This is a genomic window from Pantoea sp. SGAir0180, from assembly GCF_043546245.1.
On the sequence record NZ_CP028071.1, the window covers coordinates 56,225 to 112,941 of the forward strand.

Here is a 56,717-nt window from a genome sequence, read left to right on the forward strand (position 1 = left end):
GAGTTTTGCGAATACCGCAATATCCTGCCGCGTGGCGTGAAGCTGTCCGCCGAGGATATCTGGGATCGCTGTGCCTATGTGCTGTCGGTGAAAATGCAGGATCCACAGTTTGCCGGTCAAACCAAAGAGCGCTTATCTTCACGCCAGTGCGCCGCCTTCGTGTCAGCCGTGGTCAAAGATGCCTTCAGCCTGTGGCTGAATCAGAACGTGCAGGCGGCAGAACAGCTGGCAGAGCTGGCGATTTCCAGCGCCCAGCGCCGGATGCGCGCGGCGAAGAAGGTCGTGCGTAAAAAGCTGACCAGCGGCCCGGCGTTGCCTGGAAAACTGGCAGACTGTACAGCACAGGATCTGAATAAAACCGAACTGTTCCTGGTGGAAGGGGATTCGGCGGGCGGTTCAGCCAAGCAGGCACGCGACCGCGAATACCAGGCGATCATGCCGCTTAAAGGCAAGATCCTGAACACCTGGGAAGTCTCGTCGGATGAAGTGCTGGCCTCACAAGAGGTGCACGATATCTCTGTGGCGATCGGTATCGATCCCGACAGCGAAGATCTGACGCAGCTGCGCTACGGTAAGATCTGTATTCTCGCCGATGCCGACTCAGATGGGCTGCACATTGCCACGCTGCTCTGCGCGCTGTTCGTGAAGCACTTCCGCACGCTGGTGAAAAACGGCCACGTTTATGTAGCGATGCCGCCGCTTTATCGTATCGATCTGGGCAAAGAAGTGTATTACGCGCTGGATGAAGACGAGAAAGAGGGCGTACTGGAGCAGTTAAAGCGTAAGAAGGGCAAACCGAACGTTCAGCGCTTTAAAGGTCTGGGTGAAATGAACCCGCTTCAGTTACGTGAAACCACGCTCGATCCGAATACCCGCCGTCTGGTTCAGCTTACCGTCAGTGACGACGATATTGAGCAGACGCTGCGGACGATGGACATGCTGCTGGCGAAGAAGCGTTCTGAAGATCGCCGCAACTGGTTACAGGAAAAAGGCGACAAGGCCGATATCGAAGTCTGAGTCGGTTACCCGCTGCAAAAAGCCCCGGCCTGTACCGGGGCTTTTTCGTGTCAGCGTTGCAGAAATTACTGGCCGGGTTCCAGCACCAGAATTTTTACGTCTGTCACGTATTCTTTAATGGCAGCGCGATGGGCTTCCATATGCGGCATTTGCTGATGCTGGTCGAGATGACGCAGGGTTTCCCACTGCTCCAGCATGAAAATCGAATCGGGTGAGTTGTGTTTCCACGGCACCTGCGCCTGATGATCGACCAGCGCGCTGTACTGATGGCAGCCTTCTTCTTCCAGCACGGTCGGGATCACCTGATGAAACGCCTCCAGTACTTTCTGACGGTAGCCTGGCTTCACACAAATTTCAGCAACGACGGTTAACATTCACGTTTCCTCTTTCGGGGGGAAAGTCTATTTAAGCAAAAATTTCGCTGAGATGCGTCCGATAACGAGCAATATCCCGCGGCACATCAGGCTGCTTGATCACGTCGTTACAGATGAACGTCGGTAAGGCTTCCATTCCAAGGAACTGATTAGCCTTGTGAAAATGCAGGTACAGGCCATCCACGCCGACGCCTTCGAAGAATTGCTCAGGATCGGTAAAGGCTTCCAGCGGAGCGTTCCAGGTCAGGGAAAGCATATATTTTTTGCCCTGAAGCAGGCCGCCAGAACCGTATTTTTTCTCGCTGTCTGAACGTGTGCGACCATCACTGGCATACAGCTTGCCGTGGCCTTCCGTAAAGACTTCGTCAATATAACGTTTCACGGTCCAGGGTTCGCCCATCCACCAGCCTGGCATCTGATAAATCACGACATCGCTGTCGAGATATTTTTGGATCTCATCTGCCACAACATAGTCACTGTCGGCGACGGTAACGGTCACCTCATGGCCCAGATCGCGCAACTGGCTGGCGGCCACGTCGGTCAGCGTATGATTCAGTTCACCTTTAGAATGGGCGAAAGTTTTACCACCATCGATAATTAAAATGTTGCTCATTAAGCGTGTCTCCCGTATGCGTTTATGGGGAGTAGCTTAGGCCGCGACGCGCGGGAGAAAAATGCGAGAATGATCACAACACTTTTGCGATTAGCGCAATAACCCGTAAGGTTATGTCACCATAACGGCGCAAACTCACCTCCGAAAAAAAGAATGATGAAGAAAACACTCATAATGACTTTACTGCTGGTGGCTGGCGTTGCCCAGGCCCAGTCGCGTCTGGACAGCGTGCTCAACACCAAAACCCTGAAAGTCTGTACGACCGGGGACTACAAGCCCTACAGCTTTCTGAAACCCGATGGCCACTATGAAGGGCTGGATATCAGCATGGCGGAGTCGCTGGCGGCGTCACTGGGAGCGAAAGTGCAATGGGTACCTACCACCTGGAAAACCCTGATGCAGGACTTTTTAGCGAAACAGTGTGATATCGCACTGGGTGGCGTATCGGTTACGCTGAAGCGCCAGCAAACCGCCTGGTTTGCTCAGCCGCTTGGCGTGGACGGCAAAATTCCGCTGGTGCGCTGCGCGGATAAAACGAAGTATCAGACGGTTGACCAGCTAAATAAACCCGGCGTCCGGTTAATCGAACCCGCGGGCGGGACGAACGAAGCCTTTGTGCACAGTTATCTTCCTCAGGCGGCGTTAACGCTGTTTCACGATAACGTCACCATTTTCCAGCAGTTGGTGGATAACAAAGCCGATGTGATGATTACCGATGCCTCAGAGGCGCTGTATCAGCAAAAACGCTTCCCTTCCCTGTGCGCACTCAATCCGGATAAACCGCTTCAGTATGGCGAGAAGGCCTATATGCTTCCGCGTGATGATATGAGCTGGAAACAGTATGTCGATCAGTGGCTACACCTGAGCACGGCCACGGGAGAATATGCGAAGATTGCGCAGCAGTGGACGGGCGTGATGAAGTAATCATGTTTTGTGCGCTCAGTTTTTTTGCAGCGCTGTACACGCCATCCGACAGGGTTTCTGAGCGGGCGTCCTCACGTCGCTGTCGCGTGCCTTCACGTCGCGCTTCAGCCTGACGGACTGACGGAGACGATACAGCCTGTACCGACTCCGTTTTTTGCCCGCGTCCTGCGGGCAAATCCTGGTTTTATCGCTCTGTTCAGCGCTGCGGATTGCCTGCTCCGACTTCCTGTCAGATGGCTTTGAAACGCCACGGTGCGGTTATCTGAATCAAAAGCGAAGATGCTTAATACAACGACGCTTTACCCAGCCCACCAAACAAATTCATCTTGTAGCGAATGACCGCTTTTGCCGCCTCAATCGCTTCGGGATAAATTACGTTCGGATCCCACCAGGTTTCACGGGTTAACACTTCACGCACTTTCTGGAAATAGGCATATTTCATGTCGCTGGAGATGTTGATTTTACCCACGCCCAGCGTCACCGCCTCGGCCACTTCGGCATCGGGATTCGCCGAGCCGCCATGCAGCACCAGTGGAATGGAAACGCGCTGTGAAATGTCGCGCAGGATATGCATTTGCAATTCCGGTTTCATATCTTTGGGATAGATACCATGCGCGGTGCCGATGGCGACCGCTAAGGTATCCACGCCGGTTCGCTGCACAAAGTCTTCGGCCTGAGCCGGGTCGGTGTAGATCACTTTGCTCACGCCGCCTTCCACGGTCGTCCCGGTATCGCCAATCGTCCCCAGTTCGCCCTCAACCGACACGCCCACCGCATGGGCCAGCTTCACCACCTCTTTCGTCAGCGCCACGTTTTCTTCGTAAGGCAGCAGGGAACCGTCAATCATCACCGACGTGAAACCGCACTGAATAGCGCGCAGCACATGGGCCACCGATGCACCGTGATCCAGGTGCAGCGTAAACGGCACGCTGCTTTTCAGTGTGCGCTCCCGCACATAGCCAAAAAATGCATCGGTGACGAATTCCAGTTCACTGGGATGAATCGAGATAATGGCCGGGGTTTGAGTGGCTTCGGCTTCTTCCACGACCGCGCGGATAAAACAGCTGTCAGCGACATTGAAGGCGCCAATCGCAAAGCGATGTTGACGGGTGGGTCTTAACATCTCTTTCATAGAAATCAACATGTTAAATCTTCCTCAGCTTGTTTTATGACAAAGGGTTGCCCTGCGCTGACGTTCAGTGACGCGCACCGGGTTACAGCAGAAAGCCATCAGGCCTGGCGGGCGGAGCCAGACCAGCTCAGATAGTCACTGACGACTTCACAACAGGCGGACTCCATCAGGGCGAGTAAGTCCGGCAGTTCGGTGGTGGGAGGGTGTTTAAGCGCCTGGTGCAGCGCCTGTTTACCGGCTTCAAATACCGCCGCGCCAACGTTAATCTTGGCGACGCCGTGCTGACTGACGCGCCGAATATCGTCCGCTGGCGTGCCACTGCCGCCGTGAAGCGCCAGCGGGCGCGATGAGGCCGCGTGCAGGTCTGCCAGACGCTGGAAATCGATTGTCGGCTGCACCCCAGCGGGATAAAGCCCATGCGCGGTGCCAACCGAAACCGCGAGCAGATCGATATGGGTCTGCTCAAGAAACGGCAGGACATCCGCCACCTGGGTCATTTTGACCGCCGCGTCGGCCAGCGCGTAGGTGGGCGCATCGGCGATATGGCCCAGTTCACCTTCGACGCAAACCCCGGCGGTGTGGGCCATGTCGACCACGCGGGCCGTCTGACGAATGTTTTCGGCCAGCGGCTCCGCCGAAGCATCGATCATCAGCCCGGTAAAGCCTGCGCGAAAGGCCTGGCCAATCAGCGGAAAGGCCTTGCCATGATCGAGCGCCAGCGCGATTGGTACGCTGGCCTCTGCCGCCAGCGCCTGCACCAGCGGCACCGCGATGGCTGGCGGAAAATGACGGCTATGGCCTTGATACACATTCAGTATCAGGGGCGCACGCTGCTGCTCCGCCGCCTTAACCGCCGCCCGGGCACTTTCCAGGTTGAAGCAGTTGATGGCCAGAACGGCATATTTTTTCTGCGCAGCCTGGCTTATCAGGTCGTTCATTGCCGCGTACATACTCACTCCTTATTCCAGTGTGAATTTAATGTCGTCGTCGCGAACGGTGTGATCTTCCACGTCGTCAAACTCTTCGTCGGCTTCAGTGACGGGCTTTTTCAGCAGCGAAAGCATGACGCCACAGATCGTGGTGCCGATACCAAGCGCCAGGCAGAACAACCCGGGTTTGGTGAACAGCGGTACGACGAACATGCCGCCGTGAGGCACCGGCGCTTCCACGCCCCAGACCATGATCAGGCCACCGGCAACGGCTGAGGCAACCACACAACTCCCGACGACCCGGAACAAATCGCGTGCGGCAATGGGGATCACACCTTCGGTGATCATGCAGATCCCCATCGGGAAGGCCGCTTTCAGGGCTTCTTTTTCCGCGCGGGTGTACTTATGGCGCGTGAGCAGCCAGGAGAGCGTGATGCCAAAGGGCGGGATCATCGAACCGGCAAATTTGACCGCTTCCGGCCCGTAAATGCCGTCCACCAGCATGCCATCCGCAAACAGCGACATGGTTTTATTGACCGGCCCGCCGAAGTCAAAGGTCGCCATCGCCCCCAGAATCGCCCCCATGATGAACTTAGAGCCCCCCTGCATTGATTCCAGCAGGGCGATCAGCGCCTTTTGCAGCCAGACAATGGGCTGACCGATAAACGTCATCATGAGCAGCCCGGCAATGATGGTGCTCAGTACGGGCAAGACCATGATCGGCATCAGCCCCTGCATCGACTGTGGCAACCGGATACTGCGCCGCAGCAAAATCACCGTGTAACCCACCAGGAAGCCACCCAGGATGCCGCCGATAAAGCCGGTGCCAATCTGTCCGCAGATAAACCCGACGATCAAACCCGGCGCGAAGCCCGGCCTGTCGGCAATCGAGTAAGCGATAGCCGCACTGATCAACGGGACGATTAAGCCCATGCCCCAGCCACCGATCTGGTTCAGCATCCAGGCGATCGTACCGGGATGTTTACCCACATCGGGCCCGCCAATCACCTGACCCAGCGCAATGCAGATCCCGGCGGCGACAATCAGCGGGATCATCCAGGAGATCCCGGTTAACAGATGGCCTTTGATCGCTTGCCCGTACTGGCTTTTGTTAGCGTTCATTGTGGATCTCCTCAGGCACGCGCCAGTGAATCCGCCACTTTTTCCAGAAACTTGATGGGCGACTTGATCACCACTTCGGTTTTCACCCGCACGATCGGTTTGCCACGAAAACGTTCCTCGCCGGTGATCTTCACGTCCACCGCCAGGATCACCACGTCGGCTGCCGCTATCGTTTCGGCATCCAGGGCGTTTTCTGTCCCGATGGTGCCCTGCGTTTCCACATGGATGATGTGGCCAAGGGCGTGAGCGCCTTTGATCATTTTTTCACGCGCAATGTAGGTATGCGCGATGCCCGCCGTACAGGCGGCAACACAGACAATGTTCATGATTACCTCGGACTCCAGGGTTAACAGAGGTCGGTTTCGGCGTACTGACTAAACAGCCGAATAATTTCGCTGGGATCGTTTTCCACCAGCAGCTGCGCAATCACCTCATCATCGGCCAGTGCACTGGCCACCTGTGACAGCAGGCGAATATGGGTCGTGTTTTGATCTTCCAGCCGCACGGCAAACAGGATGATGCAGCGCACCTTGCTGCCATCCAGCGTCTCCCAGGGGATATCCTGCTGGCTGCGCCCGATGGCCAGCGTGGTTTGCTTAACGGCGGAGGACTTACCGTGAGGAATGGCGATATGATTCTCAAACCCGGTCGATCCCTCCGCCTCGCGTAGCCAGACATCACGGATAAAGGCCTCTTTATCGCTAATGGCACCGTCACTGAACAGCAACTCCGTCAGTTCGATAATGGCCGCTTCTTTGCTGCTGGCCTGCAGATTGAGATTGACGCGGCGTGGCGTGAGAATGCGAGAAATATCCATTAATCAGACCTCATTCAGTTAATGTTCTGCCAGTGCGCGCGTTGCGGCCTGTGGCAGTTGGCGACCAATCATGGCGTCCGTCACCCGGCGAATATCGTCGTCGTTAAAAAACGCAGTAACATACACGGTGGGCAAGGTGCTGATATCGAGATGAATGGTGGAGATGACCAGATCCACCGGCTCCTGCTGACAAAAGTCGTCCAGCGTGCTGGCCGAAATAACGCCCACGATAATCCAGTCCGGAAAGGCGCGCAGGATGCGACTTTTCAGCAAATGCGACGTGCCGACGCCGCTGGAACACACCAGCAAAATACGTTTATGGGCGATTTGCCGTTCAAGCGCGGCCTGAAAATGCACGCACAGATAACCGATCTCATCGTCAGCGATTGGCCCATAATGAAACCGCTCGGCCGTTACCTGCATGGCGCGTTGGGTCAGCGTGAAAATATCCTGTAATTCCGCTTTTATGTCATCGAGTAAGGGATTGCGAATCGTAATATGATATTTAAGCCGGTTAAGTAGCGGCTTAATATGGAATAGCAAACCTTCAAATAATAAAGAATCGGTCGACAGATCCTTTTGGATGAATGCGGAAAAGCAATGAATTAATTCGAGCGTAATATTGCGCGATGCTGCATTTGAAAAAGGAGAGTGCGATAGCATGTGGCTGCCGCGTTCTTCGACTACAATGCCCGATGAAATAATATATTGATAAATAAATCCCACTTCATCTGCGGGCGCGGATTGCCCCAGCCGCTGTTCAATCTGTACTACCATCTGGCGGGCAATCTTCAGAATGCGGTTGTCCATTTCTGACGCGCTCAGAGCCAGCGGCAGGGACAAGGCTTTGCCCTGCGCCATACGGTGAATCATGATCAGAATATGGGTGGACAGATTGAGGTAATACGCATCGCTCAAAGGATAGCCAAGCTGCTGCTCCATTTGCTGCAGTAAGCGCTGCACAAAGGCCACGTCCTCTTCGCCAAAATAGTGGAGCAGCGCCTGATAACTGCCGGGGTCGAGCCGCGGCAGGGCCATATTGCTGCCCGTGTTATGCTGCATAACGTCGTTAATCAGCAAAACCATGGCCTGGCGCAGTGCCTGTTCGCTGCCTGCCACATGCGTGCCGCTCTGGCTACGGACCAGCCCCAGCGCCAGCGGCTGCAACCACTCTTCAATCACCTTGAGGTCATTAACAATCGAAGCGTGACTGATGAAATAACGTTCAGATAACTTACTGATCGAGGTTTCACGTGGCGCGTCTCGTAGCAGCTGGGACAGAATTTTTACCCGCCGCGCATTGTTGCTTAAGCCCGCAGACCAGTTATCGTCGCTGGCAACATGCTGCTGCAAGCGCAGCCGCTGTTCATGATCGTGTGTTTCCAGCGCCACACAGCGGCCAGGCAGCTTCACCAGTTGTGCCTGCCAGCCATGCAGCCAGGGTTCCAGACTTTGTAAATCCCGATAAATACTTTTTTCAGAAACGGTTAACTGTTGGGCTAATTGTGCTAATGCCAGCGGCGTGCCCGCCTGTAACAGTAATTTCAGTAATCGGTGTTGTCGTGAAGTCAGATTTTGCATTCAGTCACCTGTCTATTATTTCGTTAGCGGTGCTTAAGTGGCAATTCGTTAAATCCAACCAGGGCATAAAATAAAACCGGTATATGTCGCTGAAATTGAATTTAGGTGGTGAAAGAAAAAGCAACAATACTAAATGTTGTCCCGGGAACGGGACAGGATTAATACGCTATAAATAAGCTGATAATTAATTGCGAGGAAGGTCACAAACTATTAAAAATAAGCGCACGGGGATTTTTACCGGTGCGGTTTTTTCGGCGACCGGAAAACAGGGAAAAAAGAGTGACCAGCCCGCTCCTGGACTGTGACTAATACCCACGAATAAGGTACTATCCTCGCCAAACAACCGCCGGGTGATCCGCCGTTGCGGGTCACGATGTGAGGATGAGGACTTAATGAGCGAATTGACGCAGGATGGTGCAGAGCGTCTTGCCCTGCATACGTTTACTGAGAATGCGTACTTAAACTACTCCATGTACGTCATCATGGACCGTGCGTTGCCTTACATTGGCGACGGCCTGAAACCCGTCCAGCGCCGCATTGTATATGCCATGTCGGAGCTGGGGCTTAACGCCACCGCCAAATTTAAAAAATCGGCCCGTACCGTGGGTGACGTGCTGGGTAAATACCATCCTCATGGTGACAGCGCCTGTTACGAAGCCATGGTGTTGATGGCACAGCCGTTCTCCTACCGTTATCCGCTGGTCGATGGCCAGGGAAACTGGGGAGCACCTGACGATCCTAAATCTTTCGCCGCCATGCGTTATACCGAGTCTCGCCTGTCGAAGTATGCCGAAGTGCTGCTGGGTGAGCTGGGGCAGGGCACGGCAGACTGGGTGCCAAACTTTGACGGCACGATGCAGGAGCCGAAGATGTTGCCGGCGCGCCTGCCAAACATTCTGCTGAACGGCACCACCGGGATCGCGGTGGGCATGGCAACCGATATTCCGCCGCATAACCTGCGCGAAGTGGCGCAGGCCGCTATCGCCCTGATTGACGATCCGAAAACCAGCCTGGATGCGCTGCTGGAGATTGTGCAAGGGCCGGATTTCCCGACCGAAGCCGAAATCATTACGCCACGCGACGAGATTCGCAAAATCTATCAGAACGGGCGCGGCTCGATTCGCCAGCGTGCGGTGTGGAAAAAAGAGGACGGCGAGGTGGTGATCACCGCGCTGCCGCACCAGGTGTCCGGTGCCCGGGTACTGGAGCAGATTGCCAGCCAGATGCGCAATAAAAAGCTGCCAATGGTCGAGGATTTACGTGATGAGTCCGATCACGAAAACCCGACTCGCCTGGTGATTGTGCCCCGGTCAAACCGTGTCGATCTGGATCAGGTTATGAACCACCTGTTCGCCACGACCGATCTGGAAAAAAGCTACCGTATCAATCTGAATATGATCGGACTGGATAACCGTCCGGCCGTGAAAAACCTGCTGGAAATCCTGTCTGAATGGCTGGTGTTCCGTCGCGATACTGTTCGTCGCCGTCTGAATCATCGTTTAGAACGCGTGCTGCGCCGTCTGCATATCCTGGACGGTTTGCTGGTGGCCTTCCTTAATATTGATGAAGTCATTCACATCATCCGTACCGAGGACGAACCAAAGCCAGTGCTGATGTCGCGCTTTGAGATCAGTGAAACCCAGGCCGAAGCGATTCTTGAACTCAAGCTGCGCCATTTGGCGAAGCTGGAAGAGATGAAGATTCGCGGTGAGCAAAGCGAACTGGAAAAAGAGCGCGATCAGCTGCAGGCGACGCTGGCCTCTGAACGCAAAATGAATACGCTGCTGAAAAAAGAGCTGCAGGCAGACAGCAACAGTTTTGGTGATGATCGCCGTTCGCCTCTGCGTGAACGTGAGGAAGCCAAAGCGCTCAGCGAAACCGAGCTGGTTCCGTCTGAGCCGGTTACGATTGTTCTGTCGCAGATGGGCTGGGTGCGCAGCGCCAAAGGACATGATATCGACCCGGCGGGCCTGAGCTATAAAGCCGGTGATAGCTTCCTGGCGGCGGCACGCGGCAAGAGTAATCAGCCTGTGGCCTTTATCGATTCCACTGGCCGCAGCTATACGCTGGACCCCACCTCGCTGCCGTCGGCACGCGGGCAGGGCGAGCCACTGACCGGTAAACTGACGCCACCACCGGGTGCGGTTGTTGAACAGGTATTGATGGAGCCGGAAGAGCAGCGCCTGCTAATGGCTTCGGATGCCGGATATGGCTTTATCTGCACCTTCAACGATCTGATTTCGCGCAACCGTGCGGGCAAAGCGCTGCTGACCCTGCCGGAGAATGCGCGCGTCATGACGCCGATGGCTGTGCATCATGAAGACGACATGCTGTTAGCGATCACCCAGGCGGGCAGGATGTTGATGTTCCCGGTCGGCGAGTTGCCGCAAATGTCGAAAGGCAAGGGCAACAAGATTATCTCGATTCCGTCGGCAGATGCCGCGGCGGGCACGGATAAACTGGCCTGGCTCATGATTCTGCCACCAGGCAGCGCGATTACGCTGCACGTCGGTAAACGCAAGCTGTTGCTGCGCAGTGAAGAGTTGCAGAAATTCCGTGCCGATCGGGGTCGCCGTGGCACGCTGTTACCGCGCGGTCTGCAAAAAATTGATCGGGTCGAACTGGATGCCCCGGCACGTCCTGACAGCGCTGACAGCGACGCGTAATTCATCCGGCTGGTTCATCGCCAGCCGTGTTACATTGAGGAAGCTATGTTACTGATATTACGCACGATTATTGTGGTAATTTATTCGATTCTGGTCTGTGTATTTGGCTGCATCTGGTGTCTGTTCTCGCCGCGCAATCCGCGTCACGTCGCCACCTTTGGTCATTTGTTTGGCAAATTATCGACGCTGTTTGGTCTGAAGGTTGAACTTCGTCGCCCAGAGGGCGCGGATAATTACGGTAATGCGATTTATATCGCTAATCACCAGAACAACTACGATATGGTGACGGCCGCTAAAATTGTGCAGCCCACCACCGTGACCGTGGGGAAAAAAAGCCTGCTGTGGATACCGTTCTTTGGCCAGCTTTACTGGCTGACCGGTAATCTGCTGATTGACCGTGACAACCGGGCCAAAGCTCACGGCACCATTGGCGAGCTGGTCGAGCAGTTCAATAAAAAACGGATTTCGTTCTGGATGTTTCCTGAAGGTACGCGCAGTCGCGGGCGGGGATTATTACCGTTTAAAACCGGTGCGTTTCACGCTGCGGTGGCGGCCGGCGTCCCGATCATCCCGATTGTGGTGTCCAATACGCATAATAAAATTAACCTCAACCGCCTGAAAAACGGCCTGGTGATTGTGGAAATGCTGCCGCCGGTAGACGTCAAACAATTTGAGTCGTCGTCTGTGCGCAAACTGGCTACCCACTGTCGTGAACTGATGGCGGCGAAGCTGGAAGAGCTTAACGCCGAAGTCGAAGAACGCGAAAAAAACGGTAAAATCTAACCGACAAATCCGTTGTCGGACTATTCTGCATGGATGCCCCACGGCGAGTGACGTCCTGCGTCGCTCGCCGTGAAAGCAGCACAGCAATGACAGCAATAAAAACAGGGTTGGCGTTTCAGCGCCACGCGTAAAAGGTCTGAAATTTCATGTCTTTCAGCAGACGTCAGTTTATCCAGCTTTCTGCCGGTGTGGCGCTCAGTGCCACGGTAATGCCGCATGCGGCACGTGCCGCTTCCTTGCGTGGTGACACGCCGCTTCCCGTTCCGCCGTTGATCGAATCCCGCCGGGGTCAGCCGCTGTTTCTGACCTTACAGCGCAGCCACTGGTCGTTTAACGGTGACAATAACAAGGTGCCGGTCTGGGGCATCAATGGCATGTACCTTGGGCCAACTGTCCGTGTTTACAGCGGCGATGATGTCAAACTGATCTACAGTAACCGCCTCAATGAACCGGTTTCGATGACCGTCAGCGGCCTGCAGGTGCCAGGGGCACTGATGGGCGGCGCGCCGCGGATGATGTCAGCGGGCGTCGACTGGGCACCGGTGTTACCGATTCGTCAGAACGCCGCCACCTGCTGGTATCACGCCAACACGCCAAACCGCATGGCACCGCACGTCTATAACGGCCTGGCGGGCATGTGGCTGATCGAGGACGACCTCAGTAAGCAGCTTCCGTTGCCAAAACACTATGGCGTGGATGACTTTCCGCTGATCATTCAGGACAAGCGGCTGGATAATTTTGCGACACCGGTTTATGACCCACCCGCTGACGGCGGTTTCCTGGGCGATACGCTGCTGGTTAATGGCGTACGCAATCCGTTTATTGAGGTATCACGCGGCTGGGTGCGCCTGCGGTTGCTCAATGCCTCCAATGCCCGACGTTACGAACTCAGCATCAGTGATAACCGACCGTTTACGGTCATCGCCAGCGATCAGGGTTTTTTACCGTCGCCGGTAGCGGTACAGCGGTTAACGCTGGCTCCCGGTGAGCGGCGCGAAGTTCTGGTGGATATGTCACAAGGGGATGAGGTCTCCATTACGGCGGGCACCGCGGCTGGCATCATGGATCGCCTGCGCGGTTTCTTCGAGCCTTCGACGATTTTGACCTCAACGCTGGTGCTCACGCTTCGCCCCACTGGCCTGCTGCCGCTGGTGACGGATAATCTGCCAATGCGTTTACTGGCCGATCAGATTCTGGACGGCGCTTCGGTGCGTACCCGGGAGTTTCGTATCGGCGACAGTATGCCCGGCATCAACGGTGCCGTGTGGGATATGAACCGCATTGATACCACCGCGCAGCAGGGCACATTTGAGCGCTGGATTATCCGTGCCGATCGTCCGCAATCGTTGCATATTCAGGGCGTAATGTTCCTCATTAAGAGCGTGAACGGTGCGCAGTCGATGGGGGAAGACCGGGGCTGGAAAGACACCGTCTGGGTGGACGGCGAGGTCGAACTGCTGGTCAACTTTACCCAAAGCTCTTCAGACCATTTCCCGTTTGTCTATTACAGTCAGACGCTGGAGCTGGCGGATCGGGGAACGGCAGGTCAGCTGCTGGTGCAGCCCGCCACGGCATAACGGAGCAGACTGTGCCGGGCAGGGCTTTCAGCTTTTGCGTTTGGCTAGCGCAGAAGCTGCAACATCAGTTGGGGCATCTGATTTGCCTGGGCCAGCATGGCGGTACCGGCCTGCTGTAAAATCTGCGCCTGTGACATCGCCGATACCTCCGCAGCGTAGTCTACGTCCTCTATCCTGCTACGGGCAGAGGTAAGGTTTGTGACCATATTGTTCAGGTTGGCGATAACCGACTGAAAGCGGTTCTCATAGGCACCCAGCATACTACGCTGACTATCAACGGATTTAATCGCCCGATCGAGATCGGCCAAAGGCGTACCGTCTGTCGCGGTTCCACTTGCTCCGCCGGTAACATCCCCTTTTAAAACGTCAAAGCCTTCTGCCGCAACCGTACGGGCCACGCCATTTACGGTATCTCCTGAGGTCATTTGCCGGATATTAAGTGTTGAGCCGGTGGTACCCGCTTTCAGAAGGTTATAGCTGTCGCTGGCATCCAGATCGATCGTGATCGTTTCGCCGTCTTCCGCACCGACCTGAAAGCGATACGCAGCCGAGCCCGATCCGGTATTCAGCATACTAATGCCGTTAAAATTCGTTTGTGCGGTAATACGGTTAATCTCCTCCATTCGCTGATTCACTTCTGTCTGAATAGAGTCGATATCCGCAGCGGAGTTGCTGCCATTTTGCGCCTGCACCGTCAGGTCACGTATGCGTTGCAGATTGTCGTTAATCGTGGAGAGCGCCCCTTCAGCGGTTTGTGATAGCGAAATCGCATCATTGGCATTCCTGCCCGCTACCGTCATGCCGTCGATGTTTGAGGTCAAACGATTAGCAATCGCCATTCCCGCCGCATCATCTTTCGCACTGTTAATGCGCAAACCTGAAGACAGGCGCTCAATGGCGGTCGATAAAGCATTTTGAGAGTTATACAGATCGTTTTGAACGATCAACGACACGATATTGGTATTGATAACCGACATGATACGCTCCCTGGTTAAGTCGCTTAACGTTCTGAAAACCGTGAAATGACGTTCAATGGTGATAGCCGGGATCACGCGACAGGTGTGGCAGAAAACAGTATTACCTGCACAACGACGTTTTCACAAAAGCGGAGCGGCTTCGGTGTGTTGCAAAATTTTACCTGTTATAACAAGGTAAGGTGAGGTGATTAGAATTTTAAGTTTTTGATTTAAAAGACAAAATACAGGGGCGGATTAAGGTGTCAGCGTTCAGCGCAAAAAATTTGATTTAACAGAGCGGAAAGACCGGGGGATTTCGGTCAGGGACGGGTTTTTTTGCCCGGCGCCGCGCACTGCCCAGAAAGGCGTTGCGTAATTATTATGCGTTTTGTCATACATTTTAAGGACGTTTAACATTTTGCGTGGGCGCTAACCGTAAAAAAGCCCCTCCCGGAGGAGAGGCCTGCCCGAGGCGTGCATCGGGTCCGATGCGCCCGTATTAGCCGTTAAACGTATCCGGGTCAGGACCTAAACGCTTACCGGTATCAAGCTGGGCAATCTCACTCATTTCTGCCTTATCCAGGCGGAAATCGAACACATTGAAGTTTTCTTCGATGCGTGCCGGCGTGACGGATTTCGGGATAACCACCAGCCCGCTGTCCAGATGCCAGCGGATAACGATTTGCGCCGGCGTCTTACCGTATTTTTTGGCCAGAGACTTGATGATTTCCTGATCGAATACGCCTTCGCCGCCCTGAGCCAGGGGGCTCCAGGACTCGGTCTGAATCTGGTGCATGGCGTTCCAGGCATGCAGCGTGCGCTGTTGCAGCATCGGATGCAGCTCGATCTGGTTGATCACCGGGGTTACACCGGTTTCTTCCAGCAGACGTTTCAGGTGCGGCTGGTTGAAGTTACAGACGCCGATGCTTTTGACCAGGCCTTGTTGCTGCATCGCAATCATGTTCTTCCAGGCGTCAACGTACTGATCTTTCTCCGGGCACGGCCAGTGCATCAGATACAGATCTACCTGCTCCAGCTTCAGTTTTTGCAGACTGGTTTCCAGTGCCTGCTGGACATTTTGCTGGTCAGCATTCCACAGTTTAGTGGTGATAAAAATATCCTCAAGCGCGACATCGGTTTCCTGTAACGCCTGACCAATCGCTTCTTCATTTTTGTACGCGGCGGCGGTATCAATTGAACGATAGCCAACGTCCAGCGCTTTCAGCACGGCGTTGCGCGCATCTTCCATGCTGGCTTGCCACACGCCAAGTCCGAGCTGTGGCATCATGTTACCGTCGTGCAGTTTGATAATAGGTTGGTCTGCCATATCCTGCTCCTTACATTTGCAGTAAACCAGTGAGTCTTCGCTGTGCTTAAGTCTAGCTAACAATTTTCAGGCTGCCTGCGAACAGGCGAGGATAACCCTGCCTGATCCTGTAAACTTCTTGCCTGATTCTCCATTTTGCTGGCGATTTAACCAGGCGCGCGGCAAACTGCGCTTTTTATTTTCAGGAGTGATGATGCCCCACGACTTACTGTGTCAGCGGCTGGCTCAACAGGTGGTCACGCTGATGACGAACGGACGCGAACAGCTGTGTCCGGTGGAAAATGTCTCACTGATTTATGCGGGGCAGCACCGACCGCGTGAGCCCATCATGTATCAGCCCGGCATTGTCATTTTGTTTCAAGGCAGCAAAACCGGTTATCTGGGCAGTACGGTTTTTCAATACGACGCCACAAAATACCTGATGCTCACCGTGCCGCTCCCGGTCGAATGTGAAACCTGGGCGTCACCCGAGCAGCCTCTGGCCGGGATGTGCCTGCGCGTGGATACGGCCAGCCTGCAGGATTTGCTCATGGACATCGGTGATGACGAAGGGTTTCAGCCTCAGCCGTTGACCTCGGGCATTCACTCTGCCTTTCTCACGGAGCCAATGCTGTGTGCGGCAGAACGCCTGCTGGATGTGATGACCCAGCCTCGTGATGCAAGGGTGCTGGGGCCACAGATTGTGCGGGAAATTCTTTACTATGTGCTGACCGGCCCGATTGGGGGGGCACTGCTGTCACTGGTGAGTCGTCAGACGCAGTTCAGCCAGATTGCCCGGGCACTGCGCCGTATAGAGAATCACTATGCCGACAACCTCAGCGTGGACACGCTGGCGGCAGAGGTGAATATGAGTGTCTCAGCGTTTCATCATAATTTCAAAGCGGTGACGCAGACGTCGCCGCTGCAGTATCTCAAGCGGTATCGCCTGCATCAGGCGCGTTTACTGATGCTGCAGGACGGCCTGAAAGCCAGCGTCGCGGCGGTGCGCGTCGGTTATGAGAGTCCGTCGCAGTTTTCGCGGGAGTTTAAGCGCTACTTTGGCGTGACGCCGGGTGAGGAAGTGAATCGGGTGCGTCAGACGGTGGCCGAACCGCCCGCCTGACGCACGCGTGATCAGGCTCTTTGACGACGTTTTTTCCAGATAACCACGATGCTGCCAACCAGCCCGACGACCAGCAGCACCATCGGTAATACCATCAGGACAGCCATCACCTGATCTTCGTGCCGTTTGATAAACGGCACCTGGCTGATGCCGTAACCCAGCGTCACCACAATGCCCACCCACAGCAGACCGCTCAGCCAGTTAAACAGCTGAAAACGGCTGTTCTTCAGGCCGGAAATGCCCGCCATTGTTGGCAAAATGGTACGAATAAAGGCCAGAAAACGTCCCACCAGCAGCGCCATCAGGCCATGACGATTAAACATATTCCATGCGCGTTGGTGATATTGTGCCGGAAGCTGCATCAGCCAGCTCTTAACCAGTCGGGTATTACCCAGCCAGCGGCCTTGCAGGTAACTGAGCCAGCAGCCCAGACTGGCGGCGGTGGTCAGGATCAAAAGCGTGGGGAAAAAATCCATCACGCCTTTGGCTACCATCGCGCCAGCCAGCAGCAGCAGACTGTCGCCGGGCAGAAAAGAGGCGGGCAGTAAACCATTTTCCAGGAATAGCGTCATAAACATCACGCTGTAGACGATCCATACCACTTCCGGATTGGCCAGCGCGGCGAAGTCTTGATGCCAAAGCGCGTGCACAATCTCATGTAAAACACCCATTAGCTATCCCATTACGTCACAATCATGCTGAATTATAGTGTTCAGATCGGCCTGACCTCTTGGTTGTCGCCTGCCCCAGAGTGGGCGACAACCTTAACCTGCGGGGGTTCTTCTGCTCGCTGAACACTTTTATATTAAGAGAATTTTAACATCTATCTGGCTGTGGCCTGTCGATATATCACACGGGTCTGTATCTGGTTTATATCAGGTTTACTCTTTTAGCGCGTCAGGCGTGTAAAACCCGCTTCAAGATCAACCAGTAAATCATCCACATGTTCCAGACCGATGTGCAGCCGTACCAGCGTACCGCTGAAATCAACGCCGCCCGCCGGGCGAATAGCCGCCAGCTCTTCGGGTTGACTGGCTAAAATCAGCGACTCATAACCGCCCCATGAGTACGCCATGCTAAAGTGCTGAAAAAGATCAAGATACATCGCTAACTGCTCGCGGCTCAGTTTTTCCTTCAGCACAAACGAAAATAATCCGCTGCTGCCGCTGAAGTCGCGTTGCCAGAAGGCGTGACCGGGGCATGCGGGCAGCGCCGGATGATTCACTCTGGCGACCTCCGGGCGGGCGGCCAGCCATTCTGCGACCTGAAGTGCACTTTCTTCATGCTGCCGCAGACGTACGCCCAGCGTACGTAATCCCCGGCTGGCCATGTAGGCGGTATCGGCATCCACCATCTGCCCCATCAGGTAGCTGTTCTCGCGCAGTTGCTCCCAGCAGCGGGCATTGGCGACGGCGGTCCCAATCATGGCATCGCTGTGACCAATCAGGTATTTGGTGCCAGCCTGAATCGAAATATCCACGCCCAGCGCAAGAGGACGAAACAGCACGCCCGCCGCCCAGGTGTTGTCAATCATAATAATCGCGTCCGGTGCTTTTGCGCGCACCGCCGCCACAATGGCGGGGACGTCCTGCACTTCCATCGTGATGGAGGCGGGCGACTCCAGGAACACCACGCGCGTGTTGGGCTGAATCAGGGTGGCGATCGCATCGCCGATGCCGTGATCAAACCAGGTGGTGGAGACCTGAAGTTTAGCAAGGATTTTGGTGCAGAAATCCTGGGTTGGTTCATACACCGCGCCGCTCATCAGCACATGATCGCCTGCTTCAACAAACGCCAGAATAGCGTTAGAGACCGCTGCGGCGCCGCAAGGATACAGCACACAGCCCGCGCCGCCTTCCAGCTCTGTCATGGCGTCCTGCAAGGCAAAGTGGGTCAGCGTGCCACGACGACCATAAAACAGTTCGCCCTTTGCCCGCCCTGCGGTCGCGCGTTTTTTTTCCGCAACGGTATCGAAAACCAGCGACGAGGCTCGCTGAATGACCGCATTCACCGAACCCTGGGTGTAACGTTTATCGCGTCCTGCGCTGACGAGTGTGGTATCAATTTTTTTTGTGGTCATGAACTCCCTGCCTTGCCGCTTGCACCTGAGCCTTCACGTTAGCACGAATTCGGCGATGACGTTGAGGGGCAACACAGATTATTCGCGCAGCAACAGGGAGATTTCCCGTGCGGCCTCCTGCAGTAGCGGCAAATGGTGTTGACGCAGCGTATCCGCAGAAACCTGTCCGGCATGGACGCCGACGTTCAGAGCGGCCACGATGCGTCCGTCCGCGCCACAAAGCGGCACGGCAAGCGAACGCAGACCGATTTCCAGTTCCTGATCGTTAATGGCGTAACCCTGCTGCCGGACGCGGGTCAGTTCTTCACGCAGTGCGCTGCTGCTGACCAGCGTGTGGCTGGTATAACGCAGCTGGGTCAGCCGCGCCAGATAGTCGTTCAATGGCTCAGCGGCAAGCCCACTCAGCAGCACTCTGCCCATGGAGGTGGTACTGGCGGGCAGACGACTGCCGATATGCAGGTCGATCGTCATGATGCGCGACGCGGACGCGCGGGCGATATAGAGAATGTCATCCCCGTCCAGCACCGCCATTGAGCAGGACTCGTTCAGCGTCTGGCTCAGCTGGCGTAAAACCGGCTGTGAGGCGCTGGCGAGCGGCGTGGCGCCCAGCCAGTTATGACCCAGAGTGAGCACGCGCGGACGCAGTTCAAAGTTTTTACCATCTTCGGCGTAGACAAAACCCAGCTTACTCAGGGTGTACAGACAGCGCCGCACGGCTGCGCGCGGAATACCGGTGCGCTGACTGATTTGCGACACGGACATCACGCGTCGCTGTGGGGTAAATGCCTGCAAGACCTCCAGCCCACGCGCCAGTGAAGCCATAAAGTTCGGATCCCCTTTCCAGGGATCGCTGCTGCCGCGCAGCGTCTGATCGTCATCCGTCATGCTTTTCTCCCGAGATTAACAGGATCGTCCTGCAACTGTGCGAACGATCACAATGTGCCATTTGGTTTTGCCAGTGACCGATAATCGCACACTATTTCGATAATCGGTATTGTTTGCGCTCACAGAGCGATCTACTTTTTGGCTATTCACTACCAACCGGCTGATGCCGGGCTAAAGGAACAGCTAATGATCAATAAAAGTGTGGCAACACTGGCAGAGGCCGTGGCGGTCATCCCGGACGGGGCCAGCATCATGATTGGCGGATTTGGACCTGCCGGTCAGCCGCTGGAACTGATCGATGCGTTGATCGAAAGCGGCGCTCGCGGGCTGACGGTGATCAGCAATAACGCTGGCAACGGTGACAGCGGCCTGGCCGCGCTGCTTAAGGCAGGCCGCGTTGACAAAATGATTTGTTCATTTCCGCGCCAGGTTGACTCCTGGGTGTTCGATGAGCGCTATCGTCGTGGAGAGATTGAACTGGAGCTGGTGCCGCAGGGCAACCTTGCCGCCAGGATGCAGGCCGCAGGCAGCGGTTTAGGCGGCATTTTCACCCCCACCGCCTTTGGCACGCCGCTGGCGGAAGGCAAGGAAACGCGGGAAATCGATGGCCGCCATTACGTGTTCGAAAAACCGCTCAAAGCCGATTTCGCGCTTATCAAAGCCCATCAGGGCGACCGCTGGGGCAACCTGGTGTACCGCAAAGCGGCGCGGAATTTTGGCCCCGTGATGGCGATGGCCGCCACCACGACCATTGCCCAGGTAGCAGAGCTGGTGCCGCTGGGCCAGCTCGATCCTGAAAACGTCGTCACGCCGGGCATTTTTGTCCAGCGCCTGGTGTGCGTTCCCCATCCCGTTACCCTGACCGTTTCAGCCTGAGGAGTCGGCAATGCAAAAACTCACCCGTGACCAACTGGCACAGCGCGTGGCGCGCGATATTCCGGAAGGGGCTTACGTTAACCTGGGGATTGGCCTGCCGACCCGCATTGCGAACTACCTGCCTGCAGACAAAGAAATCTTTCTGCACAGCGAAAACGGACTGCTCGGCATGGGGCCAGCGCCTGCGCCGGAAGACGCCGATCCGGAGCTGATCAATGCCGGAAAAGAGCTGGTAACCCTGCTGCCGGGCGGCTGCTTTTTCCATCATGGCGACTCCTTTGCCATGATGCGTGGCGGGCATCTGGATATCTGCGTCATGGGCGCGTACCAGGTATCCGTCAGCGGCGATCTGGCGAACTGGAGTACCGGTGCGCAGGATGCAATTCCTGCTGTCGGCGGCGCCATGGATCTCGCCATTGGCGCGCGCAAGGTTTACGTGATGATGGACTACCTGACGAAAAAAGGGGAATGCAAGCTGGTGAAGCAGTGCAGCTATCCGCTCACCGGGCTGGGGTGCGTCAGCCGGATCTATACGGATATGGCCGTGATTGATATTACGCCGGATGGTCCGCTGGTGGTCGAGTGCTGCCCCGGACTGAGTTTCGAGGCGCTCCAGGCGGTCACGCCGGTGCGTTTACTGCAACTTGAACTGGCGACCACCGCCTGAGGAACCGCGAATGCAACAGGCTTTTATTTGTGATGCGCTCCGCACGCCATTTGGCCGTTATGGCGGCGCGCTCGCGGGAATTCGGGCAGACGATTTGGCGGCTTTACCGCTGGCGGCGCTGCTTGCCCGTCAGCCTGCTTCTGTCGCGCAGGCGATCGATGATGTGATCTATGGCTGCGCCAATCAGGCAGGCGAAGACAATCGTAACGTGGCGCGTATGGCCCTGTTACTGGCCGGGCTGCCGTCCAGCGTGCCTGGCACGACGATCAATCGTCTTTGCGGTTCGGGGCTGGATGCCATCGGCATGGCGGCCAGGGCAATAAAATGCGGCGAAGCCGAGGTCATGATCGCAGGCGGCGTAGAGAGTATGTCGCGCGCGCCCTTCGTGACCGGAAAAGCAGAAAGCGCGTTTAGTCGCAGCCTGAAAATGGAAGACACCACTATGGGATGGCGTTTCATCAACCCGCAGATGCGCGCCCGCTTTGGCGTTGAAACCATGCCGGAAACGGCGGAAAACGTGGCACGCGATTTTGCCATCAGCCGCGCCGATCAGGATGCCTTTGCGCTACGCAGCCAGCTTCGTACCGCGCGTGCGCAGGAGATGGGCCTGTTCAGTGACGAGCTGATGACCGTCACTCTCCCACAGCGCAAAGGGGAAGCCATCACTGTTGCCTGCGATGAGCATCCGCGCAGTACCTCCCTGGCGGCGCTGGCGGGATTAAAAGGCGTCGTGACGCCGGACGGCAGCGTGACGGCAGGCAACGCCTCGGGCATCAATGACGGGGCCTGCGCCTTATTACTCGCCAGTGAAAACGCGGTTGCCGCCCACGGCCTCACGCCGCTGGTGCGTGTGGTCGCGATGGCTGCCTGCGGCGTTGAACCGCGTATCATGGGTTATGGTCCCGTACCTGCGGTACGCAAAGTGCTGGCCCAGAGTGGCCTGACGCTGGCACAAATGGACGTAATCGAATTAAATGAAGCGTTTGCTGCCCAGGCGCTGGCTGTGACGCGGGCGCTCGGGCTGGCCGACGATGCCGCGCAGGTGAACCCTAACGGCGGCGCAATAGCGCTGGGCCATCCGCTCGGCGCATCCGGTGGAAGGCTGGCCATGACCGCGGCCTATCACCTGCGGCGCACCGGAGGACGTTACGCACTCTGCACCATGTGCGTCGGTGTCGGGCAGGGAATCGCACTTATTCTGGAACGGGTATAATCAATGTCTCTTTACCGCGCCATGTTTATGGCTTCTCCTCTCAGTGAGGGCTTCAGCGATACGGCACTGCTGCAGGGGATGCTGGATTTTGAAGCTGGCCTGGCACAGGCACTTGCCAGTGCGGGGCTGATGGACCGCGAATCTGCGCAGATCATTCAGGACTGCTGCCGTGCCGACGCGATCGATGCCGCTGCGCTGACCCAGGCCGCAGGGCTGGCCGGCAACCTGGCGATTCCCCTCGTCAAACAATTGACCGCTTTGGTGGCTGCCCGATCGCCCGAGGCGGCGCGCTATGTCCACTGGGGCGCAACCAGCCAGGACGCAATCGACAGCGGACTGATGCTGCAACTGCGCGCGGCGCTCAGCGGTACGGCTACGCTGCTGGATCGGCTGATTGCCGTGCTGAGCGCGCAGTGCGAACGGCACAGCAAAACGCTGATGGTCGGACGCACGTGGTTGCAACATGCCTTGCCCGTTACCCTTGGGCTAAAGCTGGCAGGCACGCTGGACGCCCTGGTACGCGATCGACAACGCCTCAGGGCGATGCAGCCGCGGGTACTGGCGTTGCAGTTTGGCGGGGCGGCAGGCACGCTGGCCTCGCTGGGCGATAAAGGCGAGCAGGTCGAGCAGGCACTGTCCGAGGCGCTGAATTTGCCGCGTAGCGCCACGCCCTGGCATGCTCAGCGCGACAGGCTTACCGAGCTGGCAGGCTGGTATGCCGGCCTGACCGGGACGCTGGGCAAGCTGGCGCGGGATATGTCGCTGCTGATGCAGAGCGAGGTAGGGGAGATCAGCGAACCTCAGGCGGCAGGGCGGGGCGGCTCCTCAACCATGCCGCATAAACGTAACCCGGTATTGTGCGCCGCCATTCTCAGCGCGGCCAATCGGGTACCGGCGCTGATGTCCGGTCTGTATGCCGGGATGGTGCAGGAACACGAGCGTGCGCTGGGTGGCTGGCAGGCCGAGTGGCAGAGCCTGCCTCAGCTGATCGTACTGAGCGGCGCGGCTCTGGCCCACAGCACGGAACTGATCGACGGGCTGGAGGTGCATGAAGATGCCATGCAACGTAACCTTGGCCTGACGCAGGGATTAATTATGGCGGAAGCGGTCACGCTGGCGCTGGCGAACGAGATGGGACGCCAGCAGGCGCACCATCATATTGAGCAGTGCTGCCGCCGGGCGCTGGACACACAGCAGAGTTTGTTGTCCGTACTGAGCGCGGATGAAACGGTCAGAACGCGCCTGAGTCATTCAACGCTGGAGGCGCTGCTCGACCCGGCCAATGCCACGGGCAGTGCGGCGCGCTTTATTCAACAGGTTTTAGCGGCGGCGAGGGAATCATGACACTTCATTACATCCTTGAGGGGCCAGACGATGCTCCGGTGGTGTTATTCAGCAACTCCTTAGGAACGACGGCAGACATGTGGCAGCCCCAGCGCGATGCGCTGATCGGTCATTATCGCATTCTGCGTTACGATGTCCCGGGGCACGGTGCCTCGGCACCGAACGGACAAACCCGTTCGCTGGAACAGCTGGGGATGGCGGTGCTGTCGCTGCTGGATAAGCTGGCTATCGACAGGGTGCATTTTTGCGGCATTTCGATGGGCGGGCTGACCGGACTCTGGCTGGCCCGTTTCTATCCTCATCGCCTGATCACGCTCACGGTCGCCAACAGCGCTGCGAAGATCGGTGAGTCTGCGGCCTGGCAGCAGCGCGCAGCGCAGGTGCGTCAGTACGGTATGGCGGTGATTGCTGACGGGGCCGCCGCACGCTGGTTTACGCCGGCGTTCTGCGAACGGGCACCCGCCACCGTGCAGGCGTTGCTCACGCAACTGCGTGCCTGTGATGCAGAAAGTTATGCGGACTGCTGCGATGCGCTGGCTGCCGCAGATTTACGTCACGAACTGGCGGCCATTCATCTTCCTGTGCTGGTCATTGCGGGGCGGGACGATGCCGTGACGACGGTGGCCGACGCAGAAGCCATGGTGGCGCACATCCACGGCGCGCAGCTGGTGGTGTTGCCTGCGTCGCATCTCTCCAGTGTGGAGGTGTGGCTGGCGTTTAATCGTGCCCTGCAGCCGTTTATTGACGCGCAACTGACGCAGCAGCAGCGTTATCAGCAGGGAATGACGCTGCGCCGCGCGGTACTCGGTGACGCGCATGTGGAGCGCACTTTGGAGAATCTGTCCCCTCTGAACGACGAATTTCAACACTTCATCAGTCGTTACGCCTGGGGAGAGATCTGGACCCGGCCCGGATTGTCGCGCCACACGCGCAGCCTGATCACCATCGGTATGCTGATTGCGCTTAACCGTGAAGCCGAACTGAAAATGCATCTGCGGGCCGCATTCAATAACGGGGTCAGTCGGGATGAGATCAAAGAGGTACTGATGCATGCCGCGCTGTATTGTGGCCTGCCTGCGGCGAACGCGGCGTTCCACCTGGCGCAAAGCATTTTCGACGAGCGGGATAGTGCCCGTTAAATCGCGGCGTCAGACCGGGACATCCAGCACCCGCTGACGCAATGCCGCCACCAGATGTTGTTGTTCAGGGGGCGGTGTATGCTGCTGACGGGTCAGGATGCCCACCGCTTCGGCCATGCCCTGGTTCGGCAGCGGCAGAGCCCGAAGCTGATTACTCGTTAAGTCGTCGCGCACCGCGCCGTAGGGCACCAGCCAGACGTAACCGTGGTTTTGCGTCAGCCGCCGCGCCAGCGTCGTTGACAGGGTTTCTACCGCGCCTTCGGGCAGGGTCAGCCCATGGCTGGTCATCAGCGATTCCGCATTTTGACGCGGTACGGTGCCGCGTGGCGAAAGGATCAACGGCCAACTGAGCGCTTCTGCCAGGGTCACGCCCGCATGCAGCAAGGGGTGGTGCGGGGCCACGACCAGACGCAGTGTTTCCAGATACAACAGTTCAAAGTTCAGACCGTCCATCAGAACCGGTTCCGCCATCCGTCCGATTCCCAGCGTCATTTGCCCCGACTTTATCGCCATCAGCAGCGCGTCGTTCGAAAGCGTAGTGACCTGTATACGCCAGCCCGGATAGTGCTGCTGCAGGCTGGCCAGCACCGGCGCAACCACGCTGCCGATGGCGGTCGGCAAGGCACCGATATGCAGAGGCGCGAGATGTGGCGCGCTGTCCGGACGCATGACCTGATCGACCAGCGTAAGTGCATCCAGGATGCGAATGGCGTCATGCAGAAAGCGCGTCCCGCTGGCGGTCAGCGCTGTTCCCTGGCGGCTGCGCACCAGCAGTTGTTCACCGGTCAGGTATTCCAGTTCGCTGAGGGTTTTCGATAAGGCGGGCTGAGTAATACCCAGTTGGCGGGCGGCACGGCCCAGCGTCCCTTGCTGCGCGGTGGCAACAAAAGCGTGAAGATGACGCAGGCGCACGCGCTGACTGAACCGGGAAACACTATCCATGGCTCATGGTAAGAATTTGCCGCCGCAGCGGCAAGGACAATGTAGCGAGATTGTTAAGCGTCAGACATCAAAAAATACGGTTTCGTTTTCGCCCTGCAGAACGATATCGAAACGGTAAACCGTTTCGCTGCCGCGTTGTTCACGGTGTGCCAGCAGGGTGTTGCGCCGCTTCTCCCACTCAATCAGATTCAGCACCGGATCCCGGGCATTTGCCGCCTGTTCATCGGCAAAATAGAGGCGGGTGTTCAGGCCGATATTGATACCTCGTGCCACAATCCATAAGTTGAGGTGCGGCGCCATGGGACGTCCGTCGCGGCCGGTCACGCTGCCGGGCTTGATGGTTTCAAAACGCCAGATGCCGCTGTCAAAATCGGAGCAGGTGCGCCCCCAGCCGCGAAACGCCGGATCCAGCGGCTTGTCGTGCTGCTGGTCAGCGGGATGCTGGTAGCGCCCGGCGGCATTGGCCTGCCACACTTCAATCAGCACATCGCGCACCGGCGTGCCAGAACCATCGTAAACACAGCCTTCAACGGTAATGCGCTCACCGCGCGTTTCCGGCTGCGTGAGCACCTCGCTGAAATTATGTTCAAAGATATCAAAGCCTGCGGCATGCGGTGCCAGGCCAATGTGCACGTAAGGGCCGGCAGTTTGTGAGGCCGTTTCAGGCAGATAGTTTTTCATGATGCGGCTCCCTGAGTGCGGTTTTCGAACCAGGTTGCGCGGTGACCCCGCAATACCAGATCAAAGCGATAGGCCAGACAGTCCAGGGGAATCGCCGAATGCGTATCCAGCTCTGCAATCAGGGTGCGGACGGCTTCTTCGCTGCCTACCGACTGCAGGATAGGACAGCGTCCTACCAGCGGATCGCCCTCAAAATACATCTGCGTAATCAAGCGCTGAGCAAAGGCTTCGCCAGAAAGGGAAAAATGAATATGGGCTGGACGCCAGTCGCTGACCTGGTTACGCCAGGGATAGGGGCCGGGCTTAATGGTCCGAAAGCAGTAGTAGCCATTGTCGTCGGTCAGCATGCGACCACAGCCGCCAAAATTCGGATCGATGGGGGCCAGATACTGATCTTTTTTATGACGATAGCGACCGCCAGCATTGGCCTGCCATACCTCAACCAGGGCATTCCGCACCGGCTGACCAAACGCATCGCGCACGTAGCCATGCACAATGATGCGCTCGCCAATCGGCAGGCCGTCCTTCGCATAATTAAGAATCAGATCGCTGTCCCGGGGGCCCAGCTCCTGACGGGTGAACACCGGTGCGGTGATTTCCGATAAGGAATTTTGCAGCGAAATCAGCGCATTGCGCGGCGAGCGCAGTATGCTGGTTTTGTACAACGGCGCAAGCGCCGGCGGGTGATGGCGGTAATCACGGTGTACCAGTTCACGGGCGGGCCAGTCATTTTTCATCCAGGCATCCTTATTGTTTTGTTTTTCGCGTACAGAGGAACGAGTGTAGGAAGCGTAACTTGTAAAAGAAAAGTGAAAAAACGTAGCTTTGCTCATAACCAAAAATCATGACCTGTCACATTGACGAAATGTTCCATCTGGTTCATAACAATTGCCAATCTCCGTTAGCAGAACGCCTCGCTGCTGACTGGCTGCTTTAAGGTCACCCTGTGACCGTTTATCAGGAGGCAATAATGAAACGTTCTGTCGCAACGGTCTCGGTATCGGGCACGCTGCCGGAAAAGCTGCGCGCAATCGCGGCCGCCGGCTTTGATGGTGTCGAAATTTTCGATAACGATTTAGTCTATTATCCCGGCTCACCCGTGGAGATTCGCCAGTTGTGCGAAGAGCTGGGGCTGGAAATTTTGCTGTTCCAGCCCTTCCGTGACTTCGAAGGCGGCCCGCGTGACAGGCTGGCACAAAATCTGGCCCGTGCGGCGCGCAAGTTTGAGGTGATGACGCAACTGGGCTGCCAGCGGATGCTGGTATGCAGTAATGTGTCACCCGACTGCAGCGATGATTTCAACACCCAGGTCAGCGATCTGCGTGCGCTGGCGGAGCTGGCCGCGCAGTACGGTATTACCCTCGGTTATGAGGCGCTGGCCTGGGGCCGACATGTCAGCCTGTGGCGTGATGCCTGGGCCCGCGTGGAAGCGGTGGACCATCCCTCCTTTGGCATTGTGCTCGACAGTTTTCATATTTTGTCTCGCGGCGACAGCCTTGACGGTCTGGACATCGTGCCGCCCGAAAAAATAGTGTTCGTGCAACTGGCAGATGCGCCGCTGCTGAAAATGGACGTGCTTTCCTGGAGCCGTCACTTCCGCTGCTTCCCCGGCCAGGGGGAACTGAATCTGACGCAGTTTATGACGCAGCTGTCAGCACATGGCTATCGCGATGCCTGGTCGCTGGAGATTTTTAACGACGGATTCCGCGCTTCACCGGTAGTGCCGACGGCGCAGGACGGCTACCGATCGCTGTTGTGGCTGGAGGAGCAAACCCGCGACTGGCTGGTCAGACAACCGCTGCTGCCCAGCGCGCTGGCTTCACTGGCGGGAGAAGAATTATTTCACTCAGCGCCTCAGCCGCCGCTGCTGGCACTGGAGTTTATTGAATTTGCCGTCAGCCATAACGATGCGCTGGCGTTAGGGCAGTGGCTCACGCAGCTTGGCCTGGTGCACGCGGGCGAGCACCGTTCGAAACAGGTTTCGCTTTATCGCAACGGCAAGGTCAACGTCATTCTGAATGCGCAGCCCGACAGCCAGGCCAGCGGTTACTACCATCAGCATGGTATTTCCCTCTGTGCAGTGGCCTGGCGCGTACGCGGCGTGGAGAACCTGATTCAGCGGGCGCAGGATTATGGCTACGCTATCTGGCAGGGCGAAACCGGCCCGAATGAACGTCAGATACCGGCTTTATGCGCGCCGGATGGCAGCCTGATTTATCTGGTGGAAGACGAGCCCGCCGGTCAGGACGGTTACCACAGTGATTTCAATTTAACGCATCGCAGTGCGCCTCAGCCTGCGATGCAGACCCTGGATCATCTGGCGATCGCGTTGCCGGATGAAACGCGCGACAACTGGATTATGTTCCTGCGCAGCGTACCGGGCTTTGTTCAGGATACCGAATGGGAACTGCCTGATCCGCTTGGGCTGGTGCGCAGCCGCGTTTTACGCAGCCCGAATGATGCTATCCGTCTGCCGTTGAATATGTCGGTCAGCCGGGAAACGCAGATCGCCCGTGCGTTGACGACCTACCAGGGGGCGGGATTACAGCACGTGGCGTTTGGTTGCGACGATTTGTTCAGCGCAGTAAAAGCCGCCCGCGAACGCGGCCTGAAAACTTTGCGCATCCCCGCTAACTATTATCAGGATCTGCTGGCGCGCTTTGACCTCGACCCGGATTTTCTGGCGCAGTTACAGCGCTTTGACGTGATGTATGATCGCGATGAACAGGGCGGAGAGCTGCTTCACGTCTATACGGAACCCTATGAAAAAGGGCGCTTTTTCTTTGAACTACTGGAGCGGCGGCGTCGCTATCACGGCTTCGGTGCGGCAAACGCGCCGGTACGGCTGACCGCCATGCGGTAATACACAGGGGCCAGGCTGACTGGCCCCGTTACCCCAATCCCGCGTTTTCTCTCTTTCCCTTTGCTGGCATCACGCCGATCACGCTCACAATCCTCACCGGACAGTCCAGACAGACTTTCCAGAAAATTCCTTATTTTTAACAAGCCATTAACGCATTTCAGCTGCCCGCACGGGCGCAGGTTGCGCGATAAACGCACAAAATTTCGATTATCGCCATTTCTTGCCCTGCAGCGCCTGCATATAGTAACTGCACATTACTTATTTCACCGGAGAGTCACCGTGGCGGAAAGCAAAGCAATTGATGTTCGGGCGTTAATCGACAGCCGCCCGCTGGGAATGTGGCAAAAGATTGTGGTGCTGTTCGGCTTCTGCATCATCGCGCTTGATGGGTTCGATATCGCCATCATGGGGTTTATTGCCCCTGAATTAAAAGCAGACTGGGGGATCACGAATCGCGAACTGGGGCTGATTATCAGCGCGGCGCTGGTGGGACTGGCGCTGGGGGCGATGCTCTCGGGTCCGCTGTCCGATAAGCTGGGCCGAAAAGTGGTCATCATTAACAGCGTGTTCTTTTTTGGCGCGTGGACGCTGATCACCGCCTTCTCGCAAAATATGGAACAGATGGTCCTGTTTCGCTTTCTCACCGGCCTGGGTTTAGGCGCGGCGATGCCGAATGTGGGGACGCTGGTGGCAGAGTTTGCCCCGGCCAGACGGCGCGCCTTTCTTATCACCGTCGTTTTTTGTGGCTTTACTTTTGGCGCGGCACTGGGCGGTTTCGCCGCCTCCTGGCTGATGCCGCACTTTGGCTGGCATGCTGTGCTGTTGCTGGGCGGCATCCTGCCGATCCTGTTTGTGCCGTTACTGCTTTGGGCGCTGCCGGAGTCGGTCTGCTTTCTGGTGGTCAGGCGCGCGGCCAGCCAAAAAATTCACCGTATCCTGGCGAAACTGGCCCCGGATCTGGATCTGCAACAGTGTACGCTGGCGTTGCCCCCGGTCAGTCGGGCTCACGCGCAACCTGTTAAAGTCGTCCTCAATGACACCTACCGCTTCGGCAGCCTGATGCTGTGGGGCGCCTATTTCACCGCACTGTTTCTGTTTTACACCCTGGGCAGTTGGCTGCCGATGCTGATTAAAGACAACGGTTTTAGCGTGGTTCAGGCAGCGGTTATTACGGCCCTGTTCCAGGCTGGCGGCACATGCGGTTCTCTGTTTTCCGGCTGGCTGATGGATCGTATTGAATCGCATCGTGCCTTATCGCTGATTTACGGTGCGGGTGGACTGTTTACTGTTTGTATGGGGCTGTCGATGACGCATCCGGTGTTGCTTGGCGGCTGCGCACTGATGATAGGCTTTTGCATTGGTGGCGCGAACACCGGAATGAATGCCCTGTCGGCCAGCTTTTATCCCACCGAGGCGCGGGCAACCGGTTCCAGCTGGATGCACGGCGTCGGGCGCGTTGGCGCAATCCTGAGTGCGCTGGCGGGCGCGGAAATGCTGGCGCTGGGATGGGGCGTTACCACGATTTTCGCGGTATTAGCGATTCCGGCCTTGCTGACGGTGGCAATGATTGCGGCGAAAGGACGCTATCAGCAGCGCCAGCGCGCGGACAGCGGCACCGTCTCCCGCTGGGGCGTCAGCCCGGGGGATATCCATTAACCTGCCCAGCCGCCGTCAATGCAGACAGGGCAGTAAGCCCGCGTCCATGTCCCGTTGCGGCACAAACAGATTTTGCTGTGCCGCGTTGTCTGCCTGACTCAGGCAGGGCGGCAGCGGTTGCGCAGGGCGCTGACGCAGTAAGGTATCAGGCTGGAACAGGGGGGAGGTTGACGTACTTACCGGTGTTGGCGCTTCCCCGCTGTCTGCACGGAATGGCGGCCGGACGGACTTTTTACCGGCGTGATGCGCATAGTGAAAACGCTTCAGTTTGCCCGGCGGTGCCGCATTGCGTGAAGCATGAATAAAGCGAATGAGCGCGACCGTGCGGAGCTGACGACTGAAACACTTCACCATACCGGATGAGGGCTTGCCCGATTCATAGCAGCGCCTGAAGAAGTGTAACGTAATCAAGGTGTTCGTCGCGGCATAGCACGCCCCTGAACAGGGTGAAACCATGCCCGATCCCGGCAACAGCAGTGAGATAAGCAGGAAGACGCGCGACAGCCAGAGAGAGGCTGGGCGTCCCGGCATTTGTGGCGAGTCCTCAGCGCCTGGTAAAGATACCAAAGAGGACCGGCGCGCGCCGGCACTCAGTGACGCATCTTCCGCATGGGCCCGGACGGATTGCCGATCAGCGTGGCGATTGCAGGCAGCGATCCTGTTATGTGAAGCACAGCGGCCCTGCTGCTTTATTCGACGAAAAAACGTCATCAGGCTGGCGATAAAGAGGTTACTCATCGGCTGTTTTCATTATGTTTGCGCAACGGCCACTTACAACAGGCAAACCCTGACTGGCGGCCTCAATGTTTTACGTGCTGGCTTATCTGACAATGAAAATTCAGATTGATGCTGGACCGGATAAAATTATTTTTCTCGCGCCATTATGACGCCCGATGGCTTATTAAACGCCACAAAACACTTTCCCTGCGTCTGCGGTTAGCGTGCTCAGCAGGGCGGGCTGCGGATCAACTCACTCTCCATGCGCATCAGCCATCGACCAGGCAGTTTCTGACCGCCCTCATCGCTACGTTGCATACTGTCCGGATACAGGCAACACGGTGCAACAGATACGGCTACGCGTTATCCCTTCTTCCAGCGATGTCCAGCTATTTGATTGTAAATACTAATGAGAACCACTATCAATTCGATTGATTTTTGCTATCATTTGCCCTTATTCCGCATCCTGTATATGAAGTTGGAGAAGCAGCGTGGTAGCCAGTGATTTAATGCAAGCGGACCTTTCCGTGTGGGGCATGTATCAGCATGCCGATATTGTGGTGAAGGTTGTCATGATCGGTCTGTTACTGGCCTCAGTCGTGACCTGGGCCATTTTCTTCGGGAAGTACGCTGAGCTGAGCGCCGCCAGACGTCGCCTGAAGCGTGAACAGCTGGCATTAGGCGAAGCCCGCAGTCTCAATGATGCCGCGCGCGCGGCCCAGAGCTTCCATGCGGCCAGCCACAGCGCGGTGCTGTTACATGATGCGCAAAACGAGCTGGACCTGTCCGCAGGCGTGGAAGAAACCGGCGGCATTAAAGAACGCACTGCGTTTCGTCTTGAGCGTCGGGTTGCGGCATTCTGCCGTCATGCGGGGCGCGGGAATGGCTTCCTGGCCACGATTGGCTCGGTGGCGCCCTTCGTCGGCCTGTTTGGTACCGTCTGGGGCATCATGAACAGCTTTATCGGTATTGCCAAAACCCAGACGACTAACCTGGCGGTCGTGGCACCGGGTATCGCCGAAGCGCTGCTGGCGACGGCCATTGGTTTAGTCGCGGCGATTCCGGCGGTTGTGATTTATAACGTGTTTGCCCGTATGATCGCTAATTACAAAGCCTCCTTAGGCGACGTTGCCGCGCAGGTCATGCTGCTGCAAAGTCGCGATATCGACCTGGGAAACCTGGCTCAGCCTGAGGTCAGCCGTCCTGCCGCCGCGCAAAAACTGCGTCTGGGGTAAGCGTTATGGCAATGCGATTTAACGACAGCTCAGAAACCGATGGTGAAATGCATGAAATCAACGTCACGCCGTTTATCGACGTGATGCTGGTACTGCTGATTATCTTTATGGTGGCTGCGCCCCTGGCAACGGTGGATGTGCGTGTGAATCTGCCCGCGTCCACCAGTGCGCCGCAACCGCGTCCGGAAAAACCGGTCTATCTCTCGATTAAAGCCGATAAGCAGCTTTACGTAGGTAACGATCAGGTGAACAAGGACGCGCTTATCAACGTGTTGATGCAGCAGACGCAAGGCAACAAAGATACCACCATTTTCTTCCAGGCCGACAAATCGGTCGATTATGAAACCCTGATGAGCGTGATGGATGAACTGCGCACGGCGGGTTATCTCAAGATCGGCCTGATGGGGATGGAGACGGTAAAAAAATAACGCGTCGTTGATGTGCGCAGGCTAAACCCGTCCTGCACAGCCTTGCATTGAGTGCGTTTCGCCTGTTTCTCCTTCATCCGTTTATCCCTTGTTTTGTAAGACAGCGCGTTCAGCCCGACGCGCTTTTTTTATGCCTGAATTTTTGCCACATCTTGTCTGGCAAATCCTGCGCCGAGCAGGCAGTTATGCTACTGTAACCCTTCTGTTAATTTCTTGTTACTTAAACCAGAGAGTTTGTAAAGTGCAATGGTGATGGAGGTCACATTAATCTCACCTCTGGCAGGCTAAAAGGGATAAAAAACCAAGGAAGCAGTTATGAGCCAAAGTGAAACTTTACAAAAGCCGCCAAAAGGTGCGGCCAGAACCATTTTCAATGTTACCAGCGGTAATTTCCTTGAAATGTACGATTTTATGGTGTTTGGCTACTACGCCACGGCCATTTCCAAAACCTTTTTCCCCGGAGACGATCCCTTCTCCTCGTTAATGCTGACACTGATGACCTTCGGTGCCGGCTTTCTGATGCGTCCTCTGGGGGCGATTATTCTGGGAGCGTACATTGACCATCATGGCCGTCGTAAAGGACTGCTGTTAACGCTTGGGCTGATGGCGTTAGGCACGCTGACTATCGCACTGGTCCCGGGTTATGCCACCCTGGGTGCCGCCGCACCGATACTCATTTTACTTGGTCGCTTATTGCAGGGTTTTTCTGCCGGGGTAGAACTGGGCGGCGTTTCGGTTTATCTGGCCGAAGTGGCACCGAAAGGGCGTAAAGGGTTCTTTGTCAGCTGGCAGTCCGGTAGCCAGCAAATCGCGGTGATCTTCGCGGCTCTGCTGGGGCTGGGGCTGAATCATCTGCTCTCACATGATGAGGTGACCGAATGGGGCTGGCGTATTCCGTTTGTCGTGGGCTGCCTGATCGTCCCTTTCCTGTTCTATATTCGTCGCATGCTGGAAGAGACCGAAGCCTTTAGTCAGCGTAAACACCATCCATCAATGACCGACATTATGCGTTCCGTCGCCAGCAATTGGGCACTGGTGCTGGCCGGTATGCTGATGGTGGTGACCACCACGGTGATGTTTTACATGATCACCGCGTTCACGCCAACCTTCGGCAAGACCGTATTAATGATGAGTGACAAACAGGCCTTTATGGTGACGCTGTTTGTGGGGATTTCCAACCTGTTCTGGCTCCCGGTGATGGGCGCGCTGTCTGACCGCGTAGGTCGTCGTCCGCTGCTGCTGACGTTTACGGTATTGATGATTGCCACCGCCTGGCCTGTGCTGCACTGGATGGTTGGCGCGCCGAGCTTCGGCCACCTGCTGGCGGCGGAGCTCTGGCTCTCCTTCCTGTACGCCAGCTACAACGGCGCGATGGTGGTTTATCTGGCAGAAATTATGCCCGCTGAGGTGCGTGCCGCCGGTTTCTCGCTGGCTTACAGCCTGGCCACGGCGCTGTTCGGTGGCTTCACGCCCGCCGTTTCCAGCTATCTGATCCACGCCAGCGGCGATAAGGCGATGCCCGGCGCGTGGCTGACCTTTGCGGCCATTTGTGGATTAATCGGGACATTACTGATTGGCCGCATGGTGAAACAGTATCGCGCCCGCCATAGCGGAACCCCCGTCAGCGCGCCGCTCTAAAACGCGATATCCACCACGACGCTGTCGGTATAATTCCCTGCAGGCGGCGTATTTTGGGTGGTGAGGACACGCGCAGTGTAGTTGTAGCTGCGCGTCAGCCCATCGGTACTGACGGTATCCGCCGCTGAGCTGCTTACCCGTTCCGTGCCACTCGGTCCCCAGCGATTACTGGTCGTTCCTTTATAAATCTCGTAACTCAGTCGGTTCGTCCCACTCGCCATATTACGTACGCTGCTTACCGCGTTATTGCCGTTGCTTAACCCCACCGTATAGGTGCTGCCTTTACTGCACAGGACATTGATGGTTTGTGACACGCTGCCAAAACTGGCGACCAGCGGTGCGCTGCCAAAGCTGATATTGGGCGCGGTGATGGCGGTACAGTCGTTGCTGAGCACCACGGTAACAGTAATGGGAATGACGCCGCTGCCGGTTTGCGGTGTGAGACACAGGCCAACAGCCGAAACGCTGGTACAGATGTTGTAGGTGACCGTCATGTTCAGCGTCACCGTGTAGGTCCCGGCGGCCACGGTTTGCCCGGTGAGGGTGCGCAAATAGACCGGAATGGCAAAGTTGAGACTACCCAGCAATCCCGCCAGGTTGATTAAGGTGGCGGAGTTGTAGACAAACGCAGGTCCGCCAATGGTGAGCTCACTGGCACAGGCGCTGTCGGTACATAACCGCACCGGAATGTTGTCGCTGCCGGTATCGCCGCTCCGTTTGAGGATGCCGCGCGTCCCATTGGCGTTGCTGGCGCTGGTCAGCTGAAAGGTGATCTGGTTATTGCTCAGCAGCGACAGCGCGCTGCCGGCCCCGCAGTTGACGTCAGCATTGGTCGAGGTGCTACTGACCGTGGTGTTAGCCACAAAGGTGGTCACACTGCCAAAGCTGGCGCTGGAGGCGGGCAGGGCACAGGCGGCGTAACTCAGCGAGGGTAACAGCAGCAGGCAAAGCAGCAACATTAGCGTTTTCATGGGGTGATTCCGGCAGTGGCGTTATCGGGATTAGGCACGGATGCGCCTCTGGGGAGCGGCGGCAACGGGCAGGTAAGCGGGCCATACGTTTTGAGTGCCTGCGGCTGACCGCCAGGCAACGTCAGGATCGTTTCGCAGGCGCGACCATCAGGGGCGATCACGCGGATGGGATTGGTGGCACCCAGTTCTTCCATCCAGACAATACCGTCCCAACCCACATAGCCCGTAGCCCGTCCCGGCCGAATCACCTGGCTGGACACGGGCAGCGGCTTATCCTGACCGTCATGCAGTATCACGCTGGCGGCGCGCAACCGCTCGACCGGGAAGTTCAGCAAAAACCCACTTTGCCGTTTAACGGCAAAGCGCTGCTCGACGTTGGGCACCGTCATATCGGCGGGCAGATCGAGCGTATCGATGTCGTATTTAGCGGGATAGTAGCTGCTGATCGACGGCACCAGCAGATAGCCCTGGCGGTCGGTGCGTCCCATCGACTGATTTTCATAGCGCACATTCACGTCAGGGTAATGGGTTTTCACCACCACAAACGCATCGTTAATGGTGTTAGCGGCAAACACCTGGCTGTCCATTAACACCACCGAGCCGGACACATCGGCCCACTGGGTGAGGTTGTCGTCATCGCCGTAGAAGCCGGCAGAGGTATCGATCTTGTTATTGCGGTAACGCAGACTGCCCTGGCGATAGTCGCCACTGTTGCCGCCCTGGTTCGCCCAGGAGGCATCCCAGGCGAATCCGCCATCGCTGGGCATGGCGCGGGATAAATACGCCCGCTGGCTTTGTTGACCCTGTTGATCGCGTTCGACGCTCAGGGAAGCATTACTGTTTTCACCAAACGGAATCACCAGCGAGACTGCGCCGCTCCATTCTCCCTGCTCTCTGTCGCGGCTGGCGGAGACATACAGGCTGGCATTGCCCCACAAATTTTTACTCCAGGAGAGGTTCCACAGGCGGGTACGCTGGTTATCGCCGCTGGCAATGTCGATCCAGGCCGCGCCCAGACTGCCATAGCGATTGAGCGACACGCTGGCGGTGTACTGCGCCGTGCGCCGTGCCAGGCTGTAGCGGTTATCTGCATAGAGGGCGTTGCTCTGGTTACTCACCAACGCCAGGTTGCCAAAGCCCGCGCTGCGCACCGTATGCTGAGTACCCAGGCTGAAACGGCTGGTGTTGTATTGATAACCCCAGCTGTACTGATTGCCCGACTCGCTGTCCAGGTGGCTCTGTGCGGCGGCTCCGTTGATCACGCCCCAACTGTCGACTTTAAACAGGGCACCTGCGCCGCCCATGGCCAAATCGCGGCTCCCTTCACCATGGCTTTCCAGTGTGAGCCAGTCTGTCAGGCCATAGCGCCACGAGCCGCTCATCGCGGCCGCACCGTAATCGGCGTTTTTGATGCCGTAATTTTGCCGAAGCGCACCGGCTGAAAAGGCGTAGTCAGACAGGCCTGGCTTGAGCAAGTTACTGGACACATAGAACGGCAGCGTCGTGACGACCTGACGACCCACCGCATCCGTTGTTGTAATCACGGCGTCACCGGCACCGTTAACGAAAGGCACGTTAGTGAGCGACCAGGGGCCAGGCTGGACATTTGCCTGAGTAGAGCGGTAGCCATTGACAAACAGATCCACCGTTGACGGCACCGCCGCCTGGCCAAAAAAGGCAGGCAAGGGATAGGTGATCAGATCCGGCCGCACGCTAAAGTCGCGGGCAATCTGGATGCCGCCAAGCCGCACGCTGCTGCTCCATGACAGCGCATCGGTAGTCAGGTCCCCCACCCGCCAGCTCAGGATGGCGTTTTCATCTTCATTGCTCCACCAGGTGTCGTAGCGAATGTAGCCGTCATTCTGGTAGCGATTCTGTCCTTCCATCTGCTGCTGTAAAACGCCATTGCTGGAGAAGTGCCCGGCGGGACCAAACACGCGCAGCTCATTAAAGGCGGCCAGACGCGTGCCTGCCACATCGGTGCGCGTGGCATAGAGATCGTAATTGAACAGCGCCCCGGTACTCACGCGTCCGGGGAAGCGCGACCCGTTCCTTTCCTCACCAATGGTCTGTTCAGGCAGCCAGCCTGGCGGCACGGTCAGCAACAGGCGCTGACGGCGATCGTCGTACTCCACGTTGACCCCGGCGAGCTGATTCACATCGACCTGCTGTTGCCCCTGAATCTTCTCCGCCGGTATTCCCGCGCGTTGTAAGTCGCCTGCCCGCACCAGGAAGTGGCCGTTTTGTTGCTCCACGGGCACAATATCGCCACGTGACAGCTGATTCACCACCAACTCCAGCATATAGCGCTGGCCCGTGGCCCCGTTGTCAACGGGCGGCGGCGGGGGAAGCGACGTAAACGTTTCTGCCCACACAAACGTGGGCACCAGACAACACAGACTCGCAATGGCGAGCGCAACGGGATGCGGGGAATACGGCTTCATTGCGATTTACTGCGCCGCGGCGCTGCGCCACTGTCCGGTGTTGGTCTCTGCGCGCAGTTCACCGCTGACGGCGGATCTGAGCGGAAAGCGCTGTGTGCTGTTCGCCAGCACATAACCATAGAGGCCGTTGCCGAGCCGCTGGCCACCAATGGTGACATTGCTGAGTCGGGCATGGCCGTTACCGCGATTCGTCAGTTCCAGGTAGCGCTTACCGCCCGCATTCACCTGACGCCAGCTCAGGGCGGGTTTTGCATTGTCGCGCACCAGACCGTTGCCATAGACAAAGAGCGGCACCGAATAGCGCATCTGAAAATTGAGTCCGGCCTGATTATCGCCAACGGCACGTGGCGTGGGGATTTCATCCAGCACAACGCGATAGGCCATCTCCTGTCCTGCGGCAGGCGGGATCTGTTTAATCAGACGGACCAGTTGCTTTTGCCCCGGTTCAATGCGCACTAACGGGGGACTGGCAACAATCTGCTGCTGGGTCTGATACTGCTCCTGATTGTTCGTTTGCTGCCAGGCAAAAATGCGCACCTGCATCAGCGTGGTCGTATTGCCTCGGTTTTCCAGCCACAGTTCACTGGCCTTATCCTCCGGATCGATGGCCGGATCGATGGGCCAAATCATTACGGAATTTGCACCCTGAGCCTGAGGCAACACCAGAAAAGCGAACAGAAAAAACAGGGCACGCAGGGATGGCATGGTAAAGCTCCTTTTTCATCACCAGGTCAGCGTGACGCTGAGGGTGTCAGAATAAACCCCGGCGCTTGTCGGACCGGGTAATTGCAGCAAGCCGTAAATAGGTAACGTAATGTTGTTCGCGTTGCTGTAACTCAATGGCACGGCTGTGTTCACCGGAATCGGCGTGGTGTGTGCAGCATTGCTGTAGAGGTAATAAGGAATCGTGTTGGTATTGTTCGCCAGCTTCAGGTTACGGGCCGTGGTGTAATTGCTGCCGCCGTTGATGGTCATACTCAGCGTCGTACCCGGCGTGCAGGCCAGGTTAATCGTGGAACTTTGTACATAGCTGGCGCTGACGCTGCTACTGGCCAGCCCCGACTGGGTGCCAAAATTGAGCGTGCCGAAGATCCCCGTATTGGTGCCGGAAATCACGCAACCTGCCACGATTGACGCTGAAACCTGGAATGTTGTGGAGCTGGTCGTAATGCTCCACCCATTCATACACACGATCAGCAGCAACCCGCCAGCGGTGAACGAAACAGGTGACCGTCTTACCGTCATCTGCATCTACGCCAACACAGGCACTTAATAGTTCACGGCAACGTTAATCGTGTCGGTATAAGTCCCGGCCGGGATCACCGGATTAAATCCGCCGCCTACCACACGTCCATAGATCGCGTAATTGGTGCCGAGGGTCGGATCGGTCGTCCCGCTGGGCGCAATATTCGTGTTGTTGGCGATGGCGGTCGTAAAGGACGCATCGCTGTAGAGGGTATAAGCGATGCCTTGAGTATTATCGGCGCCCAGCACCAGATAGCGTGGCGCAGAAGAAACGGTACCGTAGACGGTTCCCGGTGCTGCGTTACTGCTGGTCACCTGAACGTTAAACGTTTGGCCGGTCGTACAGCGCACATAGATGCCGTTACCCGCCGCGCCGACCAGCGTAGCGTTCAACGTACCAAAGGTGGCTGCGCTGCTACCGAAGTTCAACGAACCGAAGTTGACGCCAGAGGTGGCCGACTGGCCGTTCACCAGACATCCCGTGGTTAATGTTAGCGTAGCGTTAATTGCACCCGTGGTAGTGGCAGCAAACGTCGCGGACGGCAGGGTGGTAGCAACACCGGCAGCTAACAGAAAAAGCTTGAATTTCATAACCATTCCTTACTGATTATTTAGGGTCAGTGCTTTTTCACCTGATGGTATAATGCAAAAACCTCGAAAAAATAACATTAAATCGCCAGATAACAGCAACCTGCCGTCACTCTCTCCAGCGCCCCAGAAAAAAGGGGTGCTGATTTATATTAGTTTTTTTTAATATACATCAGCGCAGGCAAAGTGGCGAAACTCATCGATAAATTTTTTATTATTTTGTTACATTGCCTGCCGCAACGGCGAATCGACAGGCGATCACGGGCTGAAGACGCAGAGCCGCAGAACTGTTTTGCCTGTCTGTGGTGTCGCTGTTATGTCTCCGTCAGTTTTGTATGAGAAAGAAGCGCATGCGGGATGTGAGGCTGAAAAGCGGCAGATGCGCTATCTTTGAATAGCTGCTGTCTACCCGTGCGGTAAAGGTCGTCAGTGCAGGCATAACGTTGTGTTCAGGCAGCAAAACGGCGGCTCATATGCCAGCTAAAAGAATTGATTGAGCCGGACGCTTGCAGGTATCGGAAAGCGCTATTAAAAAAGCCTAATTTAGTCGTTTCCCGCGCCGATAAAAGGGTAACAAGGCGAAAATTCCTTTTCATCATCTCTTTAACAGCGGCGTGTTCGGCGCTATTCGGAAATCACTATGTTAGTGGCCTCATACAACTCATTCATTGTCGTCATTTCGGTCTTAGTGGCGATGCTGGCTTCATTCACAGCGCTGGATATGGCGGGACGTGTTGCGACCTCAACCGGTAAAGTGGCCCTGGCGTGGCTCTTTGGCGGTGGCTTTGCCATGGGGATAGGGATTTGGGCCATGCACTTCATTGGCATGCTGTCCATGGACCTGAACATGATGATGAGTTACGACGCCTCGCTGACGGCGCTGTCCGCCGGCATTGCGGTGTGCGCATCCATCTTCGCCTTGTGGCTGGTTTGCCAGGGCAACCTGCCGCTGTTCCGCTTGCTGGGCGGCGCGATTGTCCTGGGCTGCGGCATTGTCGCGATGCACTACACCGGCATGGCCGCGCTGATGCTTTCACCGGGTATTCGCTGGAACTGGGGCTGGGTCGCGGCTTCAGTCATTGTTGCCCTTGTGGCCTCGGTGGCCGCACTGTGGCTGGCTTTTAAACTGCGCGAAGGCCCACAGGGGCGAATTGCCGCCTTGCGGCTGTGTGCCTCTATCGTAATGGGGGCCGCGATTGCCGGCATGCACTATACCGGCATGATGGCGGCGGAGTTCCCGATGGGGAGCCACACGATGTCATCCGGCGTCAACAGCAACTGGCTGGCGATTGTCGTCACGGTAGTAACCCTCGCCATACTGGGGATTACGCTGCTGGTTTCCATGCTGGATGCCCGTATGCAGGCGCGCACCTCGATCCTGGCCAGCTCGCTGGCTGAAGCCAACCGTGAGCTGGCACAACTGGCGCTGCACGACAACCTGACCCGGTTGCCAAACCGTATTCTGCTCGAAGATCGCCTTGAGCAGGCCATCAATAAAGCGAATCGTGAAAGCACGCAGTTTGCGCTGATGTTTATGGACCTTGATGGCTTCAAGGCCGTAAACGATGCCTTTGGTCACCACATCGGTGACAGCCTGTTGATCAGTGTCACCAAAAGAATGAGTGACCAGATGAAAGGCTACTACACGCTGGCACGTCTGGGCGGCGACGAGTTTGTACTGCTGATTGAAATTACCGAGCCGAATGATGCGGCGGCGGTCGCCGATCAGCTGGTTAAGGCCGTTGACCGCCCGTTCCCCATTTCGCGTTACGATCTGGTGGTGTCACTGAGCATTGGCATTGTTGTCTATCCCGGTGATGGCGAGGATGAGCGCGAGCTGATGTTTAATGCCGATGCCGCGATGTACCACACCAAAAACAATGGCCGAAACGGTTACACCTTTTTCCAGCCTTCTATGAATCTGCTGGCACAGAGCCAGTTACAGTTGAACAACGACCTCTGGCATGCGCTGGACAATGATGAACTGCGCCTGTTTTATCAACCCAAATACTGCGCACCGCACGGCCCGATTCTGGGCTTCGAAGCGCTACTGCGCTGGCAGCATCCCCAGCATGGCCTGCTGTCGCCGGATCGCTTTCTGCCGATAGCGGAAAAAACCGGCATGATTGTGAATATTGGGGGATGGGTCATTAACGAAGCCTGTCGCCAGCTGCATCAGTGGCACCTGCAGGGCCATCAGACGTGGTCAGTCGCGGTCAACCTGTCGGCGCTGCAGTTTGAGCAAAGCAATCTGATCGACACCGTTAAGCTGGCACTGGCGACACACCAGATTCCGGCGGAGCTGTTGACGCTGGAGGTGACCGAAACCACCGCCATGCGTAATCCCGATGAAAGCGTGCGGATTCTGACCGAACTGACGCAGTTGGGCGTGAAAGCCTCGATTGATGATTTTGGTACCGGCTATTCCAGCCTGTTGTATCTTAAACGCCTGCCTGCAAGTGAGCTGAAAATTGACCGCGCCTTCGTCAACGAACTGGAGCATCATTCTGAAGATGCCACCATTGTGTCGGCCATTGTGGCACTGGCGCAGTCATTGCAGTTAAAGGTCGTGGCAGAGGGCGTGGAAACGTCGGAACAGCAAGCGTTTCTGACCCAGCTTGGCTGTAATACGCTGCAGGGCTATTTGCTCGGTAAACCGCTGCCACCCGATCGGATCGATGAGCTGAAGGAGTTTGTCGGCCCGCACGCTACTGAGCCTGCCGCACTGGAAGTGTAAGGCCCGCCAGGGATTTTTGTTAGCGCTGATCAACATGCTAAAGTGGCGCCTCTGCATCAGGAGCGACAGGCCGTGGCGAAATATCAGCGATTAATGGATGACATTCAGCAGCAAATAGAAGCCGGTATCTGGCCGCCAGGTACCCGGCTCCCGTCGCTGCGCCAGCAGGTCGCGCGTCAGGGGCTGAGCCTGATGACGGTGCTGCACGCCTACGAACTGCTGGAAAGTCAGGGCTGGATCGTTTCGCGTCCGCAGTCAGGTTATTACGTCGCGCCCCGTGCCCTTGCCGCCGCGCCGCTCAGCGTTGCCATCAGCGAACGGGTCGATATTAATGACTTCGTGTTCGATGTGTTACAGGCCTCGCGCGATCCCGCCATTGTGCCGTTTGGCTCGGCTTTTCCCGATCCGGCGCTGTTCCCGCAACGTCCGCTGATGCGTTCGCTGGCAAATGTCTCGCATCAGCTCACGCCCACGGATGCGCTGCATAACCTGCCGCCGGGCAACGCGACATTGCGCCAGCTCCTGGCTCAGCGCTATGCCCGCCAGGGCATCACCTTGTCGCCCGACGAAATCGTGATAACCAGCGGCGCACTGGAAGCCCTGAACCTCAGCCTGCAATCGCTCACCGAACCGGGTGACTATGTGGTGATCGAACAGCCCAGTTTTTATGGTGCCCTGCAGGCCATTGAGCGCCTTAAGCTCAAGGCGCTGGCGATCCCGAGCGATACCCAGCACGGCATCGACCTGCAACAGCTTGAAGACGCGCTTCAGCGCTGGCCGGTTAAAGCCTGTTGGTTAATGACCACGCTGCAAAATCCCCTCGGCGTGACCTTAACGCCGGCGCGTAAAGCGCAACTGGTTGCCCTGCTGGAACGCTATCAGGTGCCATTGATTGAAGATGATGTCTACGCAGAGCTATGGGACGACAACAGCACACCGCCGTTGCCCGCTAAAGCCTGGGACAGCCAGGGGAATGTGCTGCACTGTGGTTCCTTTTCGAAATCGCTGGTGGCGGGGTTCCGTGTCGGTTGGGTCGCGGCCGGGCGGCATGCGCAGCGAATTCAGCGCCTGCAACTGATGAGCACACTCTCGACCAGCGCGCCGATGCAGTTGGCGTTAGCCGATTTCCTGGCGACCCGACGTTACGATAATCACCTGAAACGGCTGCGGCAAAGTCTGGCTAAGCGTCAGCAACTGGCGCGCCAGGCCCTGATAAAGGTGCTGCCTGCGCAGTCAACGGTCAGTGACGCGGCGGGGGGCTATTTTTTATGGGTGACGTTGCCAGACAGTATTAATACCACACAGCTGTATCAGCGTGCGCTGGCAGAAGGGATCAGTATTGCACCGGGACAGATGTTTGCCGCAGGCGAACAGTTCAGTCACTGTTTTCGGCTTAACACCGCCTGGCCGTGGGATACGCGGGCCGAGGCGGCGGTGGTCACGCTGGGCAGGTTAATGGCAGAGATGGCGCAGGATTAAACCTGAGCGGCCTGACGATGTCCCCAGGTCAGGTAATACACATCGTAAAAGTCCACTTCACCTTTCTGCTTCAGCAAACGGGTAATGCCGCTTTTCACACGCTCTGGCGCATCCGGCAGTGACAGGATGCGGGAGACCGCCTGTTCAGGGACGGGCTCCACGTAATACCATTCGCCGTTGTAGCAAACCCGCAGATCCAGAGCATCAATATCCTCAAAACGGTATTTAGGATTGATGTCCAGCAACATCAGAAAGCTCATCACCAGCACAAATGCTGTTGCAAACCAGAACGCGGGCCAGCCCAGCATATCCGTGGAAAAAATCAGCGCGACGCACAGGCCATAGCACAGGTACATCACTGCCCACAGTCCGGGATGGGTTTTTAAAAACGAGAAGCTGAAACGCGGCAAATTATCGCGGCGTCCTTCACGGTTTAGCGTATTAATTTCGTCGATTAAGATCTGTTTAATGGCGTCCATCGTTCCCCTCACTTTCAACTGATAGCGATTAGAACAGATAACAGTCAACTTGTTCAGACACAGATTACGCCCGTTTTTCTATAACAGTTGCGCCAATGCCTCCTTGCGCGCCGCAATCCGGCGTAGGGCGTGCGGAGCCAACTGACTAAAATAGTCGACAGCCGGTCCCATCAGCGCTTCGTCAGGATTAAAGGCCGGATGATGAAGCCCCGATTCACTGGCACTGCCAATACTGACAAATGCCCCCGGCACCTGCTGCAGGTAAAAGGCAAAATCCTCACCTCCCATCAGCGGTACTTCAGCCCGTTCGGCGCGATATCCGCTTTGGGCAGCCTGTTGCAGGGCAAAGTCGGCCCATTCCGGGGTATTCAGCAGCGCAGGCGGTCCCGTTATCCACGCCAGTTCAGCGTGCGCGCCAAAGCCCGACGCGATGCCCTGAATCAGCGCGGTCATGCGTTCAGGCATGTGCTCACGTATGGTCGCATTGTGCGTACGTACCGTACCTTCCAGTTCCACCTGCTCTGGCAGCACATTCCAGGTATTGCCGGCGGTAAAGCGGGTGACGCTTAATATCACCGTGTCCAGCGCGCTAAAGACGCGAGCCGGTAGCGTTTGCAGTGCCGAAACGATATGACTGGCGATCACGATGGCATCAATGCCTTCCTGCGGCCGGGCGGCATGCGCACCTTTACCCAGCACCCGAATGGTGAAGCGGTCAACATTGGCGTAAAACGCGCCGGGGCGGGTGCGCAGCGTACCCAGCGGCAAATCCGGCGCGTTATGCAGACCAAAAATAGCCTGTACGCCCGTCAGTGCACCGGCATCAATCAGCTGTCTGGCACCGTCGAACGTTTCTTCTGCGGGTTGAAAAAGAATTCGTACCCGGCCAGGCAGGGCGGCTTCCTGCTGTTTCAGCTGATGCGCAACGCCAAGCATGACTGACGTATGAATATCATGTCCGCAGGCGTGCATGACGCCGGGCCGCTGAGATTTCCAGGGCACGTTCACCGCCTCGTCAATGGGAAGGGCGTCAATGTCGGCGCGAAAAGCAATCAGCGGCTCGCCCTGACCAATCTCCACCACCACACCTGTCGTTAACGGCAGGGGCAACAGACGAATATCCGCCTGCTGTAACCAACGGGTAAGACGTTCCGTGGTCGCAAACTCCTGATGAGAGAGCTCGGGATGCTGATGCAGTTCACGCCGCCACTGCACCAGTTTTTCCGTTAAAGAAGTCATGATTCTCCTGATAACACAGACTGAGACCCGGTCAGCAAAAGGGGCCGCGTTGTCTTTAAATATGATTGGGCTGCCAGCGATAATCCGGTAATACCGTAAGGGCACTGTCGTTCCGCGATAATGGCGTTTGGATAAAGGCTTGCTGCACGTTGTTCTTTTCACTCGCTTCAGGGGCAGGAATATTATTCAGGCATGAACCGCTGTCAGAATACGTCTGATTAGATGCGCGGTCTGGCAGGGCAGGCGGGATAGCCGACAGTCTTTTTTTTGAAAACCCACCCGGCTTCAGAACATTTTCCCGTATCAGGCCAATGATGTTATTCATCCTTATCTTCCTCTTGAAACGCGGTGTTTTTACAATGGTTTCATCATTAAACGTTCTGTCTGACAGATAAAATAAGGAATAGCGCAAAGCTTAGTGAAAATACGCAAATGCCTGAGATATGTTGCCGGGTTTATTTCCACAGGTCGTCTAAACAGGGAGGCGGAAATAACGTTATTCTCTGCTTTTTTTTATTCTTTTAAATTCTATTGCCGTTTTTTAACTTCATATTCTCATAATTGTTGTTTTACGAAATATAACGTTCTCGCCACACTAGCTTTCAAAGGAAATAAGCGAGGGCAGGTGAATGGCATATCAGTTAAGTCTGTTAGATAAAGCGCCCGTGGCGGAAGGGGAATCGCCCGGCGCGGCCCTGCAACGTACGCTGCGGCTGGCGCAACAGGCCGAGAAATGGGGCTATCACCGCTTCTGGCTGGCTGAGCATCACAACATTGAACAGCTGGCGAGTCCGTCACCCGAAGTGTTAATCGCCTGGATTGCGGCACAAACGACGCGCATCCGGCTGGGATCGGGTGGCGTGATGCTGCAGCACTACAGCCCTTACAAAGTGGCAGAAAATTTCAATGTACTGGCCTCGCTGGCCCCCGGACGTATCGATCTGGGTATTGGTAAAGCACCGGGCGGCCTGCCGCTTTCCACCCGGGCGCTGCAGCGCGGTGTGCATCAGGATGAAAAAGGCAGCTTTGCGGAACAGCTGCGCCAGTTAGCACACTGGCTGGCACCCGGCGCGGCGCAAGAGAATAAGGACGAAACGTTACGCGCCACGCCGATACCGGCGCGCCCGGCGCAGCGTTTTTTGTTGGGTGGCAGTGAACAGAGCGCACAGCTGGCGGCAGAGCTGAGCTGGCAGTTTGTCTTTGCCGCTCACATCAATGGCGATCGCCCGTTACTTGAGCGTGCACTGAAGACCTATTCACATCTGACCCGCGGCAAGCGGGCACTGGTGGCGGTACAGGTTGTGGTGGCGGATTCTCCCGCCCAGGCCGATCTGCTGGTCGCGGGGCTCAAACAGTTCCATGTCCAGGTTAAAGACGGGCCGGGCGTCAATGTTGCCAGTCTGGAACAGGCCGAACGTTATGTCCGTCAGGGTGGATTCACGGACTACCTGATTGAGCCGCGCACGCCCTCGCTGCTGAAAGGCACGGCCTCACAGGTTCACGCGCAGCTTGACGCGCTGCATCAGAACTTCAGCATTGATGAATTCGTTATCGACACGCCGGTTGCCGATGCGCGCGCCCGATACCGGTCTCTGGAATTACTGGCAACCCATCAATGGGTCGCTGCCTGAATCGCCGAGGTCATGATGAGTCTGAACGAAGCACAGCTAATTGAATGGCGACGTGAACTGCATACCTGGCCCGAACTTTCCGGTCAGGAATTTGCCACCACCGCGCGCCTTCGCCAGTGGCTCCAGGCCGCCGGGGTTCGCTTACTGGATTACCCACTGGCAACCGGCGTGGTGGCAGAAATCGGCCAGGGTGAAAATCTGATCGCACTGCGTGCCGATATTGACGCGTTGCCAATCCATGAAGCCAGCGGCGTCAGTTTTCATTCCCGTCAGCCCGGCGTCATGCATGCCTGCGGTCACGATCTCCATACTGCCGTCATGCTGGGCGCTGCCCTTGAGCTACAGACAAGGGCGCATCAACTACCAGGACGGGTACGTATTTTATTTCAGCCCGCCGAAGAGATCGCACGCGGTGCCAGACAGTTTATTGAGGCCGGCGTGCTGGAGGGCGTTCAGGCAATTTTTGGCATGCATAACGAGCCGGGCCTGCCGAGCGGCACCTTTGCCACGCGCAGCGGTGCGTTTTATGCCAATGCAGACAAGTTCGTCATTCAGGTTACCGGCAAAGGCGCGCATGCGGCGCATCCTGAGCAGGGCGTGGATGCCATTGTGGTGGCCAGCCAGATTATTCAGGCTCTTCAGACGCTGACCAGTCGCAGCTTCAATACGCTCGACAGCCTGGTGCTCAGCGTGACCCGCATTGATGGCGGCAAAACCTGGAATGTATTGCCGGGTTCTGTGGAATTTGGCGGCACTGCCCGCACCCACGACCTGCAACGCCGTGCCGAACTGGAAGACCGTGTGCGCACGCTGGTGGAGCACATCGCCCGGGCCAGCGGCGCGCAGGCCAGTCTGAGCTGGCACGCCGGACCGCCTGTGCTGATCAATGATGCGCAGTGGGCGCAGTTTACCAGCGAAGTAGCGCACGATGTCGGCTATCGGGTACAGACGGCTGACCTGCATCTGGGGGGAGAAGACTTTGCCTTCTACCTGCAGCAGGTGCCCGGTGCCTTTGTCAGCATCGGCAGCGGCAGCGACTTTGGTCTGCACCATGCCGGTTTTACACCCGATGAAGCGTCGATCGCGCCCGCTGCCCACTACTTTGCTCAACTCGCGCAGCAGGCCCTGCGCCATCTTCATGACCGATGTCGTGAACCCGGCCTGAATTAAGTTCCACTTCCTGACGACCTGTGCGGCTTGTCGCGGACAACCGCCTGGCATTGTGACGTAGAAAAAAGAGAGTAATCATGAGCACAAGACAGCTTCGACTGGGTACCCTGTTGCACGGTGCCTCGGGTAACATGTCCGCCTGGCGCCACCCGGCCGCTCAGGCGGATGCCAGCATCAGCTTCGACTATGCCAAAAAAATCGCGCGTAAAGCCGAGCAGGGCAAACTGGACTTTCTGTTTGTCGCCGATGGTCTGTTTATCAATGAAAAATCGATTCCTCACTTCCTGAACCGTTTTGAACCTTTAACGCTACTCTCGGCGCTGGCCGGCGTTACGGAACATTTAGGGCTGGTGGGCACGGTCTCCACTTCCTATAGCGAACCTTTTACCGTGGCGCGCCAGTTCGCCAGCCTGGATCATCTGAGCGGTGGCCGCGCGGGCTGGAACGTCGTCACCTCGCCACTCGAAGGGTCGGCAAAAAACTTTTCCCGCCAGCAGCACCCGGAACACGCTTTGCGTTACCGCATTGCCGACGAATACCTTCAGGTAGTGAAAGGGCTGTGGGATTCATGGGAAGAGGATGCCTTCGTTCGCAACAAAGAGAGTGGCCAGTTCTTCGATCCCGCCAAACTACACACACTGCATCATCACGGCGATTTCTTTCAGGTACAGGGGCCGCTCAATATTTCACGCACGCCGCAGGGACGGCCTGTCATTTTCCAGGCCGGCGCGTCTGACGACGGTAAAAAGCTGGCGGCGCGACATGCCGATGCCATCTTTACGCACCAGCCGACGCGGGAAGAAGCCCAGGCCTTTTACCGGGATGTGAAGCAGCTGCTGGTGAAAAACGGACGGCAACCGGACGATTTGCATATCTTTCAGGGCGTCAGCGTCATTGTGGGTCGCGATGCAGAGGATGTGGAGCAGCAGTATCAAACTACCGCTGCGCTGGTCTCGATTGATGATGCCCTGAATTATCTCGGCCGCTTCTTCGATCATCATGACTTCTCCCAGTATCCGCTCGATGCGCCGTTCCCCGACGTTGGCGACATTGGCCAGAACAGTTTCCGCAGCACCACCGACGAAATTAAACGCAAAGCCCGTGAACAGGGACATTCACTGCGCCAGGCGGCACTGGAAGCCGCCACGCCACGGCCGCTGTTTCATGGCACACCAGCGCAGGTTGCCGACGGCCTGCAGGCATGGTTTGAGAGCGGGGCTGCAGACGGTTTCATCATCAATGGCGGTACGCCGGATACGTTTGAGCGCTTTGTTGATGAAGTGGTGCCTGTTTTGCAGGCGCGTGGCCTGACAAGACGTGAGTATCCGGGGCGCACACTGCGTGACAGCTTCGCCTTGCCCAAGCCGGTCAATCAGTTCACTTTGCAATAAGGACCTTTGCTATGCAGAAAAAAATGCTGATGGCGCTGATGCTGCTGACGGCCAGCGCTACCAGCCATGCCGAAAGCACCAGCGTCGCGGTAAATGGGCAGCGCGTCAGTCTTGAAGCCAATAAAACGCCTGTCCATACCGTAAAGAATGCGCAGGCCATCGCACAGTTGCCCGCCGGTTACCACTTTGCTGTGCCGGGTTCGTTCACGGTGGCGGTGGCGGCGCTGAACTCGCCGCCGCTCACCGTTTTCTCGGACGACAATACCACGCTGTTGGGGAGCGAAGTCGATATCGCGCGACTGGTCGCAGACAGCCTGGGGTTAAAGCTCAACGTGGTGCCCACCTCGTGGGAGGACTGGCCGCTGGGCGTGGCGTCCGGAAAATATGATGCCGCCATTACCAACATCACCGTGACGAAGGCGCGCAAAGCGAAATTCAATTTTGCTACCTACCGCAAAGATTCGCTGGGGTTCTACGTAAAAACCAGCAGCCCGATTAAATCACTCACTCAAGCCGACGATATCGCCGGGCTGCGCATCATTGTCGGTTCCGGGACCAATCAGGAGGCCATTTTACTGGCCTGGGACAAACAAAATCAGGCTAAAGGGCTTAAACCGTTTACACCCATTTATACCAAAGACGATGCGGCACAGACGCTGGCGCTGCAGGCCGGACGTGCAGATGCCTATTTTGGCCCTAACGTGATTGGCGCCTGGAAAGCCGCGCTCAACGGTAAGACTCGTCTGGTCGGCAGTGTGGATGGCGGCTGGCCCAAAGCGGCGCATATCGCCGTGACGGTGAAGAAAGGCAGCGGCTTAGCGCAACCTGTCAGTACGGCGCTGAACGGCGTCATTCAAAATGGCGCTTACCAGAAGGTACTGGATCGCTGGGGCGAAGGCGTTGAACGCATTGACCATTCCGAAATTAATCCACCCGGTCTGGGTGACTGAGGAGCACACGATGAGTCAACAGCAATTCCGTGAACTGTCACCTGATGCACCAGAGTTAGTGCCCATTCTCACCGGCTTATTTGGTGAATATGCGGCCCGCTATGGCGATTACTTCAGCCGCCACAAGGAGCAGGAAAAAACCGAATGGTATCTGCCGCCGCACGGCTTATTCATCGTGCTGGAGCGCGACAAGGAGATTATCGCGATGGGGGCGTACAAACCTTACGACGCGCAGACGGCAGAGCTGAAGCGAATCTGGACGCGTGGCGATCTCCGGCGACAGGGGTTAGCCCTGGTGGTGCTGAAAGAGCTGGAGCGACGGGCCCTGCGCGCCGGTTATCAACGGCTGTTTCTGACTACCGGTTTCCGGCAGCCCGAGGCCGTTCGCTTATATACCGGCCACGGCTATGAGCCGCAGTTCGATCTGAGTGGCGATCTGGAGCGTTACGGGCAGCCACCGCACGATGGCCGCTTACGGTTTATCAAAGTGATCGGCGTGCACAGCGTTGCGCAGGCAAGTTAAGGAGTCAGTATGAACCCTCATCAACATTTACATGTCGTGCCTGCCCGTTATCCTGCCCGCACGCTGGGCGCGGTGGTCGCGCTGTTTATCCTGGCAGGCGTGGTGCAGTCGGTCGCGTTTAATCCACGCTGGGAATGGGGCGTGTTTGCCCGCTGGTTCTTTGATCCCGTCATTCTGCATGGTCTGGGGCAAACGCTGCTGCTAACGCTGTTGGGCACGGTATTCAGCCTGCTTTTAGGCGGTCTACTGGCGCTGGCGCGGCTGTCGTCGTCCTGGCTGCTAAGCAGCCTGGCGTGGGGATACATCTGGCTGTTTCGATCGCTGCCGCTTATCGTGGTGCTGATCATTCTCTATAACTTCTCTTATCTCTACGACACGTTGTCCATTGGCGTGCCTTTTACCACGCTGTCCTGGGGCCATTTTCAGACGATTAACGTGCTGGGGCAGTTTCCGGCGGCCGTCATTGGCCTGACCCTGGTCCAGGCAGCCTACAGTGCAGAGATCATCCGGGGTGGTTTTCTGGGCGTTGATCAGGGTCAGGTGGAAGCGGCTTCCGCACTCGGGCTGTCTGCCACGCGGCGCACCTTCCGCATTATTCTGCCCCAGGCCCTACGCGCCATTATTCCCACGGCCTTTAACGAAATTATCAGCCTCGCGAAGGGCACGGCAATGGTCTATGTGCTGGCGATGCCGGAACTGTTTTACACCATTCAGATGATCTACAACCGCAACCAGGAGGTGATCCCCTTACTCATGGTCGGTGCGGCCTGGTATCTGATTATCACCACCGTTCTGTCACTGATTCAGCACAGCGTCGAACGCTGGCTGGCGCGTAGCGTCAGCCGTGAACCCCAACCGTCGCGCTGGCGACAATGGCGCAGCCGCGTCACACCGCTCAATCCTGTTGAGGAGATCAGCCATGTCCGAAGCCATTGATTACCGCGTAGCGCATCGTACCGGGGCCATCAGCATTACCGGGGTCAGCAAACGTTTCGGCAAGCTCAAGGCGCTGGACGACGTCTCGCTGGAACTTGAACCCCGGTTCTGTGACGGTGATTCTGGGGCCATCCGGTTCAGGAAAGTCGACCCTGCTGCGCACCATCAACCATCTGGAACGCGTGGACGAAGGCTTTATTCAGATCGACGGTGAGTACATCGGTTATCAGCGTCGGGGAAATACACTCTATGAACTGAAGGCGCGAGCGATACTGCGCCAGCGCGTCAACGTTGGCTATGTTTTTCAGAACTTCAATTTGTTTCCTCATCTCACGGTGCTGGAAAATTTAATCGAAGCGCCGATAGCGCACCGGCAGCTCTCAAAACGTGAGGCGATCATCCGGGCTGGCGAGCTACTGGAGACGGTCGGCCTGCGCCATAAAGCGGATGCCTGGCCGCGTCATCTGTCGGGCGGTCAGCAACAACGCATTGCGATTGCCCGGGCCCTGATGCTGCAACCCCGTGTCATGTTGTTTGATGAGCCGACTTCCGCGCTGGATCCTGAACTGGTAGGCGAGGTGCTGGATGTGATTAAAAAACTGGCCCGCTCCGGCACCACCCTGGTTATCGTGACGCACGAGGTTGGCTTTGCCCGTGAAGTTGCCGACAACGTGGTGTTTATGGTGGACGGAAAAATTGTTGAGCAGGGCAGCAGTGCCCAGGTGCTAAACCATCCACGTCATGAACGCACCCGCCGCTTTCTGGCACGCGTACTATAAGGAGCCGATATGAAATACGCGTCTCTCACGCTGTTAGCGGTGTTGGTGAGCGGTACGGTATGCGCTGAAGAAAGACGGGATGCCACCCAGAATGAACAGCCCATTCATGCGCCCGTGAACCCGGAAGCGGTGAGAAAAATCCCGGCGAATTTTCCGTTTGTGGAGCCGGGCACCTTGACCGTCGCCACCTCGGCTATCCACTCACCGCCGCTGGCGCTGCTGACGTCGGATAACGTGACGCGCATTGGCAGCGATCCGGACATTGCTCGCCTGCTGGCAGACAGCCTGGGACTCAAACTGAAACTGGTACCGGCCTCCTGGGAGGACTGGCCCCTGGGCATTCGCGCAGGCCGCTATGATGTAGCCATGTTTAACATCGCAGTAACCGAAGAGCGAAAGCAGAAATTTGATTTCGCGACCTATCGTGCCGATAACCATGCCTTTTCGGTCAAAGCTGACAGTCCCCTCCGCGCGATCACCTCACCGGCGGACGTGACAGGCAAACGTATCATCGTGGCCTCGGGGACCAATCAGGAACGCATACTGCTGAACTGGGACGCACAGAATCGGGCGAAGGGCTTACCGCCGGTTACGCCGATTTATCTGACCGATGATGCTTCAGCCACGCTGTATCTGCTATCTGGGCGGGCCGATGTGATGTTTGGTCCACATTCTGTAGCGGCCTGGAAAGTCGCCTCACGGGGCCAGACGAAACTGGTGGGCCAGGGGCCGTTTCGCGCCTGGGTTGCCGTCACCACGAAAAAGGGCAATGGCCTGGCGGCGGCGCTGCAAACTGCACTCGATGGCACGATTGCAGGCGGACAATATCAGCAGGTTTTGCAACGCTGGGGTGAGCAGGATGAGGCGATCACCCATTCCACGATTAACCCACCCGGTATTGTGTACTGATTCAGGGCCTGCAGGCGGATTTTCCCCCACAGGCCCTGACAGTCCAGCGCCAGCACGGGCGAATAATCCCGTCTCATCTGACAGAAGAAGGCTGCGCGGTCAGCCTGTTTTCGCTCATCCCTTCCTGATATAAACAGGCTGCATGGCCGGTTGCCCTTGCAGGTTTTCCCGGCCTGCTCAGCGACGGGCGCATTGTGTTGCGCGTTTTACAGATTAATCCTACCACGATACAAAGCCTTACCGACTTAAGGTGGAATTGTTAACAATTAATTTGGCTTTGGTTAGCGAGTTTGGATGATTGTGTAAATTGTGATGCATGGCGCACATTACATCACCTACGACCTTTGTCACACTATAGAAAAAAGGAGACATTGTATGACTGCCCAAACTTCCAGTCTGATGTTGCTGATGTCTTTCGCCGCAGGGACATTTTCAGCCGGTGCATCGAATAACCCGCAACATTTGATGTTCGCCAGCCCGTCTGCTGGCGTGCCCAATAATCCGTTGCCGCTCATCATCTGGCCGCGCGTTGTGCCTGAAGAGGAAGAGGACATCGCGCGCTGGTTTGAGACGACGTTTGAAAAAAATGGCTGGCCTTCGGACTGGCGCGATCAGATCTTCCCCTACATGCACTATCATCCCAACACGCATGAGCTGCTGGGTGTGGCGGAAGGCTGGGCTGAAGTGCTGTTTGGTGGGGACAGCGGCCGTATGATTACCCTGCGGGCGGGCGATGCCGTCCTGATTCCTGCGGGCGTTGGGCACCGTCAGGTGTCGGCCAGCGAAGACTTCGTGGCCGTGGGCGCGTATCCCGAGGGCCTGAAGCCCGAGATTCTGCGCGACGAAATCGGCCTGCTCAAACTGTCGCAGGAAAAAGTGAAAAAAGTGCCCCTGCCAACACGCGATCCCTTCACAGGCAAAGCCGGGGCGATGACGGAGATCTGGAATCCCGTTGCCACCATCATGCACCAGCAGTAAGGCAGGGACCCGCTGCACGGTTGCGCTGCCGTTTTTTACGCCGCGCAACCGCCCCTTGTTTCTCCCGGCAAGGGCAAGTGACTGCCACGTCATAGCCGACTTTTCCCCCTTTACGCCGCGTTTCGCTCTGGCGAAATTGTCTTTATTAACCTGCTATTTTTAGTAAATAAAATCCGTGTTTCCATGCGTTCTCAGCAGACTGTGCTGACAATTTTGCCCTTCGATTTGTCCCGATTCATAAAAGTGCAAACATCGCGACTTACTTTCGCTGTATCTCTGGGACAGGCACGAAAGGTTAACTATGTTTTCAGTCGATCAGGTTATTGAGAGTTTCTGGCCTAACCAGCGTCCTGCCAACTGGCAGAAACGGATGCTGAAGTGGGTGTTGCGTGAAGATGAATTCCAGCGCTTTGCCGCGCGCTATCCGCACCTGAAAGGGCTGGATATGGTGGAGCAGGTACTGGAACACCTTGATGTACGCTGCGAACTCAGCGAGCGCGATCTGGAACAAATTCCGCCGCGCGGCCCGGTCGTGGTGGTGGCGAACCATCCGCTGGGCACGATTGATGGCATGGCACTCCTGCATGCGATCTCCCAAGTGCGCCGTGATGTCAAAATCGTGGCAAACCGGTTGATTATGTTACTGGAGCCGCTCAACAGCCTGATGTTGCCTGTCGACAACATCGGTAACCGTACCAGCCGCCAGCAGCTGCAACACATGCAGCAGCACCTCAATAATCAGGGCGTACTGATTATTTTCCCTGCCGGGGAAGTTTCCCGTCTCACCAGCGCGGGCGTTCGCGACCGTGAATGGCATCACAGCTTCCTGCGCCTTGCCGCGAAAGCCCGCGCACCGCTGGTACCGGTGCACGTTGAAGGGCGTAACAGCTCCCTGTTTTACACCACCGCCAAAGTCGCCCCACCGGTGGCGATGCTGATGCTGGTGCGTGAAATGTTTAAGCAGCGCGGCATGCGCATCAAACT

At 56.9% G+C, this 56,717-nt stretch carries 52 protein-coding genes and 2 pseudogenes (2 of these 54 running past the window's edge); 29 read left to right on the plus strand and 25 right to left on the minus strand.

Going from position 1 to position 56,717, the window contains the following annotated elements; genetic code table 11:
* Nucleotides 1-1,017 carry the 3' portion of a DNA topoisomerase IV subunit B gene (gene parE / locus C1N58_RS00345; RefSeq protein WP_394564485.1) on the plus strand. Its footprint begins 879 nt before the window's first position, so only the last 1,017 of its 1,896 coding nucleotides appear in the window; the start codon falls outside the window, past its left edge; the stop codon is at nt 1,015-1,017.
* A 65-nt stretch (nt 1,018-1,082) separates the two neighbouring features.
* Here parE and C1N58_RS00350 read toward each other — a convergent pair whose 3' ends face one another.
* The gene (locus tag C1N58_RS00350; RefSeq protein ID WP_033739815.1) at nt 1,083-1,391 is read right to left on the minus strand and encodes a putative quinol monooxygenase; all 309 of its coding nucleotides are present in this window, start codon (nt 1,389-1,391) and stop codon (nt 1,083-1,085) included.
* A gap of 31 nt (nt 1,392-1,422) precedes the next feature.
* On the minus strand, nt 1,423-2,004 hold the full coding sequence (locus tag C1N58_RS00355; RefSeq protein WP_110268409.1) for an NAD(P)H-dependent oxidoreductase: 582 nt from the start codon (nt 2,002-2,004) through the stop codon (nt 1,423-1,425).
* Between the two features lie 174 nt (nt 2,005-2,178).
* Here C1N58_RS00355 and C1N58_RS00360 point away from each other — a divergent pair, with 174 nt between their 5' ends.
* Nucleotides 2,179-2,928, plus strand: coding sequence for a transporter substrate-binding domain-containing protein (locus C1N58_RS00360; protein ID WP_394564486.1), 750 nt, complete (start codon nt 2,179-2,181; stop codon nt 2,926-2,928).
* Between the two features lie 283 nt (nt 2,929-3,211).
* On the opposite strand, the gene C1N58_RS00365 is transcribed toward C1N58_RS00360, so the two are convergent.
* The 6 genes from C1N58_RS00365 to C1N58_RS00390 form a co-directional block, all read right to left on the minus strand.
* Complete coding sequence (locus C1N58_RS00365) at nt 3,212-4,072, minus strand: ketose-bisphosphate aldolase (protein ID WP_006118185.1); 861 nt, start codon at nt 4,070-4,072, stop codon at nt 3,212-3,214.
* A gap of 86 nt (nt 4,073-4,158) precedes the next feature.
* Nucleotides 4,159-5,010 carry a class II fructose-bisphosphate aldolase gene (locus tag C1N58_RS00370; RefSeq protein ID WP_033739812.1) on the minus strand — a complete coding sequence of 284 codons (852 nt, stop codon included), beginning with the start codon at nt 5,008-5,010 and terminating at the stop codon, nt 4,159-4,161.
* 9 nt (nt 5,011-5,019) lie between these two features.
* Nucleotides 5,020-6,111 carry a PTS fructose transporter subunit IIC gene (locus C1N58_RS00375; protein WP_054633136.1) on the minus strand — a complete coding sequence of 364 codons (1,092 nt, stop codon included), beginning with the start codon at nt 6,109-6,111 and terminating at the stop codon, nt 5,020-5,022.
* Between the two features lie 11 nt (nt 6,112-6,122).
* Complete coding sequence (locus tag C1N58_RS00380) at nt 6,123-6,437, minus strand: PTS fructose transporter subunit IIB (RefSeq protein WP_394550325.1); 315 nt, start codon at nt 6,435-6,437, stop codon at nt 6,123-6,125.
* A gap of 20 nt (nt 6,438-6,457) precedes the next feature.
* A complete protein-coding gene (locus C1N58_RS00385; RefSeq protein ID WP_033739808.1) occupies nt 6,458-6,928 on the minus strand; it encodes a PTS sugar transporter subunit IIA in 471 nt (156 codons plus the stop codon).
* An 18-nt stretch (nt 6,929-6,946) separates the two neighbouring features.
* Entirely contained in the window at nt 6,947-8,509 is a 1,563-nt protein-coding gene (locus tag C1N58_RS00390) for a BglG family transcription antiterminator (RefSeq protein ID WP_394564487.1), read from the minus strand.
* Between the two features lie 392 nt (nt 8,510-8,901).
* Here C1N58_RS00390 and parC point away from each other — a divergent pair, with 392 nt between their 5' ends.
* The 3 genes from parC (at nt 8,902) to ftsP (ending at nt 13,535) form a co-directional block, all read left to right on the plus strand.
* Entirely contained in the window at nt 8,902-11,175 is a 2,274-nt protein-coding gene (parC, locus tag C1N58_RS00395) for a DNA topoisomerase IV subunit A (RefSeq protein WP_033739803.1), read from the plus strand.
* A gap of 45 nt (nt 11,176-11,220) precedes the next feature.
* The gene (locus C1N58_RS00400) at nt 11,221-11,958 is read left to right on the plus strand and encodes a 1-acylglycerol-3-phosphate O-acyltransferase (RefSeq protein WP_039342149.1); all 738 of its coding nucleotides are present in this window, start codon (nt 11,221-11,223) and stop codon (nt 11,956-11,958) included.
* Between the two features lie 146 nt (nt 11,959-12,104).
* Nucleotides 12,105-13,535, plus strand: coding sequence for a cell division protein FtsP (ftsP, locus tag C1N58_RS00405; protein ID WP_039342152.1), 1,431 nt, complete (start codon nt 12,105-12,107; stop codon nt 13,533-13,535).
* 44 nt (nt 13,536-13,579) lie between these two features.
* On the opposite strand, the gene C1N58_RS00410 is transcribed toward ftsP, so the two are convergent.
* Together C1N58_RS00410 and dkgA are read right to left on the minus strand one after the other, a co-directional pair.
* Nucleotides 13,580-14,512 (minus strand): flagellin N-terminal helical domain-containing protein, encoded by a 933-nt coding sequence (locus tag C1N58_RS00410; protein ID WP_033739799.1) that lies wholly within the window; start codon nt 14,510-14,512, stop codon nt 13,580-13,582.
* Nucleotides 14,513-14,990: 478 nt separating this feature from the next.
* Nucleotides 14,991-15,818 carry a 2,5-didehydrogluconate reductase DkgA gene (dkgA, locus tag C1N58_RS00415; protein WP_394564488.1) on the minus strand — a complete coding sequence of 276 codons (828 nt, stop codon included), beginning with the start codon at nt 15,816-15,818 and terminating at the stop codon, nt 14,991-14,993.
* 193 nt (nt 15,819-16,011) lie between these two features.
* Between dkgA and C1N58_RS00420 the strand changes: the two genes are divergently transcribed.
* Nucleotides 16,012-16,920, plus strand: coding sequence for an AraC family transcriptional regulator (locus C1N58_RS00420; protein WP_033739797.1), 909 nt, complete (start codon nt 16,012-16,014; stop codon nt 16,918-16,920).
* A gap of 11 nt (nt 16,921-16,931) precedes the next feature.
* Here C1N58_RS00420 and C1N58_RS00425 read toward each other — a convergent pair whose 3' ends face one another.
* The 3 genes from C1N58_RS00425 to C1N58_RS00435 all read right to left on the minus strand — a co-directional run bounded on the left by C1N58_RS00425 (nt 16,932) and on the right by C1N58_RS00435 (nt 19,885).
* Complete coding sequence (locus C1N58_RS00425; RefSeq protein ID WP_006118175.1) at nt 16,932-17,591, minus strand: DedA family protein; 660 nt, start codon at nt 17,589-17,591, stop codon at nt 16,932-16,934.
* Between the two features lie 218 nt (nt 17,592-17,809).
* The gene (gene metC / locus C1N58_RS00430) at nt 17,810-19,000 is read right to left on the minus strand and encodes a cystathionine beta-lyase (RefSeq protein WP_394564489.1); all 1,191 of its coding nucleotides are present in this window, start codon (nt 18,998-19,000) and stop codon (nt 17,810-17,812) included.
* Nucleotides 19,001-19,078: 78 nt separating this feature from the next.
* Entirely contained in the window at nt 19,079-19,885 is an 807-nt protein-coding gene (locus C1N58_RS00435; protein ID WP_110268406.1) for an IclR family transcriptional regulator domain-containing protein, read from the minus strand.
* A gap of 186 nt (nt 19,886-20,071) precedes the next feature.
* Here C1N58_RS00435 and C1N58_RS00440 point away from each other — a divergent pair, with 186 nt between their 5' ends.
* From C1N58_RS00440 to pcaC, 6 genes and pseudogenes are all read left to right on the plus strand, one after another.
* Nucleotides 20,072-20,761 (plus strand): 3-oxoacid CoA-transferase subunit A, encoded by a 690-nt coding sequence (locus C1N58_RS00440; RefSeq protein WP_054633141.1) that lies wholly within the window; start codon nt 20,072-20,074, stop codon nt 20,759-20,761.
* A 10-nt stretch (nt 20,762-20,771) separates the two neighbouring features.
* Nucleotides 20,772-21,428, plus strand: coding sequence for a 3-oxoacid CoA-transferase subunit B (locus C1N58_RS00445; protein WP_394564490.1), 657 nt, complete (start codon nt 20,772-20,774; stop codon nt 21,426-21,428).
* Nucleotides 21,429-21,438: 10 nt separating this feature from the next.
* Entirely contained in the window at nt 21,439-22,641 is a 1,203-nt protein-coding gene (gene pcaF / locus C1N58_RS00450; RefSeq protein WP_033739787.1) for a 3-oxoadipyl-CoA thiolase, read from the plus strand.
* A 3-nt stretch (nt 22,642-22,644) separates the two neighbouring features.
* Nucleotides 22,645-23,985, plus strand: a complete 1,341-nt coding sequence (locus C1N58_RS00455; RefSeq protein ID WP_162285892.1) for a 3-carboxy-cis,cis-muconate cycloisomerase — start codon at nt 22,645-22,647, stop codon at nt 23,983-23,985.
* Nucleotides 23,982-24,737 (plus strand): annotated as a pseudogene (gene pcaD, locus C1N58_RS00460) (3-oxoadipate enol-lactonase); the annotation flags it as partial. The gene C1N58_RS00455 and the pseudogene pcaD, both read left to right, overlap by 4 nt.
* On the plus strand, nt 24,738-25,124 hold the full coding sequence (pcaC, locus tag C1N58_RS00465) for a 4-carboxymuconolactone decarboxylase (RefSeq protein WP_394550780.1): 387 nt from the start codon (nt 24,738-24,740) through the stop codon (nt 25,122-25,124). It begins immediately after the preceding pseudogene.
* A 9-nt stretch (nt 25,125-25,133) separates the two neighbouring features.
* Here pcaC and C1N58_RS00470 read toward each other — a convergent pair whose 3' ends face one another.
* From C1N58_RS00470 to pcaH, 3 genes are read right to left on the minus strand one after another with little or no spacing between them, the layout of a single operon-like run.
* Nucleotides 25,134-26,066: a LysR substrate-binding domain-containing protein gene (locus tag C1N58_RS00470; RefSeq protein WP_033739783.1), complete on the minus strand. Its 933-nt coding sequence runs from the start codon at nt 26,064-26,066 to the stop codon at nt 25,134-25,136.
* Nucleotides 26,067-26,126: 60 nt separating this feature from the next.
* The gene (gene pcaG, locus C1N58_RS00475; RefSeq protein WP_033739781.1) at nt 26,127-26,747 is read right to left on the minus strand and encodes a protocatechuate 3,4-dioxygenase subunit alpha; all 621 of its coding nucleotides are present in this window, start codon (nt 26,745-26,747) and stop codon (nt 26,127-26,129) included.
* Complete coding sequence (gene pcaH, locus C1N58_RS00480) at nt 26,744-27,484, minus strand: protocatechuate 3,4-dioxygenase subunit beta (RefSeq protein WP_033739780.1); 741 nt, start codon at nt 27,482-27,484, stop codon at nt 26,744-26,746. The genes pcaG and pcaH overlap by 4 nt, the downstream gene beginning before the upstream one ends.
* 233 nt (nt 27,485-27,717) lie before the next feature.
* On the opposite strand from pcaH, the gene C1N58_RS00485 reads away from it, so the two are divergent.
* Together C1N58_RS00485 and C1N58_RS00490 are read left to right on the plus strand one after the other, a co-directional pair.
* The gene (locus tag C1N58_RS00485; protein ID WP_162285896.1) at nt 27,718-29,610 is read left to right on the plus strand and encodes a bifunctional sugar phosphate isomerase/epimerase/4-hydroxyphenylpyruvate dioxygenase family protein; all 1,893 of its coding nucleotides are present in this window, start codon (nt 27,718-27,720) and stop codon (nt 29,608-29,610) included.
* Nucleotides 29,611-29,889: 279 nt separating this feature from the next.
* On the plus strand, nt 29,890-31,266 hold the full coding sequence (locus C1N58_RS00490) for an MFS transporter (RefSeq protein WP_394564491.1): 1,377 nt from the start codon (nt 29,890-29,892) through the stop codon (nt 31,264-31,266).
* A 15-nt stretch (nt 31,267-31,281) separates the two neighbouring features.
* Here the strand turns inward: C1N58_RS00490 and C1N58_RS00495 are convergent, their stop codons facing one another.
* Nucleotides 31,282-31,797: a hypothetical protein gene (locus tag C1N58_RS00495; protein WP_226375065.1), complete on the minus strand. Its 516-nt coding sequence runs from the start codon at nt 31,795-31,797 to the stop codon at nt 31,282-31,284.
* A 695-nt stretch (nt 31,798-32,492) separates the two neighbouring features.
* Between C1N58_RS00495 and exbB the strand changes: the two genes are divergently transcribed.
* The 3 genes from exbB (at nt 32,493) to C1N58_RS00510 (ending at nt 35,284) form a co-directional block, all read left to right on the plus strand.
* The gene (gene exbB / locus C1N58_RS00500) at nt 32,493-33,218 is read left to right on the plus strand and encodes a tol-pal system-associated acyl-CoA thioesterase (RefSeq protein ID WP_199227862.1); all 726 of its coding nucleotides are present in this window, start codon (nt 32,493-32,495) and stop codon (nt 33,216-33,218) included.
* A gap of 5 nt (nt 33,219-33,223) precedes the next feature.
* Nucleotides 33,224-33,646: a TonB system transport protein ExbD gene (gene exbD / locus C1N58_RS00505; RefSeq protein WP_006118163.1), complete on the plus strand. Its 423-nt coding sequence runs from the start codon at nt 33,224-33,226 to the stop codon at nt 33,644-33,646.
* Between the two features lie 315 nt (nt 33,647-33,961).
* Complete coding sequence (locus tag C1N58_RS00510) at nt 33,962-35,284, plus strand: MFS transporter (protein ID WP_006118162.1); 1,323 nt, start codon at nt 33,962-33,964, stop codon at nt 35,282-35,284.
* On the opposite strand, the gene C1N58_RS00515 is transcribed toward C1N58_RS00510, so the two are convergent.
* Genes C1N58_RS00515 through C1N58_RS00535 form a run of 5 tightly spaced genes read right to left on the minus strand, consistent with a single transcriptional unit; the run spans nt 35,281 to nt 40,535 of the window.
* Complete coding sequence (locus C1N58_RS00515) at nt 35,281-36,255, minus strand: Csu type fimbrial protein (protein ID WP_058702267.1); 975 nt, start codon at nt 36,253-36,255, stop codon at nt 35,281-35,283. The genes C1N58_RS00510 and C1N58_RS00515 overlap by 4 nt on opposite strands.
* Nucleotides 36,252-38,699, minus strand: coding sequence for a fimbria/pilus outer membrane usher protein (locus tag C1N58_RS00520; RefSeq protein ID WP_394564492.1), 2,448 nt, complete (start codon nt 38,697-38,699; stop codon nt 36,252-36,254). Before C1N58_RS00520 ends, C1N58_RS00515 begins: the two co-directional genes overlap by 4 nt.
* A gap of 6 nt (nt 38,700-38,705) precedes the next feature.
* Complete coding sequence (locus tag C1N58_RS00525) at nt 38,706-39,404, minus strand: fimbrial biogenesis chaperone (protein ID WP_006118160.1); 699 nt, start codon at nt 39,402-39,404, stop codon at nt 38,706-38,708.
* A gap of 18 nt (nt 39,405-39,422) precedes the next feature.
* The gene (locus C1N58_RS00530; RefSeq protein WP_006118159.1) at nt 39,423-39,944 is read right to left on the minus strand and encodes a Csu type fimbrial protein; all 522 of its coding nucleotides are present in this window, start codon (nt 39,942-39,944) and stop codon (nt 39,423-39,425) included.
* A 24-nt stretch (nt 39,945-39,968) separates the two neighbouring features.
* On the minus strand, nt 39,969-40,535 hold the full coding sequence (locus C1N58_RS00535; RefSeq protein WP_006118158.1) for a spore coat protein U domain-containing protein: 567 nt from the start codon (nt 40,533-40,535) through the stop codon (nt 39,969-39,971).
* A gap of 637 nt (nt 40,536-41,172) precedes the next feature.
* Between C1N58_RS00535 and C1N58_RS00540 the strand changes: the two genes are divergently transcribed.
* On the plus strand, nt 41,173-43,269 hold the full coding sequence (locus tag C1N58_RS00540; protein WP_006118157.1) for a putative bifunctional diguanylate cyclase/phosphodiesterase: 2,097 nt from the start codon (nt 41,173-41,175) through the stop codon (nt 43,267-43,269).
* Between the two features lie 72 nt (nt 43,270-43,341).
* Complete coding sequence (locus C1N58_RS00545; protein WP_054633191.1) at nt 43,342-44,748, plus strand: aminotransferase-like domain-containing protein; 1,407 nt, start codon at nt 43,342-43,344, stop codon at nt 44,746-44,748.
* On the opposite strand, the gene C1N58_RS00550 is transcribed toward C1N58_RS00545, so the two are convergent.
* The 3 genes from C1N58_RS00550 to C1N58_RS00560 form a co-directional block, all read right to left on the minus strand.
* Nucleotides 44,745-45,227 carry a YlaC family protein gene (locus C1N58_RS00550; protein WP_006118156.1) on the minus strand — a complete coding sequence of 161 codons (483 nt, stop codon included), beginning with the start codon at nt 45,225-45,227 and terminating at the stop codon, nt 44,745-44,747. The two genes, C1N58_RS00545 and C1N58_RS00550, sit on opposite strands and share 4 nt — an antisense overlap.
* 78 nt (nt 45,228-45,305) lie before the next feature.
* On the minus strand, nt 45,306-46,466 hold the full coding sequence (locus C1N58_RS00555) for an amidohydrolase (protein ID WP_394564493.1): 1,161 nt from the start codon (nt 46,464-46,466) through the stop codon (nt 45,306-45,308).
* A gap of 55 nt (nt 46,467-46,521) precedes the next feature.
* Nucleotides 46,522-46,791, minus strand: coding sequence for a hypothetical protein (locus tag C1N58_RS00560; RefSeq protein WP_006118154.1), 270 nt, complete (start codon nt 46,789-46,791; stop codon nt 46,522-46,524).
* Between the two features lie 304 nt (nt 46,792-47,095).
* Here C1N58_RS00560 and C1N58_RS00565 point away from each other — a divergent pair, with 304 nt between their 5' ends.
* The 10 genes and pseudogenes from C1N58_RS00565 to C1N58_RS00610 form a co-directional block, all read left to right on the plus strand.
* Entirely contained in the window at nt 47,096-48,097 is a 1,002-nt protein-coding gene (locus C1N58_RS00565; protein WP_394564494.1) for an LLM class flavin-dependent oxidoreductase, read from the plus strand.
* Between the two features lie 15 nt (nt 48,098-48,112).
* Entirely contained in the window at nt 48,113-49,267 is a 1,155-nt protein-coding gene (locus tag C1N58_RS00570; RefSeq protein ID WP_394564863.1) for an amidohydrolase, read from the plus strand.
* Nucleotides 49,268-49,344: 77 nt separating this feature from the next.
* On the plus strand, nt 49,345-50,658 hold the full coding sequence (locus C1N58_RS00575) for an LLM class flavin-dependent oxidoreductase (protein WP_033739763.1): 1,314 nt from the start codon (nt 49,345-49,347) through the stop codon (nt 50,656-50,658).
* A gap of 11 nt (nt 50,659-50,669) precedes the next feature.
* Entirely contained in the window at nt 50,670-51,608 is a 939-nt protein-coding gene (locus C1N58_RS00580) for an ABC transporter substrate-binding protein (RefSeq protein ID WP_394550334.1), read from the plus strand.
* A 10-nt stretch (nt 51,609-51,618) separates the two neighbouring features.
* Nucleotides 51,619-52,131, plus strand: a complete 513-nt coding sequence (locus C1N58_RS00585) for a GNAT family N-acetyltransferase (protein WP_164482569.1) — start codon at nt 51,619-51,621, stop codon at nt 52,129-52,131.
* A 9-nt stretch (nt 52,132-52,140) separates the two neighbouring features.
* Nucleotides 52,141-53,067 (plus strand): amino acid ABC transporter permease, encoded by a 927-nt coding sequence (locus C1N58_RS00590; RefSeq protein WP_394550335.1) that lies wholly within the window; start codon nt 52,141-52,143, stop codon nt 53,065-53,067.
* Nucleotides 53,051-53,846, plus strand: a pseudogene (locus C1N58_RS00595) (amino acid ABC transporter ATP-binding protein). Before C1N58_RS00590 ends, C1N58_RS00595 begins: the two are co-directional and overlap by 17 nt.
* Nucleotides 53,847-53,855: 9 nt before the next feature.
* Entirely contained in the window at nt 53,856-54,755 is a 900-nt protein-coding gene (locus C1N58_RS00600) for an ABC transporter substrate-binding protein (protein WP_394564495.1), read from the plus strand.
* A gap of 375 nt (nt 54,756-55,130) precedes the next feature.
* Nucleotides 55,131-55,733: a cupin domain-containing protein gene (locus C1N58_RS00605; RefSeq protein ID WP_033739757.1), complete on the plus strand. Its 603-nt coding sequence runs from the start codon at nt 55,131-55,133 to the stop codon at nt 55,731-55,733.
* 301 nt (nt 55,734-56,034) lie between these two features.
* Nucleotides 56,035-56,717: the 5' portion of a lysophospholipid acyltransferase family protein gene (locus tag C1N58_RS00610; RefSeq protein WP_033739756.1), read on the plus strand. 1,024 nt of this gene lie beyond the right edge of the window; only the first 683 of its 1,707 coding nucleotides appear in the window; the start codon lies at nt 56,035-56,037; the stop codon falls past the right edge of the window.

What these genes read in the sequence shown, in the direction of transcription:
- C1N58_RS00375 (WP_054633136.1), bottom strand. Translation starts at nt 6,111, where the DNA reads ATGAACGCTAACAAAAGCCAGTACGGGCAAGCGATCAAAGGCCATCTG.
- parC (WP_033739803.1), top strand. Translation starts at nt 8,902, where the DNA reads ATGAGCGAATTGACGCAGGATGGTGCAGAGCGTCTTGCCCTGCATACG.
- C1N58_RS00565 (WP_394564494.1), top strand. Translation starts at nt 47,096, where the DNA reads ATGGCATATCAGTTAAGTCTGTTAGATAAAGCGCCCGTGGCGGAAGGG.
- C1N58_RS00525 (WP_006118160.1), bottom strand. Translation starts at nt 39,404, where the DNA reads ATGCCATCCCTGCGTGCCCTGTTTTTTCTGTTCGCTTTTCTGGTGTTG.
- C1N58_RS00485 (WP_162285896.1), top strand. Translation starts at nt 27,718, where the DNA reads ATGAAACGTTCTGTCGCAACGGTCTCGGTATCGGGCACGCTGCCGGAA.
- exbB (WP_199227862.1), top strand. Translation starts at nt 32,493, where the DNA reads ATGCAAGCGGACCTTTCCGTGTGGGGCATGTATCAGCATGCCGATATT.
- C1N58_RS00385 (WP_033739808.1), bottom strand. Translation starts at nt 6,928, where the DNA reads ATGGATATTTCTCGCATTCTCACGCCACGCCGCGTCAATCTCAATCTG.
- C1N58_RS00550 (WP_006118156.1), bottom strand. Translation starts at nt 45,227, where the DNA reads ATGGACGCCATTAAACAGATCTTAATCGACGAAATTAATACGCTAAAC.
- C1N58_RS00535 (WP_006118158.1), bottom strand. Translation starts at nt 40,535, where the DNA reads ATGAAATTCAAGCTTTTTCTGTTAGCTGCCGGTGTTGCTACCACCCTG.
- ftsP (WP_039342152.1), top strand. Translation starts at nt 12,105, where the DNA reads ATGTCTTTCAGCAGACGTCAGTTTATCCAGCTTTCTGCCGGTGTGGCG.
- metC (WP_394564489.1), bottom strand. Translation starts at nt 19,000, where the DNA reads ATGACCACAAAAAAAATTGATACCACACTCGTCAGCGCAGGACGCGAT.
- C1N58_RS00520 (WP_394564492.1), bottom strand. Translation starts at nt 38,699, where the DNA reads ATGAAGCCGTATTCCCCGCATCCCGTTGCGCTCGCCATTGCGAGTCTG.
- C1N58_RS00570 (WP_394564863.1), top strand. Translation starts at nt 48,113, where the DNA reads ATGAGTCTGAACGAAGCACAGCTAATTGAATGGCGACGTGAACTGCAT.
- C1N58_RS00410 (WP_033739799.1), bottom strand. Translation starts at nt 14,512, where the DNA reads ATGTCGGTTATCAATACCAATATCGTGTCGTTGATCGTTCAAAACGAT.
- C1N58_RS00425 (WP_006118175.1), bottom strand. Translation starts at nt 17,591, where the DNA reads ATGGGTGTTTTACATGAGATTGTGCACGCGCTTTGGCATCAAGACTTC.
- C1N58_RS00510 (WP_006118162.1), top strand. Translation starts at nt 33,962, where the DNA reads ATGAGCCAAAGTGAAACTTTACAAAAGCCGCCAAAAGGTGCGGCCAGA.
- C1N58_RS00590 (WP_394550335.1), top strand. Translation starts at nt 52,141, where the DNA reads ATGAACCCTCATCAACATTTACATGTCGTGCCTGCCCGTTATCCTGCC.
- C1N58_RS00515 (WP_058702267.1), bottom strand. Translation starts at nt 36,255, where the DNA reads ATGAAAACGCTAATGTTGCTGCTTTGCCTGCTGCTGTTACCCTCGCTG.
- C1N58_RS00350 (WP_033739815.1), bottom strand. Translation starts at nt 1,391, where the DNA reads ATGTTAACCGTCGTTGCTGAAATTTGTGTGAAGCCAGGCTACCGTCAG.
- C1N58_RS00435 (WP_110268406.1), bottom strand. Translation starts at nt 19,885, where the DNA reads ATGACGGATGACGATCAGACGCTGCGCGGCAGCAGCGATCCCTGGAAA.
- C1N58_RS00605 (WP_033739757.1), top strand. Translation starts at nt 55,131, where the DNA reads ATGACTGCCCAAACTTCCAGTCTGATGTTGCTGATGTCTTTCGCCGCA.
- C1N58_RS00470 (WP_033739783.1), bottom strand. Translation starts at nt 26,066, where the DNA reads ATGGATAGTGTTTCCCGGTTCAGTCAGCGCGTGCGCCTGCGTCATCTT.
- C1N58_RS00555 (WP_394564493.1), bottom strand. Translation starts at nt 46,466, where the DNA reads ATGACTTCTTTAACGGAAAAACTGGTGCAGTGGCGGCGTGAACTGCAT.
- C1N58_RS00390 (WP_394564487.1), bottom strand. Translation starts at nt 8,509, where the DNA reads ATGCAAAATCTGACTTCACGACAACACCGATTACTGAAATTACTGTTA.
- C1N58_RS00540 (WP_006118157.1), top strand. Translation starts at nt 41,173, where the DNA reads ATGTTAGTGGCCTCATACAACTCATTCATTGTCGTCATTTCGGTCTTA.
- C1N58_RS00600 (WP_394564495.1), top strand. Translation starts at nt 53,856, where the DNA reads ATGAAATACGCGTCTCTCACGCTGTTAGCGGTGTTGGTGAGCGGTACG.
- C1N58_RS00380 (WP_394550325.1), bottom strand. Translation starts at nt 6,437, where the DNA reads ATGAACATTGTCTGTGTTGCCGCCTGTACGGCGGGCATCGCGCATACC.
- C1N58_RS00440 (WP_054633141.1), top strand. Translation starts at nt 20,072, where the DNA reads ATGATCAATAAAAGTGTGGCAACACTGGCAGAGGCCGTGGCGGTCATC.
- C1N58_RS00580 (WP_394550334.1), top strand. Translation starts at nt 50,670, where the DNA reads ATGCAGAAAAAAATGCTGATGGCGCTGATGCTGCTGACGGCCAGCGCT.
- C1N58_RS00455 (WP_162285892.1), top strand. Translation starts at nt 22,645, where the DNA reads ATGTCTCTTTACCGCGCCATGTTTATGGCTTCTCCTCTCAGTGAGGGC.
- C1N58_RS00575 (WP_033739763.1), top strand. Translation starts at nt 49,345, where the DNA reads ATGAGCACAAGACAGCTTCGACTGGGTACCCTGTTGCACGGTGCCTCG.
- C1N58_RS00420 (WP_033739797.1), top strand. Translation starts at nt 16,012, where the DNA reads ATGCCCCACGACTTACTGTGTCAGCGGCTGGCTCAACAGGTGGTCACG.
- pcaF (WP_033739787.1), top strand. Translation starts at nt 21,439, where the DNA reads ATGCAACAGGCTTTTATTTGTGATGCGCTCCGCACGCCATTTGGCCGT.
- C1N58_RS00445 (WP_394564490.1), top strand. Translation starts at nt 20,772, where the DNA reads ATGCAAAAACTCACCCGTGACCAACTGGCACAGCGCGTGGCGCGCGAT.
- C1N58_RS00370 (WP_033739812.1), bottom strand. Translation starts at nt 5,010, where the DNA reads ATGTACGCGGCAATGAACGACCTGATAAGCCAGGCTGCGCAGAAAAAA.
- pcaH (WP_033739780.1), bottom strand. Translation starts at nt 27,484, where the DNA reads ATGAAAAATGACTGGCCCGCCCGTGAACTGGTACACCGTGATTACCGC.
- dkgA (WP_394564488.1), bottom strand. Translation starts at nt 15,818, where the DNA reads ATGGCAGACCAACCTATTATCAAACTGCACGACGGTAACATGATGCCA.
- C1N58_RS00560 (WP_006118154.1), bottom strand. Translation starts at nt 46,791, where the DNA reads ATGAATAACATCATTGGCCTGATACGGGAAAATGTTCTGAAGCCGGGT.
- pcaG (WP_033739781.1), bottom strand. Translation starts at nt 26,747, where the DNA reads ATGAAAAACTATCTGCCTGAAACGGCCTCACAAACTGCCGGCCCTTAC.
- C1N58_RS00400 (WP_039342149.1), top strand. Translation starts at nt 11,221, where the DNA reads ATGTTACTGATATTACGCACGATTATTGTGGTAATTTATTCGATTCTG.
- C1N58_RS00365 (WP_006118185.1), bottom strand. Translation starts at nt 4,072, where the DNA reads ATGTTGATTTCTATGAAAGAGATGTTAAGACCCACCCGTCAACATCGC.
- C1N58_RS00530 (WP_006118159.1), bottom strand. Translation starts at nt 39,944, where the DNA reads ATGACGGTAAGACGGTCACCTGTTTCGTTCACCGCTGGCGGGTTGCTG.
- C1N58_RS00355 (WP_110268409.1), bottom strand. Translation starts at nt 2,004, where the DNA reads ATGAGCAACATTTTAATTATCGATGGTGGTAAAACTTTCGCCCATTCT.
- C1N58_RS00360 (WP_394564486.1), top strand. Translation starts at nt 2,179, where the DNA reads ATGACTTTACTGCTGGTGGCTGGCGTTGCCCAGGCCCAGTCGCGTCTG.
- C1N58_RS00495 (WP_226375065.1), bottom strand. Translation starts at nt 31,797, where the DNA reads ATGCCGGGACGCCCAGCCTCTCTCTGGCTGTCGCGCGTCTTCCTGCTT.
- C1N58_RS00585 (WP_164482569.1), top strand. Translation starts at nt 51,619, where the DNA reads ATGAGTCAACAGCAATTCCGTGAACTGTCACCTGATGCACCAGAGTTA.
- exbD (WP_006118163.1), top strand. Translation starts at nt 33,224, where the DNA reads ATGGCAATGCGATTTAACGACAGCTCAGAAACCGATGGTGAAATGCAT.